Origin of the sequence: Phreatobacter sp., from assembly GCF_027532945.1 — a bacterium.
GTDB lineage: Bacteria > Pseudomonadota > Alphaproteobacteria > Rhizobiales > Phreatobacteraceae > Phreatobacter.
Map to the genome: position 1 here is coordinate 224,461 of NZ_JAPZTZ010000004.1, position 56,682 is coordinate 281,142.

The 56,682-nt window shown below is 68.9% G+C and carries 53 protein-coding genes and 1 pseudogene (1 of these 54 only partly in view); 19 read left to right on the forward strand and 35 right to left on the reverse strand.

What is annotated here, in order from left to right:
• The 6 genes from O9344_RS03805 to O9344_RS03830 form a co-directional block, all read left to right on the forward strand.
• Positions 1-178 carry the 3' end of an ABC transporter permease gene (locus tag O9344_RS03805; protein ID WP_298472979.1) on the forward strand. 800 nt of this gene lie to the left of the window's left edge, so only the last 178 of its 978 coding nucleotides appear in the window; its start codon lies off the left edge, out of view; the stop codon is at positions 176-178.
• A gap of 3 nt (positions 179-181) precedes the next feature.
• On the forward strand, positions 182-1,012 hold the full coding sequence (locus O9344_RS03810; protein ID WP_298472981.1) for an ABC transporter permease: 831 nt from the start codon (positions 182-184) through the stop codon (positions 1,010-1,012).
• 3 nt (positions 1,013-1,015) lie between these two features.
• Entirely contained in the window at positions 1,016-2,644 is a 1,629-nt protein-coding gene (locus O9344_RS03815) for an ABC transporter ATP-binding protein (RefSeq protein WP_298472983.1), read from the forward strand.
• A 100-nt stretch (positions 2,645-2,744) separates the two neighbouring features.
• Positions 2,745-4,061 (forward strand): nicotinate phosphoribosyltransferase, encoded by a 1,317-nt coding sequence (locus O9344_RS03820; RefSeq protein WP_298472985.1) that lies wholly within the window; start codon positions 2,745-2,747, stop codon positions 4,059-4,061.
• A 40-nt stretch (positions 4,062-4,101) separates the two neighbouring features.
• Complete coding sequence (locus O9344_RS03825) at positions 4,102-4,902, forward strand: SDR family NAD(P)-dependent oxidoreductase (RefSeq protein ID WP_298472988.1); 801 nt, start codon at positions 4,102-4,104, stop codon at positions 4,900-4,902.
• Between the two features lie 143 nt (positions 4,903-5,045).
• A complete protein-coding gene (locus O9344_RS03830; RefSeq protein ID WP_298472991.1) occupies positions 5,046-5,546 on the forward strand; it encodes a Uma2 family endonuclease in 501 nt (166 codons plus the stop codon).
• Between the two features lie 3 nt (positions 5,547-5,549).
• Here O9344_RS03830 and O9344_RS03835 read toward each other — a convergent pair whose 3' ends face one another.
• Entirely contained in the window at positions 5,550-7,883 is a 2,334-nt protein-coding gene (locus tag O9344_RS03835) for a bifunctional salicylyl-CoA 5-hydroxylase/oxidoreductase (RefSeq protein WP_298472994.1), read from the reverse strand.
• Between the two features lie 138 nt (positions 7,884-8,021).
• Between O9344_RS03835 and O9344_RS03840 the strand changes: the two genes are divergently transcribed.
• The 5 genes from O9344_RS03840 to O9344_RS03860 are packed head-to-tail and all read left to right on the forward strand — an operon-like array spanning position 8,022 to position 13,020.
• On the forward strand, positions 8,022-8,804 hold the full coding sequence (locus tag O9344_RS03840) for an SDR family NAD(P)-dependent oxidoreductase (protein WP_298472996.1): 783 nt from the start codon (positions 8,022-8,024) through the stop codon (positions 8,802-8,804).
• A gap of 11 nt (positions 8,805-8,815) precedes the next feature.
• Entirely contained in the window at positions 8,816-9,658 is an 843-nt protein-coding gene (locus O9344_RS03845; RefSeq protein ID WP_298472998.1) for an enoyl-CoA hydratase family protein, read from the forward strand.
• Position 9,659: 1 nt separating this feature from the next.
• On the forward strand, positions 9,660-10,856 hold the full coding sequence (locus tag O9344_RS03850; RefSeq protein WP_298473001.1) for an acyl-CoA dehydrogenase family protein: 1,197 nt from the start codon (positions 9,660-9,662) through the stop codon (positions 10,854-10,856).
• A 10-nt stretch (positions 10,857-10,866) separates the two neighbouring features.
• Complete coding sequence (locus O9344_RS03855; RefSeq protein ID WP_298473008.1) at positions 10,867-12,543, forward strand: AMP-binding protein; 1,677 nt, start codon at positions 10,867-10,869, stop codon at positions 12,541-12,543.
• Between the two features lie 30 nt (positions 12,544-12,573).
• Entirely contained in the window at positions 12,574-13,020 is a 447-nt protein-coding gene (locus tag O9344_RS03860; RefSeq protein WP_298473012.1) for a RidA family protein, read from the forward strand.
• A gap of 134 nt (positions 13,021-13,154) precedes the next feature.
• On the opposite strand, the gene O9344_RS03865 is transcribed toward O9344_RS03860, so the two are convergent.
• The 8 genes from O9344_RS03865 to O9344_RS03900 form a co-directional block, all read right to left on the reverse strand.
• The gene (locus O9344_RS03865) at positions 13,155-13,616 is read right to left on the reverse strand and encodes a RidA family protein (RefSeq protein ID WP_298473017.1); all 462 of its coding nucleotides are present in this window, start codon (positions 13,614-13,616) and stop codon (positions 13,155-13,157) included.
• Between the two features lie 10 nt (positions 13,617-13,626).
• Positions 13,627-14,709 (reverse strand): alanine racemase, encoded by a 1,083-nt coding sequence (locus O9344_RS03870; protein ID WP_298473020.1) that lies wholly within the window; start codon positions 14,707-14,709, stop codon positions 13,627-13,629.
• 28 nt (positions 14,710-14,737) lie between these two features.
• Complete coding sequence (locus O9344_RS03875; RefSeq protein ID WP_298473023.1) at positions 14,738-15,439, reverse strand: ABC transporter ATP-binding protein; 702 nt, start codon at positions 15,437-15,439, stop codon at positions 14,738-14,740.
• A gap of 1 nt (position 15,440) precedes the next feature.
• Entirely contained in the window at positions 15,441-15,944 is a 504-nt protein-coding gene (locus O9344_RS03880; protein WP_298473276.1) for a MarR family transcriptional regulator, read from the reverse strand.
• Positions 15,945-15,955: 11 nt separating this feature from the next.
• On the reverse strand, positions 15,956-16,711 hold the full coding sequence (locus O9344_RS03885) for an ABC transporter ATP-binding protein (RefSeq protein WP_298473027.1): 756 nt from the start codon (positions 16,709-16,711) through the stop codon (positions 15,956-15,958).
• Positions 16,711-17,679 (reverse strand): branched-chain amino acid ABC transporter permease, encoded by a 969-nt coding sequence (locus tag O9344_RS03890; protein WP_298473030.1) that lies wholly within the window; start codon positions 17,677-17,679, stop codon positions 16,711-16,713. The genes O9344_RS03885 and O9344_RS03890 overlap by 1 nt, the downstream gene beginning before the upstream one ends.
• A 3-nt stretch (positions 17,680-17,682) precedes the next feature.
• Positions 17,683-18,606, reverse strand: coding sequence for a branched-chain amino acid ABC transporter permease (locus O9344_RS03895; RefSeq protein WP_298473033.1), 924 nt, complete (start codon positions 18,604-18,606; stop codon positions 17,683-17,685).
• A 189-nt stretch (positions 18,607-18,795) separates the two neighbouring features.
• The gene (locus O9344_RS03900; RefSeq protein ID WP_298473037.1) at positions 18,796-19,968 is read right to left on the reverse strand and encodes an ABC transporter substrate-binding protein; all 1,173 of its coding nucleotides are present in this window, start codon (positions 19,966-19,968) and stop codon (positions 18,796-18,798) included.
• Positions 19,969-20,127: 159 nt separating this feature from the next.
• On the opposite strand from O9344_RS03900, the gene O9344_RS03905 reads away from it, so the two are divergent.
• Positions 20,128-20,724, forward strand: a complete 597-nt coding sequence (locus O9344_RS03905) for a DNA-3-methyladenine glycosylase I (protein ID WP_298473040.1) — start codon at positions 20,128-20,130, stop codon at positions 20,722-20,724.
• Positions 20,725-20,736: 12 nt separating this feature from the next.
• On the opposite strand, the gene O9344_RS03910 is transcribed toward O9344_RS03905, so the two are convergent.
• Positions 20,737-21,747: a heparan-alpha-glucosaminide N-acetyltransferase gene (locus O9344_RS03910; protein ID WP_298473043.1), complete on the reverse strand. Its 1,011-nt coding sequence runs from the start codon at positions 21,745-21,747 to the stop codon at positions 20,737-20,739.
• Positions 21,748-21,886: 139 nt separating this feature from the next.
• Between O9344_RS03910 and O9344_RS03915 the strand changes: the two genes are divergently transcribed.
• The 4 genes from O9344_RS03915 to O9344_RS03930 all read left to right on the forward strand — a co-directional run bounded on the left by O9344_RS03915 (position 21,887) and on the right by O9344_RS03930 (position 26,702).
• Complete coding sequence (locus O9344_RS03915; protein WP_298473047.1) at positions 21,887-22,510, forward strand: HD family hydrolase; 624 nt, start codon at positions 21,887-21,889, stop codon at positions 22,508-22,510.
• Between the two features lie 94 nt (positions 22,511-22,604).
• Positions 22,605-23,129 (forward strand): tyrosine phosphatase family protein, encoded by a 525-nt coding sequence (locus O9344_RS03920; RefSeq protein ID WP_298473049.1) that lies wholly within the window; start codon positions 22,605-22,607, stop codon positions 23,127-23,129.
• A 55-nt stretch (positions 23,130-23,184) separates the two neighbouring features.
• The gene (locus O9344_RS03925) at positions 23,185-23,781 is read left to right on the forward strand and encodes a TetR/AcrR family transcriptional regulator (protein WP_298473051.1); all 597 of its coding nucleotides are present in this window, start codon (positions 23,185-23,187) and stop codon (positions 23,779-23,781) included.
• Between the two features lie 143 nt (positions 23,782-23,924).
• Positions 23,925-26,702 (forward strand): DUF2339 domain-containing protein, encoded by a 2,778-nt coding sequence (locus tag O9344_RS03930; protein ID WP_298473053.1) that lies wholly within the window; start codon positions 23,925-23,927, stop codon positions 26,700-26,702.
• Here O9344_RS03930 and O9344_RS03935 read toward each other — a convergent pair.
• Positions 26,699-27,700: a WD40 repeat domain-containing protein gene (locus O9344_RS03935; protein WP_298473056.1), complete on the reverse strand. Its 1,002-nt coding sequence runs from the start codon at positions 27,698-27,700 to the stop codon at positions 26,699-26,701. The genes O9344_RS03930 and O9344_RS03935 overlap by 4 nt on opposite strands.
• Positions 27,701-27,850: 150 nt before the next feature.
• On the opposite strand from O9344_RS03935, the gene O9344_RS03940 reads away from it, so the two are divergent.
• Positions 27,851-28,477: a histidine phosphatase family protein gene (locus O9344_RS03940; protein ID WP_298473059.1), complete on the forward strand. Its 627-nt coding sequence runs from the start codon at positions 27,851-27,853 to the stop codon at positions 28,475-28,477.
• Here O9344_RS03940 and O9344_RS03945 read toward each other — a convergent pair whose 3' ends face one another.
• The 18 genes and pseudogenes from O9344_RS03945 to O9344_RS04030 all read right to left on the reverse strand — a co-directional run bounded on the left by O9344_RS03945 (position 28,478) and on the right by O9344_RS04030 (position 48,409).
• Positions 28,478-29,608, reverse strand: a complete 1,131-nt coding sequence (locus O9344_RS03945; RefSeq protein ID WP_298473062.1) for a CaiB/BaiF CoA-transferase family protein — start codon at positions 29,606-29,608, stop codon at positions 28,478-28,480.
• A 92-nt stretch (positions 29,609-29,700) separates the two neighbouring features.
• Entirely contained in the window at positions 29,701-30,051 is a 351-nt protein-coding gene (locus O9344_RS03950) for a helix-turn-helix domain-containing protein (RefSeq protein WP_298473065.1), read from the reverse strand.
• Positions 30,032-30,319, reverse strand: coding sequence for a BrnT family toxin (locus O9344_RS03955; protein WP_298473068.1), 288 nt, complete (start codon positions 30,317-30,319; stop codon positions 30,032-30,034). The genes O9344_RS03950 and O9344_RS03955 overlap by 20 nt, the downstream gene beginning before the upstream one ends.
• A 59-nt stretch (positions 30,320-30,378) precedes the next feature.
• Positions 30,379-30,960 (reverse strand): amino acid synthesis family protein, encoded by a 582-nt coding sequence (locus O9344_RS03960; RefSeq protein ID WP_298473072.1) that lies wholly within the window; start codon positions 30,958-30,960, stop codon positions 30,379-30,381.
• Positions 30,957-31,823, reverse strand: a complete 867-nt coding sequence (locus tag O9344_RS03965) for a UPF0280 family protein (RefSeq protein WP_298473074.1) — start codon at positions 31,821-31,823, stop codon at positions 30,957-30,959. The genes O9344_RS03960 and O9344_RS03965 overlap by 4 nt, the downstream gene beginning before the upstream one ends.
• 3 nt (positions 31,824-31,826) lie before the next feature.
• A complete protein-coding gene (locus O9344_RS03970; protein WP_298473075.1) occupies positions 31,827-32,285 on the reverse strand; it encodes a MarR family transcriptional regulator in 459 nt (152 codons plus the stop codon).
• Positions 32,282-33,790, reverse strand: coding sequence for a 6-hydroxynicotinate reductase (locus O9344_RS03975; RefSeq protein ID WP_298473280.1), 1,509 nt, complete (start codon positions 33,788-33,790; stop codon positions 32,282-32,284). Before O9344_RS03975 ends, O9344_RS03970 begins: the two co-directional genes overlap by 4 nt.
• A gap of 276 nt (positions 33,791-34,066) precedes the next feature.
• Positions 34,067-36,607, reverse strand: a pseudogene (locus O9344_RS03980) (molybdopterin cofactor-binding domain-containing protein); the annotation flags it as partial.
• Positions 36,607-37,470, reverse strand: coding sequence for an FAD binding domain-containing protein (locus tag O9344_RS03985; protein WP_298473076.1), 864 nt, complete (start codon positions 37,468-37,470; stop codon positions 36,607-36,609). The gene O9344_RS03985 and the pseudogene O9344_RS03980, both read right to left, overlap by 1 nt.
• On the reverse strand, positions 37,470-39,176 hold the full coding sequence (locus tag O9344_RS03990) for a hydantoinase B/oxoprolinase family protein (RefSeq protein ID WP_298473077.1): 1,707 nt from the start codon (positions 39,174-39,176) through the stop codon (positions 37,470-37,472). Before O9344_RS03990 ends, O9344_RS03985 begins: the two co-directional genes overlap by 1 nt.
• Positions 39,173-41,212: a hydantoinase/oxoprolinase family protein gene (locus O9344_RS03995; protein WP_298473078.1), complete on the reverse strand. Its 2,040-nt coding sequence runs from the start codon at positions 41,210-41,212 to the stop codon at positions 39,173-39,175. The genes O9344_RS03990 and O9344_RS03995 overlap by 4 nt, the downstream gene beginning before the upstream one ends.
• Positions 41,213-41,274: 62 nt before the next feature.
• Positions 41,275-42,003 carry an ABC transporter ATP-binding protein gene (locus O9344_RS04000; RefSeq protein WP_298473079.1) on the reverse strand — a complete coding sequence of 243 codons (729 nt, stop codon included), beginning with the start codon at positions 42,001-42,003 and terminating at the stop codon, positions 41,275-41,277.
• Positions 42,003-42,794, reverse strand: coding sequence for an ABC transporter ATP-binding protein (locus O9344_RS04005; protein ID WP_298473080.1), 792 nt, complete (start codon positions 42,792-42,794; stop codon positions 42,003-42,005). The genes O9344_RS04000 and O9344_RS04005 overlap by 1 nt, the downstream gene beginning before the upstream one ends.
• The gene (locus tag O9344_RS04010) at positions 42,794-44,695 is read right to left on the reverse strand and encodes an ABC transporter permease (protein ID WP_298473081.1); all 1,902 of its coding nucleotides are present in this window, start codon (positions 44,693-44,695) and stop codon (positions 42,794-42,796) included. Before O9344_RS04010 ends, O9344_RS04005 begins: the two co-directional genes overlap by 1 nt.
• 145 nt (positions 44,696-44,840) lie before the next feature.
• The gene (locus tag O9344_RS04015) at positions 44,841-46,067 is read right to left on the reverse strand and encodes an ABC transporter substrate-binding protein (protein WP_298473082.1); all 1,227 of its coding nucleotides are present in this window, start codon (positions 46,065-46,067) and stop codon (positions 44,841-44,843) included.
• A 210-nt stretch (positions 46,068-46,277) separates the two neighbouring features.
• Entirely contained in the window at positions 46,278-47,285 is a 1,008-nt protein-coding gene (locus tag O9344_RS04020; protein WP_298473083.1) for an asparaginase, read from the reverse strand.
• A 91-nt stretch (positions 47,286-47,376) separates the two neighbouring features.
• Positions 47,377-48,147, reverse strand: coding sequence for a class II glutamine amidotransferase (locus O9344_RS04025; RefSeq protein ID WP_298473085.1), 771 nt, complete (start codon positions 48,145-48,147; stop codon positions 47,377-47,379).
• A gap of 4 nt (positions 48,148-48,151) precedes the next feature.
• The gene (locus O9344_RS04030; RefSeq protein ID WP_298473086.1) at positions 48,152-48,409 is read right to left on the reverse strand and encodes a DUF6356 family protein; all 258 of its coding nucleotides are present in this window, start codon (positions 48,407-48,409) and stop codon (positions 48,152-48,154) included.
• 131 nt (positions 48,410-48,540) lie between these two features.
• On the opposite strand from O9344_RS04030, the gene O9344_RS04035 reads away from it, so the two are divergent.
• Entirely contained in the window at positions 48,541-49,014 is a 474-nt protein-coding gene (locus O9344_RS04035) for an Lrp/AsnC family transcriptional regulator (RefSeq protein ID WP_298473088.1), read from the forward strand.
• A gap of 188 nt (positions 49,015-49,202) precedes the next feature.
• Here the strand turns inward: O9344_RS04035 and O9344_RS04040 are convergent, their stop codons facing one another.
• Positions 49,203-50,114, reverse strand: a complete 912-nt coding sequence (locus O9344_RS04040) for an MBL fold metallo-hydrolase (RefSeq protein WP_298473090.1) — start codon at positions 50,112-50,114, stop codon at positions 49,203-49,205.
• Between the two features lie 136 nt (positions 50,115-50,250).
• Here O9344_RS04040 and O9344_RS04045 point away from each other — a divergent pair, with 136 nt between their 5' ends.
• Positions 50,251-50,838 carry a biotin transporter BioY gene (locus tag O9344_RS04045; protein WP_298473091.1) on the forward strand — a complete coding sequence of 196 codons (588 nt, stop codon included), beginning with the start codon at positions 50,251-50,253 and terminating at the stop codon, positions 50,836-50,838.
• On the opposite strand, the gene O9344_RS04050 is transcribed toward O9344_RS04045, so the two are convergent.
• From O9344_RS04050 to O9344_RS04070, 5 genes are all read right to left on the reverse strand, one after another.
• Positions 50,835-51,749: an FkbM family methyltransferase gene (locus O9344_RS04050; RefSeq protein ID WP_298473093.1), complete on the reverse strand. Its 915-nt coding sequence runs from the start codon at positions 51,747-51,749 to the stop codon at positions 50,835-50,837. The two genes, O9344_RS04045 and O9344_RS04050, sit on opposite strands and share 4 nt — an antisense overlap.
• Positions 51,750-51,771: 22 nt before the next feature.
• Positions 51,772-53,190, reverse strand: coding sequence for a protein adenylyltransferase SelO (locus tag O9344_RS04055; protein ID WP_298473096.1), 1,419 nt, complete (start codon positions 53,188-53,190; stop codon positions 51,772-51,774).
• Between the two features lie 53 nt (positions 53,191-53,243).
• Entirely contained in the window at positions 53,244-54,251 is a 1,008-nt protein-coding gene (locus O9344_RS04060; protein WP_298473098.1) for an LLM class flavin-dependent oxidoreductase, read from the reverse strand.
• 82 nt (positions 54,252-54,333) lie between these two features.
• Positions 54,334-55,014, reverse strand: coding sequence for a GntR family transcriptional regulator (locus O9344_RS04065; protein ID WP_298473101.1), 681 nt, complete (start codon positions 55,012-55,014; stop codon positions 54,334-54,336).
• Between the two features lie 182 nt (positions 55,015-55,196).
• Positions 55,197-56,402: an aminotransferase class V-fold PLP-dependent enzyme gene (locus tag O9344_RS04070; RefSeq protein WP_298473103.1), complete on the reverse strand. Its 1,206-nt coding sequence runs from the start codon at positions 56,400-56,402 to the stop codon at positions 55,197-55,199.
• Positions 56,403-56,682: the final 280 nt, after the last annotated feature.

A 56,682-nucleotide genomic window follows, 5' to 3' on the forward strand; every position in this document is an offset into this window, starting at 1 on the left:
GGAGAGCGTCTTCTCGCTGCCCGGTCTTGGGCGCCTTGCCTATGAGAGCGTCGTCCAACGCGACCTCAATACCCTGCTCGGCATCGTCTTTGTGTCGGCGCTGCTGGTCATCACCGTGAACTTCATCGTCGACCTCATCTATGCGCGCCTCGATCCGCGCATCACCACGGGAGCCTGAGCCGTGGAGGTCGTTCGCGCCTATTTCCGCTCGCCGCCCGCCGTCATCGGCCTCATCCTGCTGCTGATCGTCATCGCCATGGCGGTGAGCGCCGGCTGGCTCTATCCGCGCGATCCGCTGGCGCTGGCCGGCCGCCCGCTGGTCTGGCCCTTCGCCAATCCGCGCTTTCCCCTCGGCACCGACAATTCGGGCCGCGACATCGCCGCCCAGATCTTCCACGGCGCCCGCATCTCGCTGCTCATCGGCGGCGTTGCCACCATCATCGCGGTGGCCATCGGCATCGTCATCGGCGCTGTCGCCGGCTATTACGGCGGCTGGGTCGACACGGTGTTGATGCGCGTCACCGAGGCCTTCCAGACCCTGCCGAACTTCCTGCTGCTGCTGGTCCTCGTCGCCGTCTTCGGCTCGACCATCGGCACGGTGATCGTCGCGGTTGGCGTCGTCTCATGGCCGGCCCCTGCGCGGCTCACCCGCGCCGAGTTCCTGTCGCTCCGCAACCGCGAATTCGTCCAGGCCGGCCGCACCCTCGGCCTCAAGGACCTCAAGCTGATCTTTGGCGAGATCCTGCCGAACGCCCTGCCGCCGGTCATCGTTTATGCGAGCGTCGTCATGGCGCTGTCGATCCTCCTGGAGAGCGCGCTCGCCTTCCTCCGCCTCTCCGATCCCAACGTCGCCTCCTGGGGCAACCTGATCGGCCTTGGCCGCGACGTGCTGCGCGTCCAGTGGTACGTCTCGGCCATTCCAGGCATCGCCATCCTGCTCACCGTCCTCGCCGTCTCGCTGGTCGGCCAGGGTCTCAACGACGCGCTCAACCCGCGCCTGAAGGGACGCTGACCCGTGGCCGCATCCCCCGTCCTCACCGTCGAGGCCCTGAGCGTTCGCCTGCCCAAGGGCGCCGACCGTCCCCACGCCATGAAGGACGTGTCCTTCGCCATCGCCTCCGGCGAGATCCTCTGCGTCGTCGGTGAAAGCGGCTCGGGCAAGTCCATGACCGCCAATGCGGTGATGCGCCTCCTGCCCGGCGGCGTCGACATCGATGGCGGCGCGGTGCTCTTCGACGGCCGCGACCTGACCAGGCTCACAGACGCCGAGATGCGCGCCGTGCGCGGCGCCGGCATCGCCATGATCTTCCAGGAACCGATGACGGCGCTGAACCCGCTGCGCGCCATCGGCGACCAGATCGGCGAGATGTTCGGCATCCATACCGGGTTGTCGAAATCCGAGATTGCCGCCCGCGTCCTCGCCCTGCTCGAAGAGGTGCGCATCCCCGATCCGAAGCTCGCGGCGAGGGCCTATCCGCACGAGCTCTCCGGTGGCCAGCGCCAGCGCGCCATGATCGCCATGGCGCTCGCTCTCGACCCGAAGGTGCTCATCGCCGATGAGCCGACCACTGCCCTCGATGTGACGACGCAGGCGCAGATTCTGAGCCTCATCAAGGACCTCCAGCGGCGCAAGGGCACGGCGGTGCTGTTCATCACCCATGATTTCGGCGTGGTGGCCGAGATCGCCGACCGGGTCGCGGTCATGCAGCACGGCCTGGTGGTCGAGCAGGGCCCGGCGGACGAGGTGCTGAACAACCCGCAGCACGCCTATACCAAGCAGCTCATCGCCGCCGTGCCGCCGCTGAAAGCGCCGCCGCCGCGCCCCATCGGCACCGAGCCGATCCTCACCATCGACCACGTGTCGAAGACCTTCCGCACCGGCGGTTTCCTCGGCCGCGGCGTGCGCGTCACCCATGCGGTGAAGGACGTGACGCTGACCCTGCCGAAGGGCGCGACCCTCGGCATCGTCGGCGAGAGCGGCTCGGGGAAGTCGACGCTGGCGCGCTGCATCATCCGCCTCATCGATCCGGATACGGGGTCGCTGGTGCTGAACGGCCGCGACCTCGCCTCGCTCAGCCGCGAGGAGATGCGGCAGGAGACGCGCCACATCCAGATGGTCTTCCAGGACCCCTTCGCCTCGCTCAACCCGCGCCGCAAGGCTGGCGAACTGGTGGCGCAGGGCCCCATCGTCCACGGCATGGACCGCAAGGCGGCCCTCGCCAGGGCCAAGGAGCTGTTCGGCCTCGTCGGCCTCGACCCCGCCTCGACCGACCGCTACCCGCACGAGTTTTCCGGCGGCCAGCGCCAGCGCATCGGCCTTGCCCGCGCGCTCGCCCTGGAGCCCGAGGTGCTGGTGGCGGATGAGGCGGTCTCCGCGCTGGACGTCTCGGTGCAGGCGCAGGTGCTGCGGCTGCTGGCGGACCTGCGCGAGCGGCTGGGCCTCTCCATCGTCTTCATCACCCACGACCTCCGCGTCGCCGCCCAGGTCTGCGACCTCGTGGCGGTGATGAAGAGCGGCGAGGTGGTGGAGGCGGGACCCATCGGTGAGGTTTTCGGCGCGCCGCAGCACCCCTATACCCAGGCGCTGCTCGCCTCGATCCCGGGCAGAGAATTCGGCCTGCGCCGCGATGCGGTGGTGGCCTGAAGCGCGGCAGCCTTGCGCCGCCCCGCCGGTCGGGCGACTTTGCAAGCCCCGCGCCTCCTCCTAAGGTCGCCAACCCTGAAGCGCCACGAGCGGACCGTCCATGGTCGACATCGCCACGCGGGTCTACAACCACACCTGGAAGCTGGACCCCATCGTCCGGTCCCTGCTGGATTCGGACTATTACAAGTTCTCGATGCAGCAGCTCATCCGCCGCTTCCATCCCGAGGTGACGGCGACCTTTGCGCTGACCAACCGCACCACCACCGTGCGCCTCGCCGACATCGTCGACGAGGGCGAGCTGCGCGCCCAGCTCGACCATGCCCGCGATCTGCGCTTCACGCCGAAGGAACTGATCTGGCTCGCCGGCAACACCTTCTATGGCCGCGAGCGCATTTTCGGGCCGGACTATCTCGCCTTCCTCAAGGACTTCCGCCTGCCGGACTATCACCTGGAGAAGCGCGACGGGCAGTACGAGCTGACCTTTGCCGGGCGCTGGGCCGAGACCACCATGTGGGAGGTCCAGGCGCTTGCCATCACCAACGAGCTGCGCGCCCGCGCCACCATGCGCCAGCTATCCAAGCTCGAGCTCGACATCCTCTATGCCAATGCCAAGGCCAAGGCCTGGGAGAAGATCAAGCGCCTGCGCCGGCTGAAGGACGAGGTCGGCGTCCTCAAGATCTCGGATTTCGGCACCCGCCGCCGCCACGGCTTCCTCTGGCACAAGTGGATGATGGAGGCGATGGCCGACGGCCTCGGCCCCGACGTCTTCACCGGCACCTCCAACATGAAGCTCGCCATGGACCTCGGCCTCGAGGCCATCGGCACCAACGCCCATGAGCTGCCGATGGTCTATGGCGCGCTGGCCAAGACCGACGCCGACCTGCTGAAGGCGCCCTACCGGGTGCTGGAGGACTGGGCGCGCATCTACGACCAGAACATGCGGATCATCCTGCCCGACTGCTACGGCACGGCGCATTTCCTCGCCCATGCGCCGGACTGGGTCGCCGACTGGACGGGCGCCCGCCCCGATTCCAAGGACCCGATCGAGGGCACCGAGGAGCTGATCGCCTGGTGGCGCGAGAAGGGCCGCGACCCCGCCAAGAAGCTGGTCATCCTCTCCGACGGCATGGACATCGATTCCATCGAGGAGACGGCGCGCCGTTTCAAGGGGCGCGTGCGCATCGGCTATGGCTGGGGCACCAACCTCACCAACGATTTCAAGGGCTGCGTGCCCAATGGCGACCCGGATGCCCTGGCGCCGATCTCGGTGGTCTGCAAGGTCATCAAGGCCAATGGCCGCCCGGCGGTGAAGCTCTCCGACAATCCGCTGAAATCGACCGGCCCGAAATCGGAGATCGAGCGCTATCGCCGCGTCTTCGGCACGGTGGGCATGAAGGCCCATCAGGTTCTCGTCTGAGCCCGGTTCTCGTCTGATCCCTCTCGCCCCGGAGTTCCCCATGCACGACCTCACCGGCAAGGTCGCCTTCATCTCCGGCGCCGGCTCCGTCGGCGAGGGCTGGGGCAACGGCAAGGCCACCGCCGTGCTGCTCGCCCGCCAGGGCGCGACCATCTACGGCACGGACATTTCGCTGGCGGCCGCCGAGGAAACGCGAGCGCTCATAGCGGCGGAGGGCGGCACGGCCCATGCGGCAGCCGTCGACATGACGAAAGCCAAGGAGGTCGAGGCGGCGGTCGCCGATTGCCTCGCCCGCTTCGGCCGCATCGACATCCTCGTCAACAATGTCGGCGGCTCGGCGCCGGGCGATCCCGTGGCGATGAGCGAGGAGGTCTGGGACGCCCAGCTCGACCTGAACCTGAAGACCGCTTTCCTCGCCTGCAAGCATGTCATCCCGGTCATGGAGCGGCAGGGCGGCGGCGCCATCGTCAATCTGTCGTCGATTGCCGGCGTGCGCGTCCTGCCCGACCGGCCGCATGTCGCCTATACGACGACCAAGCTCGGCATTCTCGGCTTCTCGCGCTCCATCGCCGTGACCTATGCGAAGCAGCAGATCCGCTGCAACACGGTCATCCCCGGCCTGATGCACACGCCGCTGGTCGAGACGCGGCTGGCGAAGACCATCGCCGGCGGCGATGTCGCGGCGCTCATCGCCTCGCGCAATGCGCAGGTGCCCACGGGAAAGATGGGCGATGCCTGGGACGTGGCGCAGGCCGTGCTGTTCCTCGTCTCCGACGAGGCGCGCTACGTGACTGCCGCCGAGATCGCCGTGGACGGCGGGCTGTCGGCGGCGAGCCGGTAGAGGCTTGCGGCAGAGCCGCCGGTCAATACATCAGGTCTTATCGATGCTATCCTCCCCCGCGAGGTCATTCGATGAACGTGATGGTCACACAGGGAGCCGAAGGTCTGCCGCGACGGGCGTTCACCGTCGAGGATGCTTTCCGCATGCTGGAGACCGGCATTCTGCAGGACGATGAGAGGGTCGAGCTGATCGAGGGAGAGTTCGTCCCGATGAACGCGAAGAACCGCATCCATCAGCGCCTCCAGGACGACCTCATCATGCTGATCGCCCGCCGCCTGCCGGCGGGGTTCCGCGTCGGCACCGAGCCGACACTCCAGCTCTCCGAGACGACGTTCCTCGCGCCCGACCTCGTCATCTACCGCGACTTTTCCGGCCCCCGCTTGACGCCGTCCGACGTGCTGCTGGTGGTCGAGGTCGCCGACACCAGCCTCGCCTTCGACCTCGGGCGCAAGGCCGAGCTGATGGCCGCTCATGGCGTCGCCGACTACTGGGTGGTGGACGCGCATAAGCTGGCCGTCACCATCCATCGCGAACCGCGCGCCGACGGCTATGGCGCGATCCGCCGCCTTGGCGCGACGGACCCGGTCGAGCCGGCCCATCCCGATCTCGTCGGCCTCACCTTTCGCCTCGCCGACCTCGGCTGAGCCTTACTCCGCCGCCGCTTGCCGCGCAAAACTCCCCCGCGCGTGACGCTTCGGCTTCGCCGCCAGTTTCAGCGCCTCGAAATCCGCCCGGTCCTTCACCGCATTGCGCAGCGCCTGGTCCTTGCCCGGCAGGTATTGCGGCGGCTGGTGGATATCGACGCCGTACCAGGCCGCCGCCTTCAGCATGAAGGAGGGATCGGCAAGATGCGGGCGGCCAAGCGCCACGAGGTCGGAGCGGCCGGCGGCGAGGATGGTGTTCATCTGGTCGGCCGAGGTGATGTTGCCGACGCACATGGTCTTGACGTCAGCCTCGTTGCGGATGGCATCGGAGAAGGGCGTCTGGAACATGCGGCCATAGACCGGCCGGCTCTTCGGCGTGGTCTGGCCGGTGGAGACGTCGACGAGGTCGACGCCGGCCTCGGCGAAGGCCCGGGCGATGGCGATGGCCTCGTCCTCGGTGATGCCGCCCTCGGCCCAGTCGGTGGCGGAGATGCGCACCGACATGGGCTTCTCCGCCGGCCAGGCCGCGCGCATCGCCGCGAAGACGCGGAGCGGGAAGCGCAGGCGGTTATCGAGGCTGCCGCCATAGGCGTCGGTGCGCTGGTTGGTCAGCGGCGACAGGAAGGAGGCGAGCAGGTAGCCGTGGGCGCAGTGCAGCTCCAGCATGTCGAAGCCGCAGCGCGCCGCGCGCTGCGTCGCCGCCACGAACTCGGCGGTGATGCGGGCCATGCCGGCCTCGTCCAGCTCCGCCGGCACCTGGCTGTCGGGATAGTAGGGCAGGGGGGAGGCGGAGACGATCGGCCAGGCACCGTCAGTCAGTGGCCGGTCCATGCCCTCCCACATCAGCTTCGACGCGCCCTTGCGGCCGGCATGGCCGAGCTGGAGGCAGAGCTTCGCCTGCGAGTTCTGATGGGCGAAGGCGACGATGCGCGTCCAGGCCGCCTCCTGTCCATCGGACCAGAGGCCCGCACAGCCCGGGGTGATGCGGGCGTCCGGGGCGACGCAGACCATCTCGGTATAGACGAGGCCGGCGCCGCCGATGGCGCGGGCGCCGTAATGGACCACGTGCCAGTCGGTCGGCATGCCCTCCACCGCCGAATACATGCACATGGGCGAGACGACCGCGCGGTTCGCCACCGTGAGGCCGCGCAGGGTGAGCGGCTGGAACAGCGGCGGCCGGGGCTTCGCGAGATCCGCATCGGGCACGCTCTCCGCGAACATCCGGTCGGTCTCGGCGACGAAATCCGGCGCGCGCAGCTTCAGGTTCTCGTAGGTGATCGCCTTGGAACGGGTCATCAGGCCGAAGGCGAACTGGCGCGGATCCATGTCCCAGAAGCGGTCGACATGCTCGAACCAGACGAGCGAGACATCCGCTGCGTGCTGGGTGCGCTCCACCTCCTCGCGGCGGTCGGTCTCGTAGGAGGCGAGCGCCTCCGCCACGGTACCCTTGGCGCGGAAGGCATCGAACAGCGCGATGGAATCCTCCATGGCGAGCTTGGTGCCGGCGCCGATCGAGAAATGCGCCGTGCCCTTGGCATCGCCCATGAGGACGACATTGTCCTTCACCCAGCGCTTCGAACGGATCATCGGGAATTGCCGCCAGAGCGAGCGGTTGGTGATGAGTGGATGGCCGGCGAGCTCCTCGGCGAAGACGCCCTCGAGGAAGCGGGCCGAGGCCTCCTCGTCCATGCGGTCGAGGCCGGCACGGGCGAAGGTGTCGGGATCGGTCTCGATGACCCAGGTCGAGCGGCCCGCCTCGTACTGGTAGGTATGGGCGATGAAGATGCCGAACGCGGTCTCGCGGAAGAAGAAGGTGAAGGCGTCGAGCTCGCGGGTGGAGCCCAGCCAGGTGAACTTGTTGGGGCGCAGGTCCACCTCGGGCTGGAAATGGTCGCGGTTGGCCTCGCGGATGCGGGAGTTGATGCCGTCGGCGGCGACAACGAGGTCGTAAGTCCCGAAGGTCTCCGGGCTCGGGTCGATCTCGGTCTGGAACTTCATCTCGACGCCGAGCTGGCGGGCGCGGTTCTGCAACAGGATGAGCAGGGTCTGGCGCGAGCAGCCGCAGAAGCCGTTGCCGCCGATGCGGTGCACCGTGTCCTTGAAGCGGACCTCGATGTCGTCCCAATAGGCGAAGTTCTCGGTGATGGCGCGGTAGCTCTCCGCGTCATAGCGCTCGAAAATGTCGAGGGTCGCGTCGGAAAAGACGACGCCGAAGCCGAACGTGTCGTCCGGGCGGTTGCGCTCGAAGACGGTGATCTCCGCCGCCGGCTGCCATTTCTTCATCAGGATGGCGAAATAGAGCCCGCCCGGTCCGCCGCCGATCACCGCGATGCGCATGGCCATCTCCCTTGTCGCTGCGCCCGAAGGCGCGCGTCATGCAAAATAGTTTAGGCTTAAAATAATTGGCGGCAAGGCGCGGAAAGGCTCTTGCTCCAAAATATTTGAAGCTTAAAACATTCAGGCGAGGAGGCCACGATGCCGACGGACCCCGCCGCCCTTTCCTCTGCGCTGTCGCCCCTCTCGGGCCGGCGCGCCCTCGTCACCGGGGGTGGACGCGGCATCGGCCGGGCCATCGCGGCGGCGCTGACGGGCCAGGGCGCCGAGGTCATCGTGCTCGGCCGCAGCCACGCCCCTCTCGCTGAGGCGGTCGCTGCAGGTCACGCCGCCCGTGCCATCGCCTGCGACGTCACCGACCGTCCCGCCTTTGCGGAAGCGCTGCGCGGCGCAGGCGATCTCGACATCTTCATCAGCAATGCCGGCCATGCCGAGACCGCGCCGCTGAAGCGCATGGACGGCGCGCTCTTCGACCGCATGATCGCGCTGAACCTCACCGCCGTCTTCGACGGTATCCACGCCGTTCTCCCCGGCATGGTGGCGCGGGGCCAGGGGCGCATCGTCTCGGTCGCCTCCACCGCCGGCCTCACCGGCTACCCTTACGTCTCCGCCTATTGCGCGGCGAAGCACGGCGTCGTCGGCCTGACGCGGGCGCTGGCCAAAGAGGTCGCGACCTCCGGCGTCACCGTCAATTGCGTCTGCCCCGGCTTCACCGAGACCGACCTCGTGGCCGGCTCCATCGAGACGATCGTTTCGAAGACCGGCCGCAGCCCCGAGGCCGCGCTCGCCGACCTGACAAAAACCATGCCCATCGGCCGCCTGATCAAGCCGGAAGAGGTGGCAGCCGCCGTCCTCTGGCTCGTCTCGGATGCGGCCGCCGCCGTCACCGGCCTCGCTTTGCCGGTCGCTGGCGGAGAGATCTGAGGAAACGACCCATGCAAGCCCCCGCCCACCGCATCCCGCACCGACAGGCCCTGGCCGACTGGCAGGCGACGCATTTCCTCTGGGAGGTGAAAGGCAAGGTCGCGACCATCACGCTGAACCGCCCCGAGAAGAAGAACCCGCTGACCTTCGAGAGCTATGCCGAGCTCGGCGACCTGTTCCGGGCGCTGGCCTTCGATACCTCCATCAAGGCGGTGGTGGTGACGGGTGCTGGCGGCAATTTCTGCGCCGGCGGCGACGTCTTCGAGATCATCGAGCCGCTCACCGGCCGCGACATGCCGGGCCTCCTGCAGTTCACCCGCATGACCGGCGAATTGGTGAAGGCGATGCGCGCCTGCCCGCAGCCGATCATTTCGGCAATAGACGGCATCTGCGTCGGCGCCGGCGCGATCATCGCCATGGCCTCGGACCTGCGCGTCGGCACGGCCAAGACCAAGGTCGCTTTCCTGTTCAACAAGGTCGGCCTTGCCGGCTGCGACATGGGCGCCTGCGCCATCCTGCCCCGCATCATCGGCCAGGGCCGCGCCTCGGAGCTGCTCTATACCGGCCGGATGATGGGCGGCGAGGAAGGCCACGCCTGGGGCTTCTTCAACCGCCTCGCGGCCTCCGATGCGGTGCTCGCCGAGGCCACCGCGCTGGCCGGCGAGATCGCCGATGGCCCGACCTTTGCGAATTCCATCACCAAGCGCATGCTGCACATGGAATGGACCATGTCGGTGGACGAGGCGATCGAGGCCGAGGCCATGGCTCAGGCGATCTGCATGGACACCAAGGACTTCCGCCGCGCCTTCGAGGCCTTCGCGGCGAAGACCAAGCCTGTTTTCGAGGGGGATTGAGATGCTCCCCGCTGACCTCCTGTCGCTGCCCTTCTTCGAGGACCGCCACCGCGACTATGCCGCGCGGCTCGCGGACTGGGCCGGGCGCACCGTGCCGGGCCTCGTCGACCACCATGATGTCGACGGCTCCTGCCGCCGCCTCGTCGCCGCCATGGGCGCGGCGGGCTGGCTCAAGGCCTGCGTGCCCGGTGAGCAGGGCGGCCTGTACCCCGCCCTCGACGTGCGCACCCTCTGCATCACCCGCGCCACGCTCGGCTATGTCGAGGGCCTCGCCGATTTCGCCTTCGCGATGCAGGGCCTCGGCACCGGCGTCGTCTCGCTCTTCGGCACGCCGGAGCAGAAGGCGCTGTGCTGCCCGCCGGTGCGCGACGGCAAGGCGATCGCCGCCTTCGCCCTTTCCGAGCCCGATGCCGGCTCGGACGTCGCCGCCATGGCGACCACCGCCACACGGACGGCCGACGGCGGCTGGCGGCTCGACGGCACCAAGACCTGGATCTCCAATGGCGGCATCGCCGACCGCTACGTGGTCTTCGCCCGCACCGGCGAGGCGCCCGGCGCCCGCGGCATCTCGGCCTTCATCGTTCCCGCCGACGCGCCCGGCCTCATCATCGCCGAGCGCATCGACGTCATCGCCCCGCATCCGCTCGCGACCCTCGTCTTCGAGGACTGCCACTTGCCCGCCGATGCGCTGATCGGCAAGGCCGGCGGCGGCTTCGCCATGGCCATGGCGAACCTCGACATCTTCCGCCCCACCGTCGCCGCAGCCGCCCTCGGCATGGGCTACCGGGCCCTCGACGAGGCGACGCGCCGGGCGAAGTCCCGCATCATGTTCGGCGCCCCGCTCGCCGACCTGCAGCTCACCCAGGCCTCGCTCGCCGACAGTGTCGCCGAGCTCGAGGCCGCGGCCCTGCTGGTCTTCCGCGCCGCCTGGGCGAAGGACCAGGGCAAGCCCCGCATCACCAAGGAGGCGGCCATCGCCAAGATGGTCGCCACCGAAAATGCCCAGAAGGTCATCGACCGGGCGATCCAGGTCTTCGGCGGCCTGGGCGTCAAGAAGGGCGAAAAGGTGGAGGAACTGTATCGGGAGATCCGCGCCCTGCGCATCTACGAGGGGGCGACCGAAGTCCAGAAGGTCGTCATCGCCAGGGCTCATCTCGCCGAGGCCGAGGCCGCGGCTTTCCCCAAGGCAGCCGAATAGGGAGCGTCCGATGACGGGATCGGTGGTGAAGCTCAGGCCGGATACGACATCCGCCCATGTCGACAGCTTCGCGGCGCGCGGCCTGCCGCCGGCCGAGTTCCAGCCGGCCTTCCTCTTCGACCGGCCCGAACTCGCCTATCCCGAGCGGCTCAACTGCGTCACCGAATTCGTCGACCGCCACGTGGTGGAGGGCAGGGGGGCGCGCACCGCCATCCTGAGCCCCGACGGCACGAACTGGACCTATCAGGACCTCGCCGCCGAGATCGACCGCATCGCCAATGTGCTGACCGGCCCCCTCGGCCTCGTGCCCGGCAACCGCGTGCTGCTGCGCGCGCCGAACAACCCGACCATGGTCGCGGCCTATCTCGCGGTCATCAAGGCCGGCGGCATTGTGGTGGCCACCATGCCGCTCCTGCGCGCCAAGGAACTCGGCCAGATCGTCGACAAGGCGGAGATCGCCCTGGCCCTCTGCGACGACCGGTTGATGGACGAGCTGACCAAGACCGCTGGCACCTCGCGGTTCCTGAAGCGCATCGTCGGCTTCACCGAGCTGAAGGCGCTCGCGAGCGCGGCGCCTGCCACCTTTGCCGCCGTCGACACGGCGCGCGACGATGTCTGCCTGTTCGGCTTCACCTCGGGCACCACCGGCGAGCCGAAATGCACCATGCATTTCCACCGCGACCTGCTCGCCATCTGCGACGCCTATGCGCGCAACGTGCTGAGACCGGCGCCCGACGATCGCTTCATCGGCTCGCCGCCGCTCGCCTTCACCTTCGGCCTCGGCGGCCTCGTGCTCTTCCCCTTCCGCGTCGGCGCTTCTACCGTCCTCCTGGAGAAGGCCTCGCCCGGCGATCTCCTCCCCGCCATCGCGACCTACAAGCCGACCATCTGCTTCACCGCGCCCACCGCCTATCGCGCCATGATCCCGCAGCTGCGCGACCACGACTGGCGCTCGCTGAAGAAATGCGTTTCGGCCGGCGAGGCTCTCCCGAAGGCGACCTTCGATGCCTGGGAGGAGGCCACCGGCCTCAAGCTCATGGACGGCATCGGCGCGACCGAGATGCTGCACATCTTCATCTCCGCGCCCGAGGAGGCCATCCGCCCCGGCGCGACGGGCAAGCCCGTGCCGGGCTACGAGGCCAAGGTCATCGGCGCCGACGGCGAGGACCTTCCCCCCGGCAAGCCCGGCCGCCTTGCCGTACGCGGCCCGACCGGCTGCCGCTACCTCGCCGACGAGCGCCAGCGCCGCTACGTCGTCGATGGCTGGAACGTCACCGGCGACACCTATGTCCGCGATGAGGACGGCTATTTCTGGTACCAGGCGCGCAACGACGACATGATCGTCTCCGCCGGCTACAACATTGCCGGCCCCGAGGTGGAGGCAGCGCTCCTCGCCCATCCGACCGTCGCCGAGGCCGGCGTCGTCGGCCAGCCCGATCCCGAGCGCGGCATGATCGTCAAGGCCTATGTCGTGCCGAAGCCCGACGTGACGGTGACCCCGGCCCTTGTCGTCGAACTCCAGAGCTTCGTGAAGAACGAGATCGCGCCCTACAAGTACCCGCGCGAGATCGCCTTCGTCCCCAGCTTGCCGCGCACCGAGACCGGCAAGCTCCAGCGCTTTGCGCTCCGCGAGCGCGCCGCCCGCGAGGCCGGCGAGGTCTCAGGCCTCCCCAAGGCTGCGGAATAAGGCTGCCGCACAGGTAGCCGGAGAGAGATCATGAGCCAGACCCTGAAGCCCGTCATTCCCCTGAGCCTCCCCGACGAGGAGGTCCGCCCCATCACCCTCAACCCGCAGGGCTGGCCGGTGCCGCGCGGCTATGCCAACGGCATGAGCGCCAAGGGCCGCCTCGTCGTCACCGGCGGCGTCGTCGGCTGGGACATCATGGGGAACTTTCCCGCCGAGTTCGTCGCCCAGGCGCGCCAGTGCTTCGAGAACATCCGCGCCATCCTCGCCGAGGGCGGCGCCGAGCCGCACCATGTCGTGCGCCTCACCTGGTACGTGACCGATGTCGAGGAATACCAGGCGAACCTCAAGGGCCTCGGCCGCGCCTATCGCGACGTCTTCGGCCAGCACTATCCGGCCATGGCCGTGGTGCAGGTGGTGCGGCTGGTGGAGAGGGCGGCGAAGATCGAGATCGAGGCGACGGCGGTCGTGGCGGAGTAGGGCAACGGCCCGACCCCATCCGTCATGCCCGGCCTTGTCCCGGGCATCCACGACTTGATTTGAGGCGGCGGTGGTCAAGCGTGGATGGCCGGGACAAGCCCGGCCATGACGCGGGGGTGTCCGGCTCTCGCGCCTCAGTCGTGGATCCGGATCACCGCTTCGATCTCCACGGTAATCCCCATGGGCAGCGAGCCCATGCCCACCGCAGAGCGGGCGTGGCGGCCGCGGTCGCCGAGCACCGCCACCATCAGGTCGGAGAAGCCATTGATGACGCGCGGATGGTCGCCGAAATCCGGCGTGCCATTGACCATGCCCAGCACTTTCAGGAACTCGACCTTGGACAGGTCGCCGCCGGCCGCCGCCTTGGCCGAGGCGAGGATCTGCAGGCCCACCAGCTTAGCGTGCTCATAGGCCGCCTCGACGGTTACATCGCCGCCGACCTTGCCGGTATGCAGCGAGCCATCCGCTTTGCGCGGTCCCTGGCCCGCCAGATAGGCGATGTTGCCGTCTCGCTTGAAGGGCACGTAATTGCCGGCCGGCGTCGGCGTCGGCGGCAGGGTGAGGCCCAACTGGGCGAGCTTGTCTTCCGGGGTCATGGACCTGTCCTCACCTGAGCTTGCCACGGGCGGCGACGGGCAGAATACCGACGATCTCCTCGCCGCGCACCATCACCACCTCGTCGACCATGTTGACGACGACGCAGACATGGTTCGGCACGACGCGCACGATGTCGCCGACCTTCGGTCGCTCGTTGCATTTCGACAGGTCGAGGAAGCCGTGCTCCTCGGCGAACTTGGCGATGCGCGCTTCCGGGTGCTCGAGGATCAGGCCGTAGCCGTCGAGCCCGCCGCCGGGATCGGCGGTCAGGGTCTTCGAACCGGCATCGAGGATGCCGCGATCGGCGCCAGCGCGGCTGACCACGGTCGAATAGACGGTCAGCGCGCAGTCATCGAGGCTGGCGACGCCGACCTCGACCTGCATCCGGTCATTGTAGATATAGGTGCCCGGCCGGTGCTCGGTCGCGCCCTTCAGCTTGCCGATATTCTTCATGTTCGGCGAGCCGCCGGTGGAGATGATCTCGGCGTCGAGGCCCTCCAGCCGGATACCGGCCAGCGCCGTGTCGAGGAACTTCTGCGCCTCCGGCCAGCCGTCCTCGGTCGGGTACATCATGAAGCCCTTGAAGGCGAGGCCGGGAGAGGCCGCGACGAGCTTGGCAAGTTCGATGGCTTCGCCCGGCGTCTCGACGCCGGCCCGCTTGCGGCCCGTGTCGCATTCGATGACGACGCCGAGCGGGCGGCCCGCCACCGCCGCGGCCTTCGGCAGGTCGCCGATCACCGCGGCATTGTCGGCGGCCACCGTGACGCTGATCGTCTCCAGCAGCCGGCCGAGCCGGTTCATCTTCTCCTCGCCGAGGAGGTTGTAGCTGATGAGGATGTCGTCGAGGCCGGCGGCGGCCATCACCTCGGCCTCGCCGATCTTCTGGCAGGTGATGCCCTTGGCGCCGGCCGCGACCTGCAGCTTTGCCAGTTCCGGGCTCTTGTGTGTCTTGATGTGAGGGCGATTGGCCAGCCCCTGGGCGTCGCACTGCGCCTGCACCCGCGCGATGTTCGCCTCCACCCTGTCCATGTCGATGACGACGGCGGGGGTCCCGTATTCGCGGGCGATTGTTTCGGCGAGAGGGGTGGCCATGGCGGCTCCGATCAAGGCGTGCACGGGGTCAGACGTGCAGATAGCGATCCTTCAGGTCGGGACTAGCGAGGAAATCGCCGCTCGTCCCTTCCCAGACGATCCGGCCCTTCTCCAGGATCAGGTGCCGGTCGGCCAGTTTGACCAGAGCGTCCACGTTCTTGTCGATCACCAGGATCGATTGGCCGTCCTGCTTGAGGCGCGCGAGACAGGCCCAGATCTCCGCGCGGATGACGGGGGCAAGCCCTTCCGTCGCCTCGTCGAGGACGAGGAGCTTCGGATTGGTCATCAGCGCCCGGCCGATGGCGAGCATCTGCTGCTCGCCGCCCGAGAGCTGCGTGCCCATGTTGCGCCTTCGCTCCTTCAGCCGCGGGAAGAAGGCGTAGACGCGCTCCAGCGTCCAGGCCTGCTCGCGCTTGCCCCGGTTGGCGGCGGTGGCGACGAGGTTTTCCTCGACGTCGAGATTGGGGAAGATCTGCCGGCCCTCGGGGACGAGGCCAAGGCCGGCCTGCGCCACCTTGAACGGCGGCTGGCCGGCCAGCGCCACGCCCTCGACCTCCACCGCGCCCGCGGCGGGCCGGATGAGGCCGAAGATCGACTTGATCGTCGTCGTCTTGCCCATGCCGTTGCGGCCGAGCAGGGTCACGACCTCGCCGGCTTTGACGCTCAGCGAGACGCCGAACAGCACTTGCACGTCGCCGTAGCCGGCCTCGAGATTGGAGACGCTCAGCATCTCAGTCCTCCGCCTCCTCGCGCGCCGCGGACGCCCGGGCGACGCCGGCCTTGGTCTTGGCGAGCAGGCCCATCATCACGTCGCGCTCGGTCGGGTCGAGACCGGCGAGCAATTCGCGCACCCAGGCGCCATGCTCGCGCGCCATGCGGGCGAACTGCTCGTGGCCCTCGGGCGTCATGACGATGCGCTGGGCGCGCCCGTCGCTGACGTCGCGGCGGCGTTCGACGAAGCCCTGTTCGGCGATGCGGGCGACAAGGCCGGTGACATTGCCGTTGGTGACCATCATGCGCTTGGAAATCTCGCCGAGCGTCATGCCCTCCGGCGACTTGTCGAGCTGCGCCAGCAGGTCGAAGCGCGGCAGGGTGATCTGGAACCGCTCGGCCAAGCGGCGGCGGATCTCCCGCTCGATCATCGTCGTGCAGGTGAGGAGGCGCAGCCAGAGCCTGAGCTCGGGGCGCGAATCCCGGGGCTGGTGGGCGAGGCGCGTCTCGGCGTCGATGGCGATGTCGGGCTCGCTCACGCGAAGTCCTCCTCGCCGAGATAGGCCTCGCGCACGGCGGGGTCGGCGCGAACGGCCTCAGGCGTTCCGGAGGCGATGACCCTGCCATAGACCAGCACCGAGATGCGGTCGGCGAGGCGGAAGACCGCGTGCATGTCGTGCTCGACCAGCACCATGGGATAGCGGCCCTTGAGCGCCATCAGCACCTCGACCATGCCCTCGGTCTCCTCGCGGCCCATGCCGGCCATGGGCTCGTCGAGGAGCAGGATCTTCGGCGAGGAGACCAGCGCCATGGCGATTTCCAGCTGGCGCTTTTCGCCGTGGGACAGGCTCGCCGCAACCATGCCGGCGCGGGGCGCGAGGCCGACCTGCGCGAGCGCGTCCATGGCGACGCGGTTCAGGTGAGATTCGGACGAGGCCCGGCGGAAGAAGTGGAAGGACGAGCCGTCATGGGCCTGGGCGGCGGTCGCGACATTCTCCAGAGCCGTGAAGCCGGGCAGGACCTGGGTGATCTGGAAGGAGCGGGTGAGGCCGCGCAGCGCCCGCTGGTGGATCGGCAGGCGCGTGATGTCTTCGCCGCAGAAGGAGATGGTGCCGGCATCGAGCGCCACCTCGCCGGTGATCTCGCCGATCAGCGTCGTCTTGCCGGCGCCGTTAGGGCCGATGATGGCGTGGAGCTCGCCGGGCATGACGTCGAGGCTGACGCCATCGGTGACCTTGAGGGCGCCGTAGCTCTTGTGCAGGCCGGAGAGGGAGAGGACGGGGGTGCTCATCACCGGTCTCCCCGCGTCAGGAGCTTCACGATGCCGCCGCGGGCGAAGATGGCGACGAGGATCACCATGGGCCCGAAGATCACCTTCCAGTGCTGGGTGATCTGGGCGAGCCATTCCTCGACCAGCGTCACGCCGATGCCGCCAATGATCGGGCCGATCAGCGTGCCCATGCCGCCGAGCACCACCATGGCGATGAACTCGCCCGAGCGCTGCCAGGTCATGTAGGCGGGGGCGACGAACATGCCGAGATTGGCGAAGAGCGCGCCGGCCAGCGCGCAGATCGCACCCGCCAGGACATAGGCGGCGAGGCGGTAGAGGAAGGGATCGAAGCCGAGCGCCCGCATCCGCCGCTCGTTCTCCTTGGCCCCCCGCAGCACCCGGCCGAAGCGCGAGGCGACGATGGCCTTGAGCAAGAGGAAACAGGCGAGCAGGGTGCCGAGCACGACGAAATAGAAGGTCGTGTCATTGGCGAGAAGCCGCGAGCCGAAGACCTCGGAACGGTGGAACATCCTGAGGCCATCGTCGCCGCCGTAAGCCGAGAGGCTGGTGGCGGTGAACAGCGCCATCTGCCCGAAGGCCAGCGTGATCATGATGAAATAGACACCGCGGGTCTTCAGCGAGATGGCGCCGGTGACGAGGGCGAAGAGCGCGCCGGCGAGGATCGCCACGGGAAAGGCGATGGAGGCATCGACAATGTCGTGGGTGAAGAGGATCGCCACCGCATAGGCACCGATGCCGAGGAAGGCCGCGTGGCCGAAGGAGACCAGCGCCCCATAGCCGAGGATCAGGTCGAGGGAGAGCGCGGCGATCGCCATGATCATGGCGCGGGTGACGAGGCCAAGGATGAAGCGCTCGCCCCAGATCAGCGGCACGATGGCGAGCAGCGCGAAGACGAGGACGGGGAGCCAGATCCGTCGCCAGAGCGGCGGGGCGGCGGGCATCACGGGGGGGACGGGGGTCTCGGCCATCGGTCAGCCCTTGGCCGGGAAGAGGCCGGTCGGCCGGAAGAACAGCACGGCGGCCATGAGGATGTAGATGGACATGGAGGCGATCGCCGGGCCGATGGTCCGCGCGTCGGAGGGCGACAGGCCGCCGAGGCGCAAGAGGTCCACCGAGAAGGAGCGCAGCAGCGTGTCGACGAGGCCGACCAGCAGCGCGCCGACGAAGGCGCCGCGGATGGAGCCGATGCCGCCGATGACGATGACGACGAAGGCGAGGATCAGGAGATTGTCGCCCATGCCCGGCTCGACCGAGAGGACCGGCGCAGCCATGGCGCCGGCAAAACCCGCCAGCATGGCGCCGAAGCCGAAGACGATCATGAAGAGGCGGCGGATATCGATGCCGAGCGCCGAGACCATCGGCGCATTGGTGGCCCCGGCGCGGATCAGCATGCCGACCCGCGTCTTGGTGACAACGAGCCAGAGCCCGACCGCAACCGCGAGGCCCGAACCGATGATGGCGAGCCGCCAGACCGGATAGAGCACGCCGTCGGCAATGCGGATCGTGCCGGAGAGCGCCTGCGGCATCGGCACCTGCAGCGGCGCTGCGCCCCAGATGATTTTCACGCCCTCGTTGAGGAAGAGGATGAGGCCGAAGGTCGCCAGCACCTGTTCGAGATGGTCGCGGTCATAGAGGTGCCGCATCACGACGACCTCCAGCACCAGGCCGACGAGCAGGGCCGTGGCGAGCGCCAGGATCAGGCCCAGCACGAAGCTGCCCGTCAGCGGCACGAACATGGCGGCGAGATAGGCGCCGAGCATGTACTGGACGCCGTGGGCGAGGTTGATGAAGTCCATCACGCCGAAGACCAGGGTGAGGCCGGCGGCGATCAGGAACAGCAGCACGCCGAGCTGCAGCCCGTTCAGCGTCTGGATGATGAGGAGCGTGGAGGACATCGCAGGCCGATCGGAAACCCTCTCCCCTCGTGGGAGAGGGTGGCGCCAGAGGCGCCGGGTGAGGGCGGGCAACAGGATGCCGGCCGCGGAAGCGGTGGCGATGGGTATCGGTGAGGACCAAGCGGCCTCACCCGGCAGCTGACGCTGCCACCCTCTCCCACGCGGGGAGAGGGTGGTGTCGCGAGTGGCTTACCAGCGCATCTGGCACTGGGCGGCGTAGACGTCCGTGTAGTTCTCGAAGATGCGCTCGACGATCTCCGTCTGGAACTTGCCATCGGCGCGCTTGGCGGCGCGGACGGTGTAGAAGTCCTGGATCGGATAATGGTTGTTGGCGAAGCGGAAGCGGCCGCGCAGCGACACGAAGTCGGCCTTGCGCAGGGCGGTGCGCACCGCGTCGCGGTTCGACAGGTTGCCATTGGTGGCGCGCACCGCGCTGTCGATCAGCATGGCGGCGTCATAGGCCTGCATGGCGTAGGAGCCCGGCACCGAGCCGAAGGCCGCCTCGTAATCCGCGACGAACTTCTTGTTCTGCGGATTGTCCATGTTCGGCGCCCAGGTCATGCCGGCGATCATGCCGACAGCGGCGTCCTGCTGGGCCGGCAGCGTCGATTCATCGACGGTGAAGGCGGAGAGGAACGGCACGCGCTGGGTGAGGCCGGCCTGCGAATACTGGCGGACGAGGTTCACGCCCATGCCGCCCGGCATGAAGGTGAACATGGCATTGGCGCCCGACGAGCCGATGCGGGCGAGCTCGGAGGAGAAGTCCAGCGTGTTGAGCGGGACATAGACCTCGTCGACGACCTGGCCGCGGAAGTGGCGCTTGAACCCGGCCATGGCGTCGCGCCCGGCCTGGTAGTTCGGCGTCATCAGGAAGACCCTCTGCATGCCCTGGCGCTGGGCATAGGCGCCGAGCACCTCGTGCACCTGGTCATTCTGGTAGGAGGTGACGAAGAAGTTCTCGTGGCAGCCGCGGCCGGCATAGACGGACGGGCCGGCATTGGCGCTGATGAGGAAGGCGCGCTGCGAGGTCACCACCGGCTGGTGGATGGCCTGGAGCACGTTGGAGAAGATCGGTCCGACCACGAAGTCGACACGGTCACGGTCGACGAGGGCCTGGACGCGCTGGACGGCCACGTCCGGCTTCAGCTCGTCGTCGACGACGATGACCTGAACCTCGCGCCCGCCCATGCGCCCACCGAGATGGCGGACGGCGAGCTGCAGGCCGTCGCGCGCCTGCTGACCGAGGACGGCACCGGGACCTGACAATGTCTGGATCACGCCGATACGGATCGGCTCCTGGGCCTGCGCGGGTGCCGACAGCGCGGCCGCTCCCAACGCCAGAGAGAGAAGGATGCGCTTCATCGAAAACCTCCCACCCCGAGCGACGCTCGGGTCGACGACCGCTCCCGGGCTTGTCCGTGGTCGCGGCCAATGCGAAGGCATTATCGCCGTGGAATTTTCGCGAACAACCCCACCTGCGAAAAATATTTTAAGTGTAAAATAAATCGGCAGGAGGTCCGGATGTTGCTCACCGATCATGCAGACGGCAAGCCGCGGTGCTGGTGGCCGGGCTACGATCCGCTCTATGTCGCCTATCACGACACCGATTGGGGCGTGCCCGAGCGCGACGACCGCGCCCTGTTCGAGAAGCTCATTCTCGATGGATTCCAAGCCGGTTTGTCGTGGATCACGATCCTCCGCAAGCGCGAGCACTTCCGCAAGGTCTTCGACGGCTTCCGCCCGGAGGTGGTCGCCAGCTACGGCCCGGAGAAGATCGAGGCGCTGATGGCGGACCCCGGAATCGTGCGCAATCGCGCCAAGATCGAGGGCACTGTGAAGTCCGCCGGCCTCTATTGCGACATGATGGCGCGCGGCGAGGGGTTCTCGGATTATCTGTGGACCTATGTCGATGGCCGGCCGCTCCAGCCCGACCATCTGGACCGCTCAGCGATCCCCACGCAGACGCCGGTGGCGGAGGCGATCTCCAAGGACCTGAAGCGCCGCGGCTTCACCTTTGTCGGGCCGACCATTGTGTACGCCTTCATGCAGGCGGTGGGCATGACCAACGACCACGTGGTCGGCTGCTTCCGCCACGAGGAGGTCAAGGCGCTGGGGTGAGGGGCTCCGCCCTCACTCCCCCCTGAGGCACACCCTTGCGATCTCGGCCACGCGGTTGCGCTCGGCCGTGCTCATCTGGCCCCCGAGCGCCTGGCTCCACAGACGGTCGCGCTTCAGCCCGTCCACCGTGCAGTCGCAGGCATCCTGGCAGAGGTCGCGGTCCTGACCGTTCGCCGTGCAGCTCTGCACGCAGGCGGCGATGAAGGGCCGTACCTGCGGGTCGAAGGCCGCCTGTCGCGGCTGGACCGCGGCGGGGAACAGCCAGACCAATGCGGACAACAGGCCGATGAAGACGGGCTGGTGGATGAGGTAGATCGGCAACGAGTGCCGCCCCATCCAGCCGAGCAGGCGCGCCGGAGCCGTGGTCTCCTGAATGGCCGCGAGCCGCGCCTCGCCGCCCCGTGCCAGCACTAGCCGCGCCAGCACCATGCCAAGGAGCACGCAGCCGAACCAGGGGAACAGCGGCACGAAGTCCCCCGAATTGATCGGGCGGTCGCTGAGGCCGAGCCACAGCGTCAGGTCGGCGTCGAGAAGCGGATGGCGGATGAGCGCCGGCAGCGCGAAGGCGGTGATCGCCGCGCCCGCCACGGCCAGCAGCGGCAGTGCGAGGAAGGGCAGGGCGAGGACGCTCGCCACGGCGATATGGTGAAGGATGCCGAAGAACACATAGGCGTCCGGCGTGAAGGCATAGGTCCCTGCCGTGACCAGCGCTGCGCCGCCCGCGACGAAGGCGAGCCGGCTGAGGAAGCCGGCGCGATCAAGGCCATCGCGGGTGGCGAGGACGAGGCTCACCCCGACCAGGGCGAGGAATGAACCGGCGATGATGTGGGCGAACCATTTCCAGCCCTGATGCGCCACCACGTCGGTGGTGATGAGGCGGAAGAAGGAGAGGTCCCAGGCGAAGTGGTAGATGAACATGGCGAGGAGGGCGACGCCGCGCGCCATGTCGACAGCGGCGATGCGCGGTGGCCGCGGCCGGTCGATGATGGGCTCCGGCAGGCGGACCGGCTCGGCTATCGTCATGGGGAATCCTCGGCACGCGCGGCGGGCGCGATGGGTTGAACCCGGTTAGCCCGAAGCCGTTCCCCCGTCCATGGCCGCAGCCGCCATGGGGATGTCCCGACCGTCTTGCCGCCCTGCCGCGAAGCAGGCAGGAAGAACCATGACCTCCCGCTCAACCTCCCCCCGCAGCAAGCCGCCGCGCGCCTGGCAGCGCATGCTCTCCGGCCGCCGCCTCGACCTGCTCGATCCCTCGCCGCTCGACGTCGAGATCGAGGATATCGCCCATGGCCTCGCCCGTGTCGCCCGCTGGAACGGCCAGACGACCGGCGCCCACGGTTTCTCGGTGGCGCAGCATTCGCTGCTGGTGGAGGACATCGCCTGTCGGATGAAGCCGGGGCTGGAGCGCCGCTGGCGCCTCGCCGTGCTGCTGCACGACGCGCCGGAATATGTGATCGGCGACATGATCTCGCCGTTCAAGGGCGTCATCGGCGGCGACTACAAGGCGGTGGAGAAGCGGCTCATGGCGGCGATCCACATCCGCTTCGGCCTGCCGGCCGAGGTCCCGGCCGAGATCGCTGCGCTCACCAAGAAGGCCGACCACGTCTCCGCCTTCCTCGAGGCGACGCAGCTTGCCGGCTTCGGCGTCGAGGAGGCCTCGACCCTGTTCGGCCGGCCGACGGGCCTCTATGGCGGGCCACGTGGCGTTCCGCCGGTCCTCGTGCCGATGGACGCGGAGACGGCCAAGGCCGCCTTCCTCGACCGCTTCGCCCTGCTGTCGCCCTGAACGCCGGCCTGCGTCATCCTGCGGCGCGCGCCGTCGCATCATCACTGCAACAATCGCGAGCCATTGTCTGGCCGTTTCACGGGAGATTCGCTCCATGCACGTCCATGTCTGCTCGCTCTCCCGCCTCGCCGAGACCGTGGAGGCGACCGGTGCGCGGCACGTCGTGACTCTCATCAACCAGGGGACAGTGGTCGAGCGGCCGCGCAGCGTCGCGGCGGAGGACCACCTTTTCCTCGGCATGAACGACATCGTCACGCCGATGGACGGCTACATCGCCCCGGCCGAGGCCCATGTCGAACGCCTTCTCGGCTTCGTCGACGGCTGGTGGCGTACCCACGGCGCGGCGAGCCCGCTGGTGGTCCATTGCTGGGCCGGCATCAGCCGATCGACCGCCGCCGCCTACATCACCGCCTGCGCCATCGATCCGGAAGCGGACGAGGAGGCGCTCGCCGACGAGATCCGCCGGCTGAGCCCCAGCGCCACGCCGAACCTGCGCCTCGTCACCATCGCTGACGCCATGCTGGGCCGGAATGGCCGCATGGCCACCGCCATCCAGCGCATTGGCCGCGGCGCCGATGCCTTCGAGGGCGTGCCTTTCGCGCTGCGGTTGGGACGTTGAGAATATACCGACGAACGACTGTACAGTTTAGGGGATTGTGGCTAGGTGGTGGGCCATGCCGACCATATACGCCATTGCCCCGATGGAAGGCGCCGCGCTTCGCGGGGCAATCCTCGATGCGGCGGACCAGGTCTTCGTCCGCCATGGCTTCCGTGGCGCCGCCATGGAGGACATCGCCCGCGTCGCCGGCGTGTCGCCAGACAGCCTCTACAGTCAGTTTTCCTCGAAGGAAGCCATCTTCGCTGCCGCCGTGGAGCGCACCCTCGACGCCTTCCGCGAACGGGTGGCCGGCCTCCTGCGCCGCCACGGCGTGGCTGTCGAGACGCGGGTGCTGGACGCCTTCTGCACGGCGCACACCACCACCATCGGATCGGCAATCATGGGCGACATCATTGCCGCCTGCGAAGCTCTCGTTGCCCCGCTGATCAGGGCCTTCGAACGGGACCTTGCCGCCGAGGTGGCCGAAACGCTCGCCATCGCCGGCATCCCGGCCCGCTGGTCGGCCGAAGGCCTGAGCGCCGACGACCTAGCGGGCCATCTCATCATCCTCTCCGTGGGCATCACCCACAAGGCGGCCGACCCCGTCGACTACCGCGCCCGGATGGCCAGCGCGATCCGCCTCGTGTGCCGCACGCCCAAGTTGGTCCGCTGACCGCAGCCCGTCCTAAGGGATTGGCAAGGGACTGACGTCACATTCGGCCCGGCGGACGCCACAGGCCGGAAACCATCATGGCCCACACCGCTCCGCACGGCCGCGATCCGCGGCCACCATGCTGACCGACGGGGCATCACCCGATGGATTTCGTTTTCGCCATCCTTCTCGGCATCGCTGCCGTTCTTGCCCTGCCGATCCTGACCATCGTCGCCTTCATCCGCAGCGGTGACGCCAAGCGGCGTCTCGATCTCGCGGAGATGCGGATACGGCAGGTCGAGACCGAGCTGACCCTGGTGCGCGCCGCGCTCGACGCCGCCCCGCGCCAGGCTCCTGCCGGAGAGGCGGCCGTGACCGCGCCGGTTCCCGTTCCAGCCCCGTCCGTCGCCGATATGGCCCCGCTCGAAGCAGTTCCTCCATTGGCGGCCGAGCCGGTGGGGCTGCCCGAGACCGTCGCTGCCCGCCGCAGCGTGCCTGCCGTCGCGGCCGGCGCCCCGCTGGAGGCCATCGATCCTCTTCCGCCGCCGCCCCCGACGGCCCCGCCGCCGCCCTCCAACCTCGGCGGCTTCGAGGAGACCATCGGTTCGCGCTGGGCGGTCTGGGTCGGCGCCGTCGCCCTCGGCCTCGGTGGCCTCTTTCTTGTTCGCTATTCCATCGAGGCAGGGCTCATCGGCCCGGGCCTGCGCATCGCCTTCGGCCTGATCTTCTCGCTGGCGCTGCTCGCCGGCGGCGAGTGGCTGCGCCGCAGCGACAAGGGCCTGCCGACCCTGCCGCTCGCCGACATTCCGGCGGCGCTGACGGGGGCCGGCGCCGTCGCCGCTTTCGGCACGATCTACGCAGCCCATGCGCTCTACGACTTCATCGGCCCAGCCTTCACCTTCGTCGCGCTGGCGGCCGTCGGCATGGGCACGCTGGTCCTTGCCGGCCTGCATGGACCGCTGCTTGGCGGTATCGGCCTCGTCGCCGCCTTCGCCGCGCCTTTCCTCGTCGCCTCGGCCAATCCGAACCCGTACATCTTCCCGATCTATGCGGCGATCATCACTGCCGCCTGCTTCACTCTCGCCTGGATCCGCGACTGGCCCTGGCTGCGCGGTGCCGCCACCTGTCTTGCGGTGTTCCTCGGCACCATCACCATGATCGGCACCGGGGGCGGGGCCTATCCGAGCCTCATCCAGGCGCTGGCCGGCATCGTCACCGCCGCATTGCTGGTGGTCCCGGGCATCCGCTTCGCGCCGCCGCGCGAGCGCGGCATGGACGGGCAGGCCACCGCCATTCTCGCCGCCTTCGCCCTGCTCGGCATGTTCGCGGTCATGGAAAGCCGGCAGGACCTCCTGGCGGTCGCGCTCTACCTCGTCCTGTCGCTGGGCGTCCTCGCCATCGTCTGGCGGGCGCCGTCCGTGGTGCTGGCCGTGCCGGCGACCGGCGTGCTCGCGCTCCTCGTCCTGCTTGGCTGGGTCACCGGCGTGAAGCCCTCCACCATGCTCGATCCGCTCGGCGTCCCGCCGACCTATCCCGAGGTCCTCGCCCGTATCGGTTGGGCTGGCCTCGCCTTCGGCCTCGTCTTCGGCATCGGCCCTGCGGCCATCGCGGTGATGCGTCGCCAGCGCGAGGCGGTGACCGTCCTCATCCTCGCCGCGACCTCGGTCGCCATGCCGCTGGCGCTCCTCGCCATTGTCTATGGCAAGGTCGAGGGCTTCGTCATCTCGCCGCGCTTTGCCGCCATCGCCATGGTCCTCGCCGCGAGCTTCGCAGTCGCGACGGAGGCCGCCCACCGGCTGCGCTCCGGCCAGCGGCCGGGCCTCGCCTCGGCCGCAGCCATCTACGCCATCGGTGCGCTGGCGGCTGTCGCCTTCGCGCTCACCCTGCTGCTCGAGCGCGCCTGGCTCACCCTTGCCCTCGCCGCCATGGTCGCGGCCATAGCCTGGGTCTACACCTTCCGCCCGCTGCCCCAGCTGCGCTGGGTTGCGACGCTGGCCGGGGTCGGAGTGCTCGGTCGCGTCCTCTGGGACCCCGCCATCAACGGCGCCGATGTCGGCGAGACCATCGTCTTCAACTGGCTGCTGCCGGGCTATGGCCTGCCGGCCCTTGCGGCGATCGCGGCCTCGATCCTGCTACGCCGCCGGCGCGGCGAGGACGAGCCGGTGGCGATCCTCGAAGGGCTCGCCATGGTCTTCAGCGCGCTGCTGGTCATCGTTCAGGTGCGCCACGCCTTCGGGGCAGCCGGACTGCGCCTGCACGCAGCGCCGCTGACCTTCCCGGAGGCCGCGACCCACACGGTGACCATGCTCGCCTTCGGCCTCGGCTTGTCGCGCCTTGCCGCATGGCGCAGCGGCGCGCTGTGGGACAATGCTCTCGTCGTCGCGCGCTTCGCCTCCTGGGCCTGGATCGCGGTGGTCATGGGCTTTGCCTTCAATCCCTGGCTCACCGGACGTCCCGTCGGGACCCACGCCATCGTCAACTGGGCGCTGCTCGGCTACGGCTTCGGCGCGGTGCTGGCGTTTTCCTCGGCCTATTTCGACCGCCGCGCCGGACGGATCATCGAGGGCCGCGTCATGGGCCTCTTCGGCCTCGCCATGCTGGTGACCTACGCCAATATCGTCGTCGCCATGCTGTTCCGCGGTGAGGTGTCGCTCTGGCGCATCGGCGATGCCGAGCTCTACGCCTATTCGGCGGTCTGGCTCGCCTTCGGCCTCGCGCTGCTCGGGGCGGGCGCCGTCCTCGGCAGCCGGACGCTGCGTCTCGCTTCAGCGGCGCTGGTGGCGCTCGCCGTGCTGACGGTCTTCCTCATCGACATGGCGGGGCTGACAGGCCTGTGGCGGGCCCTGTCCTTCATCGGCCTTGGCCTCGTCCTGCTGGTCGTCGGTCGCATCTACCAGCGCGTCCTCGGCATCGCCCAGGCGCGCGCGGCGGGCGGCGTCTAGAGCAGGGCGATGCCAGCCTTGCCGCTTTCGGTGCCGAAGGCGGCGGCCTTGCCGTCGGCGCGCCACGCAAGCGCCGTCACCGCGTCGCCGTCCGGCTCGCGCATGAGGATCTCCGCGCCGTCCTCGATGCGGCAGAGCAGGATGAGGCCGTCGGCAAAGCCGGCGGCGACGACGGGCGCGGCCGGGTGGCCGGCGACCTGCGTCACCTTGATGCCGGCCTTGGCCGCCGGGGCGATCATGGTGGGGTTGACGCCCATCGGGCCGTTCTTGCCGCTGAACGGCCAGAGGATGGCCTCGCTCGCCCCGGACGTCGCCAGGAACTTGCCGCCATGGGTCCAGGCGAAGGAACGCACCTTGCCGGGATAGCCGGACATGCGCATGTGCTGGCCATCTTCCAGTCGCCAGCCGTGGAGCTGCGGCTCCTGCATGGTGGTGACGACGAAACGCTGGTCGGCGCTCACCGTGATGCCGAGATGGGAGCCCTTCCATTCGAGCTTCTGCGGCTCGCCGGCGACGTTCGGATACCAGAGCGTCGCGCCGTTGTAGTGGGCGAGGGCGAGGCGCTGGCCTTTGGGGAAGAAGGCGATACCGCCACAGGCGGAGGGCAGCGCCAGCGTCTTCGCCTCGCCCTTCTCCGGCCTGTAGGTGACCGTGCGCCCGGCACTCCAGGCGAGGCTGCGGGACGGGCCGACCGCCACCCGGTCGATCCATGTGCCGCCGCTGTCATGCACCATGCGCGGCTCGCCCTTCGCGTCCAGCAGAACGACCCGACCGTCGTCGCCCGCGGTGACGAGAACCGCGCCGTCCGAGGCGCTGTCGAGGATGCCGCCCTCATGCAGGGTGACGCGCCGGTCCGAGGCACCCGCCAGCACCGCTTCGCCGCTCGCCAGCAGCAATGCGGCCTGATCCCCGAGGAAATGCGCGGCGATCACCGTCTCGCCAGGGTCGATGGCGCGGATGCGCTCGCGGATGGAAGGGCGCTTCGTCTCGCTCGTCATGGAGCCCTAGCTAGCCGAAGGCAGGGGTATTGGCGAGGGGGAGACGATGGTGGCGAGAGCGAGAACGGTGGAGGACGGGGTGCGGCCCCTTTGACATCGTCGCAAGGCTGGTCCATTGCAGCGCCCTCTTGACGCCCCGGAGATGATCCCTTGGCCAGCGGAACCCCGACCCAGGTCGCGCCGACGCTCGGATATGACGCCATCCAGGACCTGGTTCGCGCCATCCCCTTCCGGCCGCGCCTGTCGCGCTTCATCTTCCTTCGCCACGGCGAGACCGAGGGCAACCGTAAGGGCGTCTACCAGTTTCCCGAGACGCCGCTGAACACTGCTGGTGAGGCTCAGGCCGCCGAGGCCGCCTCGATCCTGGCGCTCGCCTCCATCTCCCGCGTCGTGGCAAGCCCGATGATGCGCGCCTGGCGGACCGCCGCCGTCGTCACCGACGGCCGCGACATCACGCCTGAGCCTGACGCCGCGTTGCAGGAGCGCATATATATCGGCCTCTTCGGCACGCCGGTCGGCACACTCGACTGGCGCGTCGATCCGCCGGCCTGCGAGAGCCTGGAGACCTTCGTCCACCGCACCGGCAACGGGCTTTCCCGCTGGCTCGCCCGCGAGGACGATCCCGAGGGCGATCTCCTCCTCGTCTCCCATGGCGGCGTGCTGCTGGTGCTCGCCGCGCTCACCGGTGTCGACCTGCACACCGAGTTGCGCCGCAACGCCACGCCGATCCTCTTCCAGCGCGCCAGCGGCGGCTGGGAGGCGACTGCGGCGGGGTGATCACCCGCCGAACTCGGCCTTGACCGCCGCCGTGTGTTGCCCCAGCGAAGGCACGGGCCCGAACTGCGGCACCGTGCCGTCGTGCAGCGCGCCGGGGGCCAGCATCCGCTTCCGGCCGGCAGGCGTGTCCACCTCCATGTAGCGGTTCTGCGGGTGGACCTTGAGGTCGTCGAGCGACGACACGCGGCCATAGGCGACCTTCGCCTTCTCCAGCCTCTCCACCACCGCCTCGCGGGGATGGCGGGCGAAGGCTGCGAGGATGATGGCGTCGAGCGCGGCGCGATTGGCGACGCGCTTCACATTGGCGTCGAAGCGCGGATCGGTGGCGATCGTCGCGTCGTCCAGCACGTTCTCGCAGAGCGAGGCCCATTCCCGCTCGTTCTGGATCGAGAAGAGGATCGCCTTGCCGTCGGCGCATGGATAGGCGCCATAGGGTGCGATGGTCGGGTGGTTGAGGCCCGAACGGGGCGGATAGATGCCGCCATAGGCGTATTGGAGGTAGGGCACGTTCATCCAGTCAGCGAGCGCGTGGTAGAGCGACACGGCGATGTGCCGGCCCTCGCCGGTGATGGATCGGCCGATCAGCGCCTGGAGGATCGCCTGGAAGGCGGTCATGCCCGCGGCGATGTCGCAGACCGAGACGCCGACGCGCGCGCGGGCATCGCCCTCGCCGGTGATCTCGGAGAGGCCCGACTCGGCCTGGACCAGCAGGTCATAGGCCTTGAGGTGCTGCCAGGGGCCTTCCTCGCCATAGCCGGAAATGGAGCAGGTGATGAGGCGGGGGTGCCTGGCGCGCAGCTCTGCCGGGTCGAAGCCGATGCGCTTCAGTGCGCCCGGCGCAAGGTTCTGGATGAAGACATCCGCCTTTACGATCATCGCCGCCAGCACCGCCTGGTCGCCGGCATCCTTCAGGTCGAGGACGACCGATTCCTTGCCGCGGTTCAGCCAGACGAAATAGGCGCTCTCGCCGTCCACCGCCCTGTCGTAGCGGCGGGCGAAGTCACCCTCGTCGCGCTCGATCTTGATGACGCGGGCGCCCGCATCGGCGAGGCGCGATGCGGCATAGGGCGCGGCCACCGCCTGTTCGACGGAGACGACGAGGAGGCCAGACAGGTCGGTCTGCGAGGACATGGGGCAGGCTCACGCGAGGGATGGTTCGCCCTCCATAGAGACAGGCCGGCGCTCCGGTCCAGAGGCGGAACCGAAGGGCAGGCCTGACGCCGTCAGGAGGCCAGCGCCCGGTCCACCGCCTCGCGCTCCTGCTCGATGACCGTGATATAGGCGAGGAAGGCGCTGTCCGGCATGGTGCGGCCCTGCTCGATATCGCGCAGCCGGCCGAGATTGATGCGGTAGCGCTCGGCAAATTGCGGCTGGCTGAGGTTCAGCGACTGGCGCAGCAGCCGGACGCGCCGGCCGGCGACGCCGCGGTCGAGTTCCTCCTCGGTGGAGGGCGGATTGTCCGGATCATCGAGCGCGTTCTGCTCGATCTCCTCCGGCGTCATGGCGTCCATGCGCCGCTCGAAATCCGGGTCGAGCGGCGGCAGGTTGTTCGGATCAAGCGGGAACCGGCCCATAGCGCTTCTCCTCGGTGCGGTTGGCGCGACGGGCCGAAATGAGCCAGACAAGACGACCGCGCTCTGTATAGACGACGGTGTAGAGCTTGGTACCGATCTGTCCGGTGACCTTGCGCCGCTCTTCGCCGTCCGCCGCCCTCGTCGAGTCCCTGTCGACGCGCAGCGGATCGAAGAAGACCCGCCGTGCATCCGCGAATGACAGGCCATGCTTCTTCAGGTTCGAAGCAGCCTTCCCATCATGCCAGTCGAAGTCGAGCGAAGACGCCATAAATTATCATACGGAAAATCCGTATGATACGCAATCATGACATGTATCTTATCGACGACTCACCTCTGGCCGTCGCGCTTGGAAATCTGGTCCTGTGTCAGGCCGCCCATGCGCGGATGCGGCCGGCCGCCGGTGGTCATGGCCAGCGCGAAGAGGATTTCGTCGGCGCGCGGGCTATCCTGCACCATCAGCGTAACGCCGTCGAAATGCGAGCGCACATAGGCCGCGTTGCGGTGGTGGATCGGCACGTCGAGGATGGCGCCCATCGGCCCGACCTTGGTCATGGACGGCACGATGGCCAGGGCCTCGCCGAGCAGTTCGCGCATGGCATAGCCGCCCGGCACGTGCCAGAGCGCCCCGTGTTCCAGTTCACCGGCGGAGCCGACCAACGAACCCTTGCCATAGGCCTCGATGGCCGTGGTGTCGCCGCCGAGGGCCTTCAGCAGCTTGGTCGAGCATTCGAGGCCGAGCGGCTTCAGGTCGTCCATCATCGGCTGGATGTCCTCGACATAGCGGCCGGCGAAGGGGTTCTTCAGCACCGCCGCGACCCACCCCTTGAGGATGGGCTTGTCGAGCTTTGGCCCGCCGTCGTGGCGGACCTCCTCGACGCCGACGACGATCTTCCTGACGTCGATACTCATGATCGGATCTCCCTCATGGGTCTGCTTTTGCCGAGGATGCGGCTGTCGCCCTGGAGGACGAGGGCCGCGTCGAAGATGAGGCCGCGCCGCTGAAACTGATCGGCGCGCGCAAGGCCGGCCGCGAGCGCCGCGGCAATGACGGGGGAGGGCAGGGGCCCGACCGCCGTCGTGACCAACCGGTCGCCGAGGTCGCTGTCGGGATCGAGCGTCTCAGCCGGGCGACGCTCCACGGCGGGATGGTCGGCATCCACCGCATTGGCGATCAAGGTCGCGGCCACATCGGCGCTCGCCGCGTCGCGCGCGAGGATCGTCACGGAATCGGCGATGCCGAGCGAGAAGGAGCGCCCCTGCGCGCCCGAGGTGGCGATGCCGCCGATTCCGTCGCCATGGGAAAGGCACAGACGGCCGTTCAGGGCCGGGATAGGTCCGCGCGCGAAGTCAGCGGCGAGCGCCACGTCAAGCGTCTCGCCTTCGGTGAGATGCACCGCGATGTCGCCGCCATCATTGACGAAGGCGCGGTCGAGGGGCGCGGCCTCCACCATCACCGACAGGATCTCGTCGGCCACCGCCCCCGCCACCGCCGCCATGGGCGTGACGAAGACGCCCACATGAGGCCGGCAGGCCGCGACCATGCGCTGCGCGACCGGGCCTTCCACCTGCGGCTTCTCGGTCATCGGCTTGCGCAGTTCGGAAAGCTCGCCGACGAGCTCCGGCAGCACCGTCTGGAAGCGGGCGATGGCGGCATCATAGGCCTCGCGCACCGCGCTGGCCGCCCCCCAGGCGCGTAGCACCAGGTCGATCGGACCGTGCTGCAGGTGCAGCCGGTCGCCGGTGAGCGGCTGGACGGCGGGCGGCTCCCACATGGCTCAGCCGATGCGGCCGAGGAGCGCGATGAGCGTCGCGGCCTCCTCCTCGCTCAGCGGCTCCAGCGTGCGCGCCGTGACGACCGGCCCCAGCGCCTTCATGCCCTCCACCGCCTCGCGGCCGGCGGCGGTGAGGCTGAGAAGGACGAGCCGCGCGTCGTTGGGGTCGACGGAGGGCGAGACGAGCCCGCGCTTGGCGAGCCGGCCGGCGACGCCGAACATGGTAGCGGGGTCGATGCCAACCATGCGCCCCAGCTGGTTCTGCGAGGTGGGGCCGAGGTCGTGCAGCTTGGCGAGGGCGGCATATTGCACCGGCGTCACGTCGAAGCCGTCCATCACCTGCTCGAAAATGGCGCTGGCGCGCTGGTGGGCGCGCCGGATGAGGAAGCCGATCTGCTCCTCCAGCACATAGGGCCGCTCCTGCGGCGTCTCCTGGGTCGCCTTCGCGCGCTTCGCCGTCACGACTGCTTCTCCGGGAAGGGCCAGGGATTGCCGGCGATCCAGCCGTCGATGCGGGCGGTCGGCGCCACGTCGCGCAGGATGTCGTCGATGGAGACGATGTCCTCCATGTGCCCGCCGAGCTGTTCGTAGAGCGCCCGCGGCAGGGTGAACTCGATGGGCGCGACAATGGCCGGCGTCGGCACCGAGCCGAAGGCGTTCTTCGGCAGCTTGGTGACATCGGCCATGACGGTGATGCCCCCGCCCGGCCAGAGATAGACCGGCGCGCCGCCCATGGTGACGCGGGTCTCGCCGCTCGCCACCGACCGGGTCAGCAGCACCGGGTTTTCGGTGACCCCGGCGCGAAGGCTCCCGCCCGCGCCCGCCATGAACAGCACGGTGCAGAGCGAGGGCTCGCAGTTCTCGCCGATGCGGTCGACCACCTTCATCACCGCCTCGGGGATGGGGGCGGGCTGCGGCACGAGGTTCTCGTCCAGCACGCAATAGAGGAAATGCTCGCCGGTGGTGGAGGTGAGGAGCAGGCGCAGGCCCGGCCAGGCCACGTCGGGGTCGATCTTCTGGATGATCGACAGCGGGTCCTCGATGTCGGTGCCGCCCCAGCCGATGCCGGGATTGGCGACCTGGAAATAGCGGCCGGGAGTGGATTTGCGGCCGCGCACGCGGATACCGGCGGCCCGCATGTCGAGCACCTTGCCCGCCTGATGCTCGGTCAGCACGCCGGTGATGTGGTCGTCGACGACGATGACCTCGTCGACATGGCCGAGCCACTGCTTGGCGAAGATGCCGACGGTGGCCGAGCCGCATCCGACCCGCATGCGCTGTTCGGGCTTGCCGTCGACGATGGGCGCCTGGTTCGCTGCGACGACCACCTCATGGCCGCCGTCGATGGTCATGGTGACGGCCTCGCCGGCGCAGAGCTTGAGCATCGTCTCGCAGGTGACGTTGCCCTCCTTCTTCGAGCCGCCGGTCAGGTGGCGAACGCCGCCGATGGAGAGCATCTGGCTGCCATATTCGGCCGTCGTCACATGGCCGACCTGCTCGCCGCCGACGCGGATGGGCGCAGCCTCGGGCCCGAGATGCCGGTCGGTGTCGATCTTCACCTTCACGCCGCAATAGCTGAAGATGCCCTCGGTCACGACGGTGACCGTGTCGACGCCCTCATGCTCCGCCGAGACAATGAACGGGGCCGGCTTGTAGTCGGGATAGGTGGTGCCCGCGCCGATGGCTGTGACGAAGGTGCGGGAGGGATCGAGCACCTGGCCGTCCCAGTCATTCTTGCCGAATTCGACGAGCTTGCCGCCGTCCTCGACCGTCTTTGCGAGCAGCACGACCGGATCGGTGCGCACCAGCTGGCCGTTCTCGTTCGCATAGCGCGAGCAGGCACCCGCCCGTCCCGGGCGGATGCGGCAGAGGACGGGGCAGGCGTCGCAGCGCAGGATGCCGTCGGCTTCCGCCGCGCCGAACTTCTTCGAGCGCGCCTCGAGCGAGAGGTGGTCAGTGGCGGTCATGGCGACCTCCTGAGGTGGACCTTGCATGCTGAGGGCACGGCGGCTGATGCAACTGCGTGCTGATTCCGCCGCCTCCCTCTGGCCCTGCATCGCCGCCCAGAGCTTGTGCGGCAGCACGGGCACCTCGGTCATGCGCGCGCCGACCGCGTGGCGGATGGCGCCGAGAATGGCCGGGGCGGTCGCGACGAGGGCGGGTTCGCCCACGCCCTTCGCGCCGAACGGCCCCTCGGGCTCCGGGTCCTCGATCAGGTGAATGCGGATCTCCGGCACGTCGCCTGCGGTGGGGATGAGGTAGTCGTGCAGGTTCTCGGTGCGGCCGGGGAGATATTCCTCCATCAGCGCCAGCCCGAGCCCTTGGGCGATGCCGCCATGGATCTGGCCCTCGGTCAGCGTCGGGTTGATGGCACGGCCGACATCATGGGCGGCGACGATGCGGGTGACCTTCACCGTGCCGAGCAGCCGGTCGACCTCCACTTCCGCCACCTGCGCGGCAAAGCCATAGGTCGCGTAGGGAATGCCCTGGCCCTTGGCATCGAGCGCGGTGGTCGGCGGGTCATACTCGCCATCGCCCATCAGCACGATGCCGGCCGCGTCTTCGGCGAGCGTGGCCAAGTCGATGACCCGGCTCGCCTCGCCGTCCTCTACCGTCAGGCGCGACCCTTCGAGCGCCAAACGTGCGGCGGGACCGGCATTGGCCAGCGCCAGGATCTTCGCCCTGAGGTCCGCTCCCGCAAGTTTGGCGGCGTTCCCGGAGACAAAAGTCTGGCGCGAGGCCGAGGTCTTGCCGGCGTCGAAGGTCCTGTCGGTGTCGCCGACCACGAAGCCGAAGGCCTGCGGCGGCAGGCCCAGCGCATCCGCCGCGATCTGCAGCAGCACGGTGGACGAGCCCTGGCCGATATCCACCGCGCCATTGAGGAAGGTCAGCCGCCCGTCGCGGGTGAGCGTGATCCGCATCTTCGACGGGTTGGACATGGAGGTATTGCCGCAGCCGTACCACATGCAGGCGACGCCGACGCCGCGGGCCATGCGGCCGCCCTTCGCATTGTGCGCGGCGGCCCCGGCCATGAGCTGGTCATACTCGGCCTTCACCGCATCGAGGCACTCGGGAAGGCCGGCGGAAGCATGCAGCACCTGTCCCGTGGGCGTGCGATCGCCATGGCCGATGGCGTTGATGCGGCGGATCTGCCAGCGGTCGAGGCCGAGGCTCTCCGCGAGATCGTCGATCAGCGTCTCGCCGGCGATCGCCGCCTGCGGCACGCCGAAGCCGCGGAAGGCGCCCGCCGGCACCTCGTTGGTGTGGACGGCGCGGGTGGCGTTGCGCACATGCGGCACCTTGTAGGGGCCGGTCGCATGGACCGGCACGCGGTTCGCGACCGTCGGACCCCAGGAGGCATAGGCGCCGGTGTTGAAGTCGCCGGTCATCTCATAGGCGGTGAACCGACCTTCCCGGTCCGCCGACATGCGGGCATGGATCTTGGAAGGATGGCGCTTGGTGGTGGAGGCCATGCTCTCGGTGCGCGAATAGACGATGCGCACGGGCTTCTTGGTCAGCCAGGCGGCCACCGCGATCAGCGGCTGGATGGAGACGTCGAGCTTGCCGCCGAAGCCGCCGCCACAGGCGGTGGGGATGATTCGCACCTGCGCCATCGGCACGCCGACGACGCGGGCGACCTCCTCCTGGTCCATCACCGCGGCCTGGGTGCAGGCGGTCACCTCCACCCGATCTCCAACCCTCACGGCGTAGCCCGCTTCCGGTTCGATATAGGCATGCTCGACGAAGCCGGTGCGGAAGCGCCCCTCGGCGGTGGCGGCGCCCAGCCTGTGGCCCTCAGTGACGTCGCCGGTCTCGAGATAGCCGCGGGTCAGCACATTGTCGGGGATGTTGGCATGGAGCGGCGTCGCGCCCTCGGCCAGCGCCGCCTCGACACCGATCAGGGCGGGTTCGACCTCCCAGCTGATCGGCAATTCGGCATCGGCGATGCCCTCCACCGCTTCGCGCGTGCCGACAAGAGCGAGGATGGCCTCGCCGCGATAGCGCACGAAACCCGGCGCCAGCACAGGCTGGTCCTTGATGGTCGGGAAGATGCCGAAGGAATTGGCGCCTGGGATATCGGCGGCCGTAAGGATCGCCTCGAGGCCGGGATGGGCGGCTTTCACTGCGGCAAGGTCGCCGAGGGTGAAGCGGGCGCGGGCATGGGGCGAGCGCACGGCGCGCATCCACAAGGCACCCTCGGGCGCGAAATCCGCGCCGAAGCGGTCGGTGCCCTCAACCTTCGGCAACCCGTCGGCGCGGGCGATGCGGGTGCCGACCGCGCAGCCCGCTTCCGCCACCGGCGCATAGGCATTGGCGCCGCGCGCCACGGCATCGATGGCCTCGATGATCTTGGCGTAGCCGGTGCAGCGGCAGAGCACGCCGCCGATGCCGTCCTCTATGTCCGAGCGGGTGGGGGAGGGGTTGCGCGCCAGCAGATCCGCCGCCGCCATGATCATGCCGGGCGTGCAGATGCCGCACTGGGCCGCGCCCTCGGCGAGGAAGGCGGCGCGCAGCCGGTCGATGAGCGGATCGGCGGCCTCGATCGTGGTGATGGCGCGGCCCTCCGCCTGCGCCGTGGCGACGAGGCAGGCGCAGACCTGCGCGCCATCCATCAGGACAGTGCAGGCGCCGCAATCGCCGGCGTCGCAGCCGATCTTCGTGCCAGTGAGCCCCAGGCCCTCGCGCAGCGTGTCGGCGAGGCTGGCAAAGGGCGCGGCGGCGACCTGATGGTCCGTGCCGTTGACGGTGAGCGTGACGGTCGTCTCTGCGGGACGGTCGAGCATCAGGCGGCCCTCCGGGCAGCGGGGGAGGCAAGGTCGGCCAGCGCGTCGCGGACCAGCGTTTCGGCTGCCACGCGGCGATAGGCGGCGCTGGCGCGCACGTCGTCGATGGGGTTGAGCGCGGCGAGGTGGTCGGCGCTCACGAGGCCGGCAGCGCTCGCAAGGGGCTTGCCGATGAGGGCGGATTCCAGCGCGGACAGCCGCTGCGCCACGGCGGAGCAGGCGCCGACCGCAATCCGCGCGGCGGTGATGGTGCCAGCCTCGTCGGTGGCGACCACCGCCGCGACCATGGCGATCGAGATGACGAGATATTTGCGGGCACCGAGCTTCAGGAAGGTCGAGCGGGCGCCGTCGAGCTTCGGCACGATCAGCGCGGTAACGATCTCGTCGGCGGTGAGCGCCGTGCTGCGATAGCCGGTGGAGAAGGCCTGGACGGGGAGGGTGCGCGTGCCGCCCTGGCCGGCGACCTCCACCACGGCGTCCAGCGCCATAAGGTTCGGGATGCCGTCGCCGGCCGGCGATGCCGTGACGAGATTGCCGGCGAGCGTGCCGAGGTTCTGCACCTGCAATCCCCCGACCTCGCGCGCGGCGCGTCGATAGCCGTCGAAGAGCGGCGGCAGGTCGGCGGCAGCGAGATCGCTCCAGGTGGTGAGCGCGCCGAGGCGCCAGCCGCAGGTCTCCTCGGTGATGCCCCGGAGGCCGGGAATGGCGGTAATGTCGAGGATCGGCTTGTGGGCGGGATCGCCCCAGGCCCGCCGTGCCGTGCGCACCGGATAGACGTCGGTGCCACCTGCGAGCACGGTGACGTCCTGCGCCGCCTTAATGGCGATGGCCTCGTCGAGGCTGGTCGGTCGGAAATAGCGCATCAGCCCCTCCAGCCCCACAGCGCCTCGGCCTCGGCCGCCGTGTAGTAGCCGCGCGCGACATCGCGGGCGATGGCCGCCGGATCGCGCTTCGCCGGATCGCCATAGCCGCCGCCGCCCGGCGTCATGACCTCGACGCGGTCGCCGGCGCGGATCCTCAGGCCCTGGTCCTTGGACAAATGCTCGGGGATCGTCGTCTCGCTCCCGCGGTGGATCTTCACGACGTTCGGCGCACCGTCCTTGCCGCCGAGCACGCCCGGTGGGCCGAAGCGGCCGTGATCCATGACGAAGGAGGCGCGGGCCTCGCCGCGCAGCAATTCGACCTCGTAATGCACCCCGAAGCCGCCGCGCGCCTTGCCGGCGCCGCCCGAGCCCTCTCTGAGCGCGAAGCGGCGGAACAGGACCGGATAGTACTGCTCCATCACCTCGACCGGCGCGGTCTTGGAGATGCCGATGGTCGAGCAGCCATTGGTCAGGCCGTCATGGGCGATGTTGCCGCCATAGCCGCCGCCGGTGATCTGGTACATGACGTAACCGGCCTTCTTCGCCGGGTCGAAGCCGCCCAGCGCGAAGTTGCCGGAGGTGCCGGCGGGGGCCGCCGTCACCTTGTCGGGGATGGCTTGGACGAGGGCGAGGAACACCGCTTCCGCGATGCGCTGCGAGACCTCCGCCGCGCAGCCCGAGACCGGGCGCGGATATTGCGCGTCGAGGAAGGTGCCCTCGGGTTTGAGGATGGTCAGCGGCTCGAAGGCGCCGGAATTGATCGGCACATCGGGGAAGATGTGCTTCACGCCGAGATAGACCGACGAGCAGGTGGTGGCGAAGACCGAGTTCATCGGCCCCTGGCAGGGCGGCGAGGAGCGCGAGAAGTCGAACGTCATCGTCTCGCCCGTCTTGGTGACGGTGAGGGCGATGCGCAGCGGCTCGTTCACGACGCCGTCCGAGTCGACGAAGCTTTCGGCCTCGTAAACCCCGTCGGGGATGGCGCGGATCTCCGCCCGCATCCGCTCGGCCGAGCGGGCGCGGATCTGGCGGATCGCCTCGTCCAGGGTCGCAGCCCCATATTTCGTGACGAGGTCCATGAGACGCGTCTCGCCGACGAGCAGGGCTGCGGCCTGGGCCTTGATGTCGCCGATGCGCTGGTCGGCGATGCGGATGTTGGAGGAGATGATGGCGAAGATCTCCGGGTCCATCTCGCCGCGCTTGAACAGCTTCACCGGCGGCAGGCGCAGGCCCTCCTGCTCGACCTCGGTCGCATGGGCCGAGAAGCCGCCGGGCACCATGCCGCCAATGTCGGGCCAATGGCCGGTGTTCTGCAGCCAGCAGAACAGTTGGCCCTCGACAAAGACCGGCTTGGCGAAGCGCACGTCCATGAGATGCGTGCCGCCGAGATAGGGGTCGTTGACGATGTAGATGTCGCCGGGCTCCGGCTTGCCGGCCTTTCCCTCGCCGATGAGGCGGATGATATGGCCGGTTGAGTGCTGCATCGTGCCGACGAAAACGGGGAGGCCATATTCGCCCTGGGCGATCAGCGCGCCGGTGTCGCGGTCATAGATGCCGTCGGCGCGGTCGTCGGCCTCGGCAATGACCGGCGAGAAGGCCGAGCGCGAGAAGGCGATGTCCATCTCGTTGCAGACCTGCTGCAGGCCGGCCTGGATGACGGCGAGGGTCAGCGCGTCGATGGCAGGGGGCGGGGTCTGGATCGTCATGCCTTCACCCTGAGATTGCCGATGGCATCGACGGTCGCCACCGCGCCGGGTTCGATCACCGTCGTCGCGTCGATCTGCTGCACGATGGCGGGACCCGTGATGGTCGCGCCCACCGGAAGCGCGTCGCGGGCATAGACCTTGGCCGGCCACCAGCGCCCGTCGGCATGGACCTGCCGCTCGCCGATGACCGCGCCAGCGACATCCGCCGCCCGCGCCGAAGCGTCGAGCAGGCTCGCCAGCGGGAAGGCGCGCCTGCGGCCGATCACCGAGGTCACGAGATTGACCAGCACGGCCCGGATCTCCGGCAGCCGCACCTGGAACCGGTGGAAATAGGCCGCCTCGAAGGCCGCCTGGATGTCCTCGCGCGTCACGTCGGGCGAGGCGAGCGGCACGCGGATGAGATGGGTCTGGCCGCGGAACTGCATGTCCGCGCCATGGATGACGACCGTCTCCTCGATTTCCGCCGCCTCGGCCGCGACCACGGCGAGGGCGCCGTCGCGCTGCGCCGTCATCAGCCGCTTCACCTCGTCCATATCGACCTGGTCGAGCGGCTTGTTGACCGTGTTCACCCGGTCCTGGCGGAGGTCCGCGACGAGGCAGCCCAGTGCATTGGTGAGGCCCGGCCGCGCCGGCACGAGCACCTCGGGAATGCCGAGCTCGCGGGCGAGCGCCACGGCATGGAGCGGCCCCGCGCCGCCGAAGGCGAAGAGAACGAAGTCGCGGGGGTCGTAGCCGCGCGACAGCGACACCATGCGGATGGCGCCGGACATATGGACATTGCCGAGGCGGATGACGGCGGCTGCCGCCTCCTCGATGCTCATGCCGAGGGGCTTCGCCAGGTCGCGCTCGAAGATGGCGCGGATGTCGGCGAGCGAGACCTTGGCCTGCACCGCCGTCAGCCGGTCGGGATCGAGCCGGCCGAGCACGAGATTGGCGTCGGTGATGGTCGGGCGCGTGCCGCCGCGGCCATAGCAGATCGGCCCCGGCTCCGAGCCGGCCGAATGGGGTCCGACTTGCAACATACCGGCCGCGTTCACCGAGGCGATGGAGCCGCCGCCGGCGCCGACCGTGCGCACATCCACCATGGGCAGGTGGATCGGCAGGCCATAGTCGATGGTCAGCTCCGCCGAGACTTCGGGAATGCCGCCATGGATCAGCGCCACGTCGGTGGAGGTGCCACCCATGTCATAGGTGATGGCATTGGTCAGGCCCGACTGGGCGAGCGTCGCCGCCGCCGCCATGACGCCGGAGGCAGGACCCGACATCACCGTCTTCGCCGCCTCGCGGGCGACGACATTCGCCGGCACCGTGCCGCCATTGCCATTCATGACGAGGAGGTCGCGGCCAAAGCCCTTGGCCGAGAGGTCGCCCTGCAGCCGCTGCACATAGCGGTCGAGGATCGGCTGCACCGCGGCATTCACGCTCGCCGTCGTGCCGCGCTCGTACTCGCGATACTCGGACAGCAGCGCATGGCCGAGCGTCACATAGGCGTTGGGCCAGACGCTCCGGACGATCTCGCCGGCCCGCAGCTCATGGGCCGGGTTGGAATAGGAATGCAGGAAGTGGACGACGATGGCCTCGCAGCCCGCCGCCGCCAGCGCCTCCGCCTCGCGCTTCACCGCCGCCTCATCGAGCGGGGTGACCACCTCGCCCTGTGCGTTCATGCGCTCGGCGACCTCGCGGCGGAACGGTCGCTCGATCAGCGGCTCGAAAGTGCCGGTCATGCCGTAGGCGCGCGGCCGGGTGCGCCGGCCGAGCTCGAGGATGTCGCGGAAGCCTTCGGTGGTGATGAGGCCCACCTTGGCGACCTTGCGCTCCAGCACCGCATTGGTGGTGGCCGTGGTGCCATGGATGATGAGGTCGAGATCGGCAGGGCTGACGCCGGCCGCCTCGATCGCCTTCACCACGCCCACCGCCTGGTTGGCGATGCTCGTTGGCACCTTGGCGAGCCTGACGGTGACGCTTCCTCCGTCCTGCTCGGTCAGGAGCAGGTCGGTGAAGGTGCCTCCCACGTCGATGCCGGCAACACGCCTCACATCATTCTCCGTTTCATTCGTCTACGAACGGTGCGGGCGCGGCGAGGCACCCGCAGCCGTGATCACACGCTCAAATAGGCCTCGCGGACCTCGTCATTGTCCTCGAGGTCCTCGGTCGTCCCCTCGTAGCGGATGGCGCCTTTCTCGATGACATAGGCGCGGTCCGACACGGCGGAGGCGAAATAGAGGTTCTGCTCCGACAGCAGCACGGCGATGCCCTGGGCCTTCATGGCGAGGACCGCATCGGCCATCTGCTCGACGATGACCGGCGCGAGGCCCTCGGAGGGCTCGTCGAGCAGCACCGCGTGCGGGTTGCCCATGAGCGTGCGGGCGATCGTCAGCATCTGCTGCTCGCCGCCCGACATCGCCGAGGCGCGCCGCCCCTTCATCTCCGCGAGATTGGGGAAGATGGCGAAGAGCCGGTCGAGCGACCAGGGCTCCTTGCCCGGCGCCCCGGCGGCCGCCTTCCGCCCGACCTCCAGATTCTCATAGACCGTCAGGTCGGTGAAGATGCGCCGCTCCTCCGGCACATAGCCGAGGCCGAGCCGGGAGATGCGGAAGGGCTGCCAGCCCGTGACGTTCTGGCCCTCGAAGGTGACCGTGCCGCCATTGGCCGGGACGAGGCCCATGATGGCCTTGAGGGTGGTCGACTTGCCCGCGCCGTTGCGGCCCATCAGTGCCACGACCTCGCCGGCGCGCAGCGTCACGTCGACGCCGAACAGCACCTGCGCATGGCCATAGGCGGCGGCGAGGCCGCGGGTTTCGAGGATGGTGGTGGAGGGCGCCGACATCAGTGCGCTCCCACGGCCTGGCGGCGGGCCTTGAGCGCGGCCTGCGCCCCGGCCTCGCCAAGATAGACCTGCTTCACGCGCTGGTTGGAGCGAACATCGTCGGGCGTGCCGGCGGCGATGATCTCGCCGCGCACCAGCACGAGGATGCGGTCGGCGTGGCCGAAGACCGAGTCCATGTCGTGTTCGGTGAAGAGAACGCCGATGCCATGGGCGCGGGCGATGTCCGAGGTCAGCTGCATCAGTGCGGTGCGCTCCTTCGGCGCCATGCCGGCGGTCGGCTCGTCCATCAGCAGCAGCTTCGGCTCGGAGGCGAGCGCGATGGCGAGTTCGACCCGCTTCACATCGCCATAGGCGAGCTCGTTGACAGGCCGGTCCGCCATCTCTGCCATGCCCACACGGGCGAGGAAGGCGAGCGCCGCCTCGCGGTGCAGGTGCGTCGCCGCCGAGGTCACGGCGCGCGTCTGGTGATGGTGCGAGATCAGCGCCATCTGCACGTTCTCGACGACGCTCATCGACACGAAGGTCTGGGCGATCTGGAAGGTGCGCCCCACCCCAAGGCGCCAGACCTCGCGCGGCGGCTTGCCAGTGATGTCGACGCCCGCCAGCACGATGCTGCCGGCATCGGGTTTCAGCTGTCCGCCGACCATGTTGAAGGTCGTCGACTTGCCGGCACCATTGGGGCCGATGATGGCGAGCATCTCGCCGGCATCAAGGCTGAAGGTGACGTTCTTGCCGGCGGTGACGCCGCCGAAGCGCTTCTCGAGGCCGGAGACGGAAAGGAGCGGCGCCATCACGCAGCCTCCCCGGCGGGCTTGGGCTGGGGCGCAGGTCCGCGACCCATGCGCTCGCGCAGCGAGTCGATGGCGCCGACGATGCCTTTCGGGAAGATCAGCACGATGGCGATGATCGAGACGCCGAGGAAGAAGCGCCAGAAGTCGGTGAGCGGCATGAAGAAGTCCTTCACCGAGTGGAAGACTGCGGTGCCGACCAGCGGGCCCATCACCGTCTGGATGCCGCCGGTGAGGATCATCATCAGGAAGTCGATGGACATGCTGATGGAGATCATCGTCGGGTCGATCGAGCCCTTGGAGAAGGAGTAGAGCGCGCCGGCAAGGCCCGCCGCCGCGCCCGCCACGATGAAGGCGAGCCAGCGATGGGTCTTCACGTCGATGCCGATGGCATCGGCACGGGTTGCGCTGTCGCGCGCGGCGCGCAGCGTGTAGCCGAAGGGCGTGTAGAACAGGTGCCGGAGCGCGAGGATGGTCGTCAGCGACAGGGCCGCGACCACGTAGAAATAGACCTCGCGGGAGGCGGCCCAGCGCGACGGCCAGACGCCCACGACGCCATTGTCGCCGCCCGTCACCTCCACCCACTGGAAGCAGATCGCATAGGTGATCTGGGCGAAGGCCAGCGTCAGCATGGCGAGGTAGATGCCGGACAGGCGCACGATGAAATAGCCGAACAGCGCTGCGGCAAGGCCGCCGGCGACGGGTGCGACGACCAGCGCCAGCTCCATCGGCGCCTTGAGCGGACCGGTGACCAAGAGGCCCGCCGCATAGGCACCGACGCCGAAATAGGCAGCATGGCCGAAGGAGACGATGCCGCCATTGCCGATGAGCAGGTTGAGCGAGAAGGCGGCGAGCGCGAAGACCATGATCTCGATGCCGACCTTCACCTTGTAGGTGTCGCCGAAGACCGGGACGAGCAGCAGGGCGGCGGCGAGGCCGATCCAGACCAGCGCCTCCGTGCGGGTGAAGGCCTTGAGGTTGAGAATGCCCTCGGGAAGGACGGCGCGGCCCGAGGCGACCTCCGGCTTGCCGAGCAGGCCCCAGGGCTTGACCACCAGCACCACCGCCATCAGCAGGAAGACGAGGACGAGGGTGATCTTCGGGAAGATGAGGATGCCGAAGGCCTCGAGCATCTTGATGATCAGCGCCGCGATGAAGGCACCTGGCACCGAGCCCATGCCGCCGATGACGGTGACGACGAAGGCCTCGGTGATGATGGAAAGATCCATGCCGGTATTGGCCGGCAGGCGCGGGATCTGCAGCGCCCCGCCGAGCCCGGCGAGGAAGGCGCCGAGGAACAGCGTGCCGGTGAACAGCATGGCCTGGTTGACGCCGAGCGCGCCGACCATCTCGCGGTCCTGCGTGGCGGCGCGGATCAGCACGCCGAAGCGCGTCTTGTGCATGATGAGGAGCAGCAGGCCGAGCACCGCCGGGCCGACGAAGATGAGGAACATCTCATAGGCCGGAAAGCGCTGGCCGAGGATCTCGATGCCATGCCGCATGCCGGGCGCGCGCGGGCCGGTAATGTCCACCGGGCCCCAGATCTTCAGCACCACGTCCTGGACGATCAGCACCACGCCGAATGTCGCCAGCAGCTGGAACAGCTCCGGCACCTTGTAGATGCGGCGCAGCAGGACAAGCTCCATGATCACGCCGAGGATGCCGACGACCATGGCCGAGGCGATGACGCCGACGAAGAAGAGCGTCGGCGAGCGGTCGAACTGCAGCAGCCAGGGGACGATGGTCACCGCCATATAGGCGCCGAGCATGTAGAACGAGCCGTGGGCGAAGTTCACGATGCGGGTGACCCCGAAGACGATCGTCAGGCCCGATGCGATGACGAACAGCGCCGAGGCGCTGGCCAATCCCGACAGGGCCTGGATGACGACGAAGGAGAGATCCATCGGGGGCGGCTCGCGGCGCAAGCGTTCAGAGCGGGGTCGCGACGAAGGTCGCGGCCCGGTGTCCTTGGTCCCTCTCCCCTTGCGGGAGAGGGTGCCCGCGGCTGCGGGCGGGTGAGGGGCTTCGGGGGCGCTGGCCCCCGCCGGATCAGATCTTGCGCGCGGCGCGGACCTCGGCCTCGGGGAACATGACGTCGGCGCCGTCCACGTAGCGGAAGTTCTTCATGGTCGGCAGCTTGCCCTGCAGCGTCGTCTCGCCGACCCAGGCGCCGAGCGTCGACTGCTGGTCGACGGCGCGCATGGTGACGGGGCCGCAGATCGTCTGCGTGGTGAGGCCCTTGAAGGCCTCCATCATCGCGGGCGTCTCGGTGGACTTCGCCTTGTTGAACATGTCGCGGATCATGAAGGGCACGACATAGCCCAGCACCGAGCCGAGGCGCGGCGTGTCGTTGAACTTCGCCTTGTAGGCGGTGACGAAGGCGGGGTGGCCGTGGGTCGTGACCTGCTCCGGCGGATAGCCGGTGACGATCCAGCCATCCGGCGTCTCGTCGCCGAGCGGCAGCAGATATTCCGGCTCGCCGGTGAGCAGGCTCACCACGGTGCGGCGCTCGAACAGGCCGCGGGTGTTGCCCTCGCGGACGAAGGCGGTGAGGTCGGCACCGAAGAGCACGTTGAAGATGCCGTCCGGGCGGCTCTGGGCGAGCGCGCCGACGGTGGCGCCGGCATCGACGCGGCCAAGCGCCGGGAACTGCTCGGCGACGACCTCGAAGCCCGGCACCGCCGCACCCATCAGGCGCTTGAAGGCAGCGACCGCCGACTGGCCGTACTCGTAGTTCGGGGCCACGACGGCCCAGCGCTTCACGCCCTTGTCCTTGGCGGCATCGACCAGCATCTTGGTCTGCATGTAGGTGCCGGGGCGGACGCGGAACGTGTAGGGGTTGCCGCTGCCCATGGTGAGCGCGTCGGTGAGCGGCTCGGTGGCGAGATAGAGCACCTTCTTCTGGTTGGCGAAGTCGGCGAGCGCCAGGCCCACATTCGACAGGAAGGCGCCGGCGATGAAGGTGACGTTCTCGCGGGTGACGAGCTCCTCGGCGACGCGCACCGCGTCACCCGGCGTCGAGCCGTCGTCACGGTAGATGATCTCCAGCGGCCGGCCGCCGAGACCGGCAAGGCCGCCGGCGGCATTGATCTGCTCGACGGCGAGCTGCATGCCATTGCGGTAGGGAACGGCGAAGGCCGCCATGCGGCTGTAGGAATTCAGCTCGCCGATCCGCACCGGAGCGCCCTGCGCGGGCGCGGTGCGGGACGACAGGGCGATACCGGTGGCGGCGAGGCCGCCCACCATGGTCCGACGCGACAGATCAAGCTTCGGCATGACAAATCTCCCCTGGATGCGGATGGCGGGGGCCATCCATTCCACCTCCGGCCGATCTTCCAGTTTTTTGTTTTGCGGAAGATCATTCGTGGACGAACGATACCGCGTCCCCAAGGGCTGGCAAGAGGCTTTTTTGGAATTCATGCAGAGAGCGCCCCACGCCGGTGTCGCAGGCGTGGGGGTGGAAGATTATTTCGATATCGCAGTGACTTACGAGAAAGTCGGACGCAGGCCGCCGACGGTGATCCCATTCCAGTTCTTCATCACAGGGGTGACGAAGCGCTGGAATTTGGCAGTTTCTGCCTCGTCCATGGGCACGAGCCTGGCGATGAGCGTCGCCATCATCACCTCGCTGGCGCGGGAGGCGCCGTCGAGGCATTTCAAGGCGACGCCGAGGCCCTGGCCGGGCAGCGCCGCGCAGAACACGCCCTCGGCGCCGGTCTTGACGAAGACCCGCTCGCCGAAGAGGCCCATGACATCGGTGCAGAAGCGCCCCGAACCCGCGACCATGAAGGGCTCGGCGGCGCAGGCCGCCCGCAGCCTTGCGAAGGCCTTGGCCCGCTCGGGCCCGACGCCCTCGCCCGTCGCGAGTTTCGCAAAGCCGTGGGCGAGTTTCTGCAACGGCACGGCGAAGGTCGGGATGGAGCAGCCATCGATGCCGAAGGCCGTGTCGCGGTCGAGCCGATGGCCGGTGACCTCGCCCACCGCTTCGGCGACGAAGCGCTGCACCTTGTGGTCGATGCCGACATAGCCGGTCGGGTCGATGCCCTCCTGGCAGGCGAAGCAGACGAAGCCGGAATGCTTGCCCGAGCAATTGTTATGGAGCGCCGAGGGCTTCCCACCGGAGCGGGCGAGACCGTGCGTCGCCGCCGCGCCCGAGGGCCAGTGCGCGCCGCATTCGAGGCTTCCCTCCGTGAGGCCGGCCTTGGCCAGCATGGCGGCGGCGGTCTCGGCATGGCGCGGCTCGCCGGAATGGGAGGAGCAGGCGAGCGCGAGTTCCGCGTTGCCGAAGCCGAAGCGGTCGGCGGCCCCGCTCTCCACCAGCGGCAGCGCCTGCAGCGCCTTGATGGCCGAGCGCGGATAGATTGCCTGCGCGATGTCGCCGACCGAGAAGACGACGCGTCCGGCCGCGTCGCAGACCACCGCCGCGCCGCGATGGACGCATTCGACGCTGTCGCCGCGCAGCACTTCGACGAGGATTGGATCGCTGAGGGACATGGCACGGCTCGGTGTGAGATGCGGGGCGGCATTCCTAGCAGGCCGGCGAGGCTTCGCCAGCCCCTTCAGCCTGCCCCCGCCTTGCGTCGTCTCAGTGCAGGGCGAAGGGCTCCACCACCGGCCCCGCGCCCTTCAGCGTCACCCAGTGGCTCGGTGGCACCACGGTCCAGCGTCCGCCCTCCATGTCGAGCGGTTCTGAGACGACGAGCCAGCCGCCCGCCGCTCGGCCGCAATAGAGCGTCGGCGGCTTGTCGTCGGAGGAGAAGCGGCAGGCATGGATGGTCTCGCCGTCGGTGAAGCAGGCGGTGAAGCGCAGTGGTGCGTTGGACCCGCTTGCGGCCATGGCCGAGAGGATCGTCGCCAGTGTCGAGCGGGTCGCCGCCACCGGATCGCGCTCCAGCCCGTGGGCGCGCATCAAGAGGAAGACGAGTTCGGAATCGGTCGCGCCCTGCCGCTCGGCATAAAGCTCGTCTGGCACCAGCGCTTCCAGCTGGCGGCGCACCCGCGCGAAATCGCCGATCTGGCCGTTATGGACGAAGAGCCAGCGCCCGCCGCTGAAAGGGTGGCAGTTCACCCGGCTGGTCGGCGAGCCGGTGGAGGCGCGCACATGGGCGAGGAAGAGGCGGGTGCGGACCTGATGGGCCAGGGCCCGGAGGTTCTCGTCCGACCAGGCCGGCATGATGTCGCGAAAGACGCCGGGCACGGCGCGCTCGCCATACCAGCCGACGCCGAACCCGTCGGCATTGACGCCGGTCTTGGCCTCATGGGCTCGCCGGCTCTGCTCGATGAGGGAATGACAGGGCTGGAACAGCAATTCGTCGACGAAAACCGGTTCGCCGGCATAGGCCATCCAGCGGCACATGACGTTACTCGGCGGCTTGCGCGCCCGGCGCCACCTGGCCCTGCGGCGCGGCCATCCGCGCATTCATGTCGGCCACCATCTTCTTGACGATGGTCGAGGCGGTCTTCTCGAACAGGAAGGGCAGGAAGGCGTGGACCAGCGCGCAGAAGGCGCAGAAGGCGAAGGTGCCGGCATAGCGCAGCGCAGCGCCCATATGCTCGAAATAGCTCTCGTTCACCGCTTCCGGATGGGCGAGGAAGGCCGTCTTGATGCGCTGGATCATGGGGGAACTCCGCCGGGTTCGAAGCGTAGCCGGCATGATAGGTCGGACTGGCAGGGAGGTGTTCCCAATTCTCCCCGGATTAGCCGTTCTTGAGTGGACACTGTCCCACGGATCGATATTCTGATGGGACGATGTCCCAGACGATCCTTGATTCAACCGACAAGGCGCTGCTGCGAATCATGCAGCAGGATGCCTCCCTCTCCATCGAGCAGCTCGCCGAGCGGGTGAACCTGTCGCGCAACGCCTGCTGGCGGCGGGTGAAGCGGCTGGAGGAGGAGGGCATCATCCGCGCCCGCGTCGTCCTCGCCGATCCCGCGCGGCTGAACCTCGAGCTCACCGTGTTCATCGCCGTGCGCACCGCCCGCCACGACGCCGACTGGGCGGCGCGTTTCGGTGCGGCGGTGCAGGACATTCCCGAGATCCTCGGCGTCTACCGCACCGCCGGCGACATCGACTACATCCTCCACGCCCGCGTGCCCAACGTCGCCGCCTACGACCGCCTCTACAAGAAGCTCACCGCCCGCATCGAGATGCAGGATGTCTCGGCGAGCTTCGTCATGGAGGAGATCAAGGAGGTTACGGCCCTGCCGCTGGATTTCGTGTGAGGGTGAACAAGGCACATCAGCGGAAGCGCGGGAACCTCTCCGCGTCATGCCCGCCCTTGTGGCGGGCATCCACGGCTTGAACACCGCCTGCCCATGAATTCGTGGATGCCCGGGACAAGCCCGGGCACGACGCGCGGGACGGCCGGTGCGATCGACAGGAGCGCCCGCTTGCCCGCCCGCCGCTCACATCAGACCGCGCGAAACTCTCCCGTCAGCGAGGCCGGGCCGTCGCTGACGACGAGCCCCCGCGCCAAGAGGTCTTCGAGATGCGCGAAGACCGACAGGCCGGCTGCGCCCTTGAGCCGCGGGTCCAGCCCCTCGTAGATCGCCGTGACGATGTCCGGAATCTGCCGGTCGCCGAGGCCGAGCCGCTTCATGATCGCAGCCTCGCGCAGCCGGCGGTGATGGGCGAGCGCCCGCATGAACTTCGCCGGCTCCTTCACCGCCCCGCCATGGCCCGGCCAGAACAGCGTCTCCTCGCGCCCGCGCAGCTTGTCGAGGGAGGCCATGAAGTCGCCCATGGAACCATCGGGCGGGGCGACGATGGAGGTCGACCAGGCCATGACATGGTCGCCGGAGAACAGGGTCTGCTCTTCGCGGAGCGCAAAGGCCATGTGGTTGGCGGTATGGCCGGGCGTGAACACCGATTCGAGCGTCCAGCCGGTGCCGGCCACCACGTCGCCGTCCTTCACCGCGATGTCGGGCACGAAATCCCTGTCGCCGGATGCATCGAGAACATTGGTCTCGCCGAGATTGAGCGGTCGCGCGGCGCGGTGCGGCCCCTCAGCATAGACCGGCGCGCCGGTCGCGGCCTTGATGGCGGGCGTTGCGGGGGAATGATCGCGGTGAGTGTGGGTGACGAGGATCGCCTCCACCGTCTCGCCCTTCACAGCGTCGAGCACGGCGGCGACATGTCGCGGATCATCCGGACCGGGGTCGATGATGGCCACCCTGCCGGTGCCGACCACATAGGTCACCGTGCCCTTGAAGGTGAAGGGGCCGGGATTGTCGCAGAGGATGCGGCGGATCAGCGGCGAGAGCGTCTCGACCCGGCCCGGCACGGCGGCGTCCTCGCGCTCGAAGGGGATATCCTCGGCCATTCTGCCTCTGTCGAAACGGGGTGAGCCGGCGCCTTGCCGATGCCGCAGGTCGCGGGCTATGGGGGGCAAGCCACCACGTCGGCGTCGGATTGACAAGCTGACCCAACGGCATAGCTCCACGAAGGATTTTCTCCTCATGTCCCACGCGACCATTGCCGCGACCCTCTGGCCCACCCGCGCGGCCGCCCTGCCGGGCCTGACCCTCCGCTCCCTTGCCCTGGTCGCCGGCGGCGTCTGCCTGATCACCCTCGGCGCCAAGGCGAGCGTGCCCTTCTGGCCGGTTCCGCTGACGCTCCAGACCCTCGCCATCTCCGTCGTCGCCGCCGCCTATGGCCTGCGCCTCGGCGTCGCGACCGTCGGCGCCTATCTCCTCGCCGGCCTCCTCGGCGCGCCGGTCTTCGCCGGCTGGTCGGTCGGCATCGCCCCCTTCATGGGCCCGACCGGTGGCTTCCTCGTGGGCTTCCTCGTGATGGCCGCCATCATCGGCGCCGCCGCTGACCGCGGCTGGGACAAGGCCTGGCCGAAGATCCTCGGCGCGATGGCGCTCGCCAATGTCATCGTCTTCGTGCCCGGCCTAATCTGGCTCGGCACCTTTACCGGCTATGGCGCGAAGCTGCTGGCCGCCGGCCTGTGGCCCTTCGCGCTCGGCACCCTGGTGAAGACGGCGCTCGGCGCGGCGCTGATGCCGGCCGCCTGGGCGATCGTCTCGCGCCTCAGGGCCTAACCCTCCTCGACGACATAGCCGCCGTCGAACATCGTGGCGATGCGGGCGAGCGCCGCCCGCGTCGCTTCCTCGCCGGGCGCGATGCCCGGCGGCAGGCGGGGGCCAAGCTCCGCTTCGGCCATCACCGCGAGACGCCCCAGCAGGTCCGGGTCGAGCCGGATCGCCAGCGCATGGTCGGGATGGCCGGTGTCGCGATGGGCCGGGCCATATTCGCCGAGATGCAGCACCGCATCCCAGGGCGTCGGCTCTTTCGGCAGGCGCGCGGCGCGGTGCATCTCCTCCTCGGCGAGGTAGAAGCGGTTGAGCGCGTCGAACCAGACGTCGCGATAGCCGTTGGCGGTGAGGATCGGCGCGAAATCGGCGGAGCGGTCCGCCATGGTCCAGGGTGCCACCGCCTCCACCACCACGACCTTCGGCCGCACGCGCGCCCAGTCATTGCCGGCAAGCACGCTCGCCTCGGCGCCCTCCACGTCGATCTTCAGGAAGTCGATCGTCCCCGGTGCATGGGCGGCAGCCAGCGCGGCCAGCGTCGTTACCGGCAGGCGCCGCTCGATGGTCGCAACACCCGCAGCGCCGGCCGCCTCGGCGTTCTGCCTGACCGTCGTGGACAGCCCGTGGAAACGCTCGGCCTGGAACAGCACGGCCTCGCCCGCGTCGGCCCCGCACAGGGCCTCCACCGTCACATCGCGCGGACGGACGATCCGGTAGGCGGCGGCGATTGCCGCCTGCGGCTCCACCACGATGCCGCGCCAGCCACGCTCATAGAACCAGAACGACACATTGTCGGCGACCGCATGCCCGCCGCCGACATCGACATAGAAGCCGCGCTCCACGTCGGCGAGCAGCAGCGCGAGGTGATAGTCCTCGAGGTTCTGGGCATAGGAGAAGAAGCGGGGCGGCTGGTCGGTCATCGATCGTCTCCCCGGCCGGTGGTCAACGGACCGGCGTGATGGCGTGAGCCTTCCGCGCCGTCTCGATCTGGTCAAGCTTGGCGTGGAAGGCCGACCAGTCGTCGCGCTCGGCAATGGGCGCCCAGAGCGCCTCGACCTCGTCGATGAGGAGCGTCGCCGGCCCCGCGCCGTCGAAATAGGCGGCGGCCTCGGGGCTCCGCGGCAGCGGCTCGTGGAGGGCGAGCGCCGCCTCCAGCCGTGCGAATTCCTCGCCCTGGTAGAAGGGCGCATTCGGCCCGGCCAGCGCAAAGGCGCGGCGGTCGAGGCCGCCATGCCAGTCGAAGAAGGTCCGCTCGAACGGCGCCTGCGATTTCAAGAGGAACTGGAACAGGGCGGCGACCAGCTCTTCGTCCGCCGCCTCGCCCGCCTGGGCAAGGCCGAGACGAGCGCAGACGACGCGGCGAAGGCCCCCATAGAAGGCGGTCGAATAGGTCTTCAGCGCCTCCTCCAGCGCCGCAACCGGGGCCACCAACGTCAGGCATTCGGCGAGGCGTTCGAGGTTCCAGGCGACGGCGCCTGGTTGGCGGCCATAGGCATAGAGGCCGGTCTGGTCGAAATAGGCGGCCGTGAAGCCCGGCTCGTAGCGCGGCAGGAAGCGCCAGGGGCCGTAGTCGAAGCTCTCCCCCGTCACCACCATGTTGTCGGTGTTGAGCACGCCATGGACGAAGCCGGCGGCCATCCATTCGGCCACCAGCGAGCCAGTCGCGGCGACGATCGCCGCGAGCAGGGCCGGGGCCTCCTCGGTGACGTCGCCGCCGCGTGCGGCGGAGGGGTGATAGTTCCGGATGCAATGGCCGACGAGTGCGGCGATGCCGGCCTGGTCATTGGACGCGAGGCAGCGCTGGAACGTGCCGAACCGCACATGGCTGTGGGAGAGCCGCACCAGCACCGAGGAGCGGGTGGGGGAGGGCTCGTCGCCGCGCACCAGTTCTTCGCCGGTCTCGATCAGTGAGAAGGATTTTGAGGTGTAAACGCCGAAGGCCTCCAGAAGCGCGGTGGCCAGCACCTCGCGCACGCCGCCCTTGAGGGTGAGGCGGCCGTCACCGAAACGCGAATAGGGCGTCTGGCCCGACCCCTTGGTGCCGAGGTCGAGCAGGCGGCTGTCCCCGTCGCGCAGCTGGGCGAAGAGGAACCCTCGGCCATCGCCGATCTCCGGATTGTAGGAGCGGAACTGGTGGCCGTGATAGCGCAGCGCCAGCGGCTGCGGGATGTTGTCGGGAAGCGGCTGGAATCGGCCGAAATGGGCGATCCATGCGTCATCGCTCAGCCCGCCGAGCCCCATGGTCTCGGCCCAGCGCTGGTTGCGGAAGCGCAGCACATGCTGGGGGAATCGGGCGGGTTCGACGACGTCGAAGAAGTCGGGGCCGAGGGCGGTGTGGGCCGTCGCGGGGCGATAGGTCATGGTTCAGATATAGCCCAAGGCGGCGGGGAAAGGTCCAATCGCGGCCCGTCGGCTCACGCCGCCGCCGGCTGCGCCTGAAGATCCTTCACCACCTCGGCCAGCATCTCGTAGGAGCGCACGCGCTTGGCATGGTCGTGGATGGCGGAGGCGACCATGAGCTCGTCCGCGCCCGTCTCGGCGATGAACCGCTCCAGCCCCCGCCGCACCGTCTCCGGCGAGCCGACGAAGGAGAAATGCAGCATGCGCGAGGCCTGCGCCTTCTCCATCGGGCTCCAGAAGCTCTCGATGTCGTCGATGGGCGGCGGCAGCAGGCCGCGCACGCCGCGGAAGATGCCGGCGGCGCGCTGCTGCGCCGAGGTGAAGAGGCGGCGCGCCTCCTCGTCTGTCGGCGCGAGGAACACGTTGCAGCCGGCCATGGCGTAGCTGGTCGCCTGCTGCTTCGAGGGCTCGAACTTCGCCCGGTAGATGGCCATCGCCTGCATCAGCGCGTCGGGCGCGAAATGCGAGGCGAAGGCGTAGGGGAGACCCAGCATCGCCGCGAGCTGCGCGCCGAAGGTCGAGGAGCCGAGGATCCACAGTGGCACCTCGGTGCCGGCTCCCGGCACGGCCTGGATCGCCTGGCCCGGCTGGACGGGGGCGAGGAAGGCCTGCAGCTCCAGCACGTCCTGGGGGAAGTTGTCGGCCTCCATCGGATCAACGCGCAGCGCCCGCATCGTGCGCTGATCGGTGCCGGGCGCGCGGCCGAGGCCGAGGTCGATACGGCCGGGGAACAGGCTCTCCAGCGTGCCGAACTGCTCGGCGATGACCATGGGCGCGTGGTTCGGCAGCATGATGCCGCCGGCGCCGACGCGGATGCGGCTGGTGGCCGCCGCCACCTGGCCAATCACCACCGCCGTCGCCGCGCTGGCGATGCCGGTCATGTTGTGGTGCTCGGCGAGCCAATAGCGATTGTAACCGAGGCGGTCGGCGTTGCGGGCGAGGTCGATGGTGTTGCGCAGCGCGTCGCCGGGCGTGGAGCCCTCGGGAACGGGCGCGAGATCAAGGATCGAGAACTTCGTCATGGCAGCATCCGGGGTCAAGGTCCGGTGACCGGTCCCTCAAGATAGGTGGAACTGGCGGCGGCGCGAGGGGCTAAGGCGGGGATCAGCCCTGCTCCGGGGACCCGAGCTGGCCCAGCGCCTCGTGCACCACATCCGCCTTGTGGCGCAGGTGCTCGCGCATCAGCGCCGAAAGCGTGGTGCCGTCGCGCCGGCGTATCGCCGCCATCATCCGCTCGTGGTCCTCGACCGCCTCGGCCCAGCGCTCGGCGCTCTTGCGGGCAACGAAGCGCACCGCATGGATGCGCACCATGAGGTTCTGGTAGAGCCCGGCGAGGGTCGCATTCCCGGCGATGCGGAAGATCTCCTCGTGGATCTGCCGGTTGAGCCGCGAATAGGGAACCCATTCGCCGCGCTGCCAGTGGCCGACCATCTCGCCATGCATGGCCTCGAGGCGGGCGAGATCATCCTCGCCCATGCGGGCGCAGGCGAGTTCGCCGGCCAGCGCCTCCAGCATGCCCATGATGGGGAAGAGCTCCTCCACCGCCTCCGGCGCGATGCGGGCGACGCGCGCCCCGCGGTTCGGCGTCAGGTCGACGAGGCCTTCCGCCGCCAGCACCTTCAGCGCCTCGCGCAAGGGTGTGCGGGAGACGCCGAAGAGGTCGCAGAGGTCTGGCTCGGAGATCTTGTCGCCGGCCTTCAGCGTGCCCTCGACGATCATGTCGCGCAGCCGGCCGACGAGTTCGGTCGCGAGCGAGCGGCGGGCGATCAGCGGATGCTCGTTCATCGGCGCCCCCGGTCCAAACCCTCTCCCCCCGTGGGAGAGGGTGCCGCCGTCAGGCGGCGGGTGAGGGGGCCATATCCGACTGTCGTGTGCTGCCGCATGCCTGCCTCCTCATCCGCCTGAAAGCCCTTACCCGGCTGCTCCGCAGCCACCCTTTCCCACGAGGGGAGAGGGTCAGCGGAAGCTCACGCCGCCTTGGCGCTGCCCTCGCGCTTGCTGTCGGCGAGATAGGCCATGGCCGCGGCGACGCCGCCGGCCTTATGCGGCACCCCGGCAAGGCCGAGGCCCATCTCCACGCCGGCCAGCGTGCCGATCAGCGTCAGGTCGTTGATGTCGCCGAGATGGCCGATTCGGAACACCTTCTTGGCGACCTTCGACAGGCCCGTGCCGAGCGACATGTCGAAGGCGTCGAGGATCACCGAGCGCAGCTTGTCGGCATCATGGCCCTCAGGCATCACGACGGCGGTGAGCACCGGCGAGAAATGCTTCGGGTTGGTGCAGAGGTTTTCAAGGCCCCAGGCCGCCACCGCGCGGCGGGTCGCCTCGCCATGGCGCAGGTGCCGCGCGAAGACGCTGTCGAGGCCCTCCTCGTGCAGCATCTTGATGGCCTCGTCGAGGCCATAAAGCAGGTTGGTGGCCGGCGTGTAGGGGAAGTAGCCGGACTTGCCGGCGGCGATCATCTCCTCCCAGCCCCAGAAGCTCTTCGGCAGCCGCGAGGTCTTGGAGGCGGCGAGCGCCTTCTCCGACACGGCATTGAAGGACAGGCCGGGCGGCAGCATCAGGCCCTTCTGCGAGCCGGCGACGGTGACGTCGACGCCCCATTCGTCATGGCGATAGTCGACGGAAGCGAGCGAGGAGATCGTGTCGACCATCAGCAGCGCCGGATGGCCGGCGGCGTCGATGGCCTTGCGCACTTCATCGATGCGCGAGGTGCAGCCCGTCGAGGTCTCGTTGTGGACGACGCAGACCGCCTTGAACGCATGCGTCTTGTCCTCGCGCAGCGCCGCCTCGATGGCCGCGACATCGGCGCCGGCGCGCCAGTCGGAGGGGATAAAGACCGCCTCGACGCCGAGCTTGGCGGCCATGGTCTTCCACAGCGTGGCGAAATGGCCGGTCTCGACCATCAGCACCTTGTCGCCGGGGGAGAGCGTGTTGGCCAGCGCCGCCTCCCAGGCGCCGGTGCCCGAGGCCGGATAGATCACCACATGGCCCTTGGTCTTGAAGATGGTGCGCATGCCGTCGAGGACGCGCAGGCCGAGCTTGCCGAAATCCGGGCCGCGATGGTCGATCGTCTGCCGGGCGATGGCGCTGAGGATGCGCTCCGGAACCGGCGAGGGGCCGGGGATCTGCAGGAAGTGGCGGCCCGCGACGCGGGGGGCATTGGTGGCCATCGGGGTCTCCTCGGGACAGGGCGGCGCCGGTTCTGGCGCTCGGCCTCTTGCCAGAATGAATAATGAATGCAAAATTCAAGTCAAGAGGAACGAGGATGAGCTGCACGCCGCAATTGCGTTCTTCGAGGCTCGCCACAGCGACAAGCAGACGCGAGACGCGTCCGCTTGTCGCGGTGGCTCGCACCTCAGGATGAGGGTGGGAGCGCATGGCATGGCCGGTGTCGGACTGGCCGGTCATGCCAGTTACCACCCGTCCTCATCCTGTGGTGCGAGCGAAGCG

Coding starts and splice junctions, on each gene's coding strand:
- O9344_RS03865 (WP_298473017.1), bottom strand. CDS start 13,616: ATGACCCCGGAAGACAAGCTCGCCCAGTTGGGCCTCACCCTGCCGCCG.
- O9344_RS03900 (WP_298473037.1), bottom strand. CDS start 19,968: ATGAAGCGCATCCTTCTCTCTCTGGCGTTGGGAGCGGCCGCGCTGTCG.
- O9344_RS03885 (WP_298473027.1), bottom strand. CDS start 16,711: ATGAGCACCCCCGTCCTCTCCCTCTCCGGCCTGCACAAGAGCTACGGC.
- O9344_RS03950 (WP_298473065.1), bottom strand. CDS start 30,051: ATGGGCCGGTTCCCGCTTGATCCGAACAACCTGCCGCCGCTCGACCCG.
- O9344_RS03820 (WP_298472985.1), top strand. CDS start 2,745: ATGGTCGACATCGCCACGCGGGTCTACAACCACACCTGGAAGCTGGAC.
- O9344_RS03875 (WP_298473023.1), bottom strand. CDS start 15,439: ATGCTGAGCGTCTCCAATCTCGAGGCCGGCTACGGCGACGTGCAAGTG.
- O9344_RS04060 (WP_298473098.1), bottom strand. CDS start 54,251: ATGACGAAGTTCTCGATCCTTGATCTCGCGCCCGTTCCCGAGGGCTCC.
- O9344_RS04005 (WP_298473080.1), bottom strand. CDS start 42,794: ATGGCGCCGCTCCTTTCCGTCTCCGGCCTCGAGAAGCGCTTCGGCGGC.
- O9344_RS03915 (WP_298473047.1), top strand. CDS start 21,887: ATGACCTCCCGCTCAACCTCCCCCCGCAGCAAGCCGCCGCGCGCCTGG.
- O9344_RS03845 (WP_298472998.1), top strand. CDS start 8,816: ATGCAAGCCCCCGCCCACCGCATCCCGCACCGACAGGCCCTGGCCGAC.
- O9344_RS04015 (WP_298473082.1), bottom strand. CDS start 46,067: ATGCCGAAGCTTGATCTGTCGCGTCGGACCATGGTGGGCGGCCTCGCC.
- O9344_RS03975 (WP_298473280.1), bottom strand. CDS start 33,790: ATGACCGCCACTGACCACCTCTCGCTCGAGGCGCGCTCGAAGAAGTTC.
- O9344_RS03945 (WP_298473062.1), bottom strand. CDS start 29,608: ATGTCCTCGCAGACCGACCTGTCTGGCCTCCTCGTCGTCTCCGTCGAA.
- O9344_RS03985 (WP_298473076.1), bottom strand. CDS start 37,470: ATGCGCTATTTCCGACCGACCAGCCTCGACGAGGCCATCGCCATTAAG.
- O9344_RS03935 (WP_298473056.1), bottom strand. CDS start 27,700: ATGACGAGCGAGACGAAGCGCCCTTCCATCCGCGAGCGCATCCGCGCC.
- O9344_RS03830 (WP_298472991.1), top strand. CDS start 5,046: ATGCTGGAGACCGGCATTCTGCAGGACGATGAGAGGGTCGAGCTGATC.
- O9344_RS03910 (WP_298473043.1), bottom strand. CDS start 21,747: ATGACGATAGCCGAGCCGGTCCGCCTGCCGGAGCCCATCATCGACCGG.
- O9344_RS03825 (WP_298472988.1), top strand. CDS start 4,102: ATGCACGACCTCACCGGCAAGGTCGCCTTCATCTCCGGCGCCGGCTCC.
- O9344_RS04025 (WP_298473085.1), bottom strand. CDS start 48,147: ATGTGCCGCTGGATGGCCTATGCCGGCGAACCGGTTTTCGTCGACGAA.
- O9344_RS03855 (WP_298473008.1), top strand. CDS start 10,867: ATGACGGGATCGGTGGTGAAGCTCAGGCCGGATACGACATCCGCCCAT.
- O9344_RS03895 (WP_298473033.1), bottom strand. CDS start 18,606: ATGTCCTCCACGCTCCTCATCATCCAGACGCTGAACGGGCTGCAGCTC.
- O9344_RS04055 (WP_298473096.1), bottom strand. CDS start 53,190: ATGACCTATCGCCCCGCGACGGCCCACACCGCCCTCGGCCCCGACTTC.
- O9344_RS03930 (WP_298473053.1), top strand. CDS start 23,925: ATGGATTTCGTTTTCGCCATCCTTCTCGGCATCGCTGCCGTTCTTGCC.
- O9344_RS03990 (WP_298473077.1), bottom strand. CDS start 39,176: ATGACGATCCAGACCCCGCCCCCTGCCATCGACGCGCTGACCCTCGCC.
- O9344_RS03965 (WP_298473074.1), bottom strand. CDS start 31,823: ATGTGGGAGCCGCCCGCCGTCCAGCCGCTCACCGGCGACCGGCTGCAC.
- O9344_RS03840 (WP_298472996.1), top strand. CDS start 8,022: ATGCCGACGGACCCCGCCGCCCTTTCCTCTGCGCTGTCGCCCCTCTCG.
- O9344_RS04030 (WP_298473086.1), bottom strand. CDS start 48,409: ATGATCCAGCGCATCAAGACGGCCTTCCTCGCCCATCCGGAAGCGGTG.
- O9344_RS03960 (WP_298473072.1), bottom strand. CDS start 30,960: ATGAGTATCGACGTCAGGAAGATCGTCGTCGGCGTCGAGGAGGTCCGC.
- O9344_RS04020 (WP_298473083.1), bottom strand. CDS start 47,285: ATGTCCCTCAGCGATCCAATCCTCGTCGAAGTGCTGCGCGGCGACAGC.
- O9344_RS04000 (WP_298473079.1), bottom strand. CDS start 42,003: ATGTCGGCGCCCTCCACCACCATCCTCGAAACCCGCGGCCTCGCCGCC.
- O9344_RS04010 (WP_298473081.1), bottom strand. CDS start 44,695: ATGGATCTCTCCTTCGTCGTCATCCAGGCCCTGTCGGGATTGGCCAGC.
- O9344_RS04070 (WP_298473103.1), bottom strand. CDS start 56,402: ATGGCCACCAATGCCCCCCGCGTCGCGGGCCGCCACTTCCTGCAGATC.
- O9344_RS03850 (WP_298473001.1), top strand. CDS start 9,660: ATGCTCCCCGCTGACCTCCTGTCGCTGCCCTTCTTCGAGGACCGCCAC.
- O9344_RS04045 (WP_298473091.1), top strand. CDS start 50,251: ATGTCCCACGCGACCATTGCCGCGACCCTCTGGCCCACCCGCGCGGCC.
- O9344_RS04035 (WP_298473088.1), top strand. CDS start 48,541: ATGTCCCAGACGATCCTTGATTCAACCGACAAGGCGCTGCTGCGAATC.
- O9344_RS03860 (WP_298473012.1), top strand. CDS start 12,574: ATGAGCCAGACCCTGAAGCCCGTCATTCCCCTGAGCCTCCCCGACGAG.
- O9344_RS03905 (WP_298473040.1), top strand. CDS start 20,128: ATGTTGCTCACCGATCATGCAGACGGCAAGCCGCGGTGCTGGTGGCCG.
- O9344_RS03890 (WP_298473030.1), bottom strand. CDS start 17,679: ATGGCCGAGACCCCCGTCCCCCCCGTGATGCCCGCCGCCCCGCCGCTC.
- O9344_RS04065 (WP_298473101.1), bottom strand. CDS start 55,014: ATGAACGAGCATCCGCTGATCGCCCGCCGCTCGCTCGCGACCGAACTC.
- O9344_RS03920 (WP_298473049.1), top strand. CDS start 22,605: ATGCACGTCCATGTCTGCTCGCTCTCCCGCCTCGCCGAGACCGTGGAG.
- O9344_RS03955 (WP_298473068.1), bottom strand. CDS start 30,319: ATGGCGTCTTCGCTCGACTTCGACTGGCATGATGGGAAGGCTGCTTCG.
- O9344_RS04040 (WP_298473090.1), bottom strand. CDS start 50,114: ATGGCCGAGGATATCCCCTTCGAGCGCGAGGACGCCGCCGTGCCGGGC.
- O9344_RS04050 (WP_298473093.1), bottom strand. CDS start 51,749: ATGACCGACCAGCCGCCCCGCTTCTTCTCCTATGCCCAGAACCTCGAG.
- O9344_RS03870 (WP_298473020.1), bottom strand. CDS start 14,709: ATGGCCACCCCTCTCGCCGAAACAATCGCCCGCGAATACGGGACCCCC.
- O9344_RS03835 (WP_298472994.1), bottom strand. CDS start 7,883: ATGCGCATCGCGGTGATCGGCGGCGGACCGGGCGGGCTCTATTTCGCC.
- O9344_RS03925 (WP_298473051.1), top strand. CDS start 23,185: ATGCCGACCATATACGCCATTGCCCCGATGGAAGGCGCCGCGCTTCGC.